The sequence below is a fragment of the Bacteroides cellulolyticus genome, assembly GCF_025567135.1.
In the GTDB taxonomy this organism is placed as follows: domain Bacteria; phylum Bacteroidota; class Bacteroidia; order Bacteroidales; family Bacteroidaceae; genus Phocaeicola; species Phocaeicola cellulolyticus.
The window spans coordinates 1-57,671 of sequence record NZ_JAOQJJ010000010.1; the positions used below are offsets into that span (position 1 = coordinate 1).

Annotated in this window: 32 protein-coding genes and 1 pseudogene (1 of these 33 running past the window's edge); 23 read left to right on the forward strand and 10 right to left on the reverse strand. The window is 39.0% G+C overall.

Annotated elements, in window-relative coordinates; translation table 11 throughout:
- Window positions 1-134 precede the first annotated feature (134 nt).
- The 4 genes and pseudogenes from OCV82_RS10010 to OCV82_RS10025 all read right to left on the reverse strand — a co-directional run bounded on the left by OCV82_RS10010 (window position 135) and on the right by OCV82_RS10025 (window position 3,672).
- Window positions 135-1,142 (reverse strand): annotated as a pseudogene (locus OCV82_RS10010) (GRP family sugar transporter).
- A gap of 14 nt (window positions 1,143-1,156) precedes the next feature.
- Entirely contained in the window at window positions 1,157-2,062 is a 906-nt protein-coding gene (gene rbsK, locus OCV82_RS10015) for a ribokinase (RefSeq protein ID WP_154044243.1), read from the reverse strand.
- Between the two features lie 402 nt (window positions 2,063-2,464).
- Window positions 2,465-3,346, reverse strand: coding sequence for a hypothetical protein (locus tag OCV82_RS10020; protein WP_154044244.1), 882 nt, complete (start codon window positions 3,344-3,346; stop codon window positions 2,465-2,467).
- Window positions 3,347-3,378: 32 nt separating this feature from the next.
- Window positions 3,379-3,672: a hypothetical protein gene (locus OCV82_RS10025; protein ID WP_154044245.1), complete on the reverse strand. Its 294-nt coding sequence runs from the start codon at window positions 3,670-3,672 to the stop codon at window positions 3,379-3,381.
- A 279-nt stretch (window positions 3,673-3,951) separates the two neighbouring features.
- Between OCV82_RS10025 and OCV82_RS10030 the strand changes: the two genes are divergently transcribed.
- The 4 genes from OCV82_RS10030 (at window position 3,952) to OCV82_RS10045 (ending at window position 9,942) form a co-directional block, all read left to right on the forward strand.
- The gene (locus OCV82_RS10030) at window positions 3,952-5,451 is read left to right on the forward strand and encodes an acetyl-CoA hydrolase/transferase family protein (protein WP_154044246.1); all 1,500 of its coding nucleotides are present in this window, start codon (window positions 3,952-3,954) and stop codon (window positions 5,449-5,451) included.
- Window positions 5,452-5,622: 171 nt separating this feature from the next.
- Window positions 5,623-8,457 carry a leucine--tRNA ligase gene (leuS, locus tag OCV82_RS10035; RefSeq protein WP_154044247.1) on the forward strand — a complete coding sequence of 945 codons (2,835 nt, stop codon included), beginning with the start codon at window positions 5,623-5,625 and terminating at the stop codon, window positions 8,455-8,457.
- Window positions 8,458-8,466: 9 nt separating this feature from the next.
- Entirely contained in the window at window positions 8,467-9,363 is an 897-nt protein-coding gene (locus OCV82_RS10040) for a YitT family protein (protein ID WP_154044248.1), read from the forward strand.
- Complete coding sequence (locus OCV82_RS10045; protein ID WP_154044249.1) at window positions 9,364-9,942, forward strand: non-canonical purine NTP diphosphatase; 579 nt, start codon at window positions 9,364-9,366, stop codon at window positions 9,940-9,942.
- Between the two features lie 50 nt (window positions 9,943-9,992).
- Here OCV82_RS10045 and rnr read toward each other — a convergent pair whose 3' ends face one another.
- The 3 genes from rnr to OCV82_RS10060 all read right to left on the reverse strand — a co-directional run bounded on the left by rnr (window position 9,993) and on the right by OCV82_RS10060 (window position 16,259).
- Window positions 9,993-12,140, reverse strand: a complete 2,148-nt coding sequence (gene rnr, locus OCV82_RS10050; protein ID WP_235339479.1) for a ribonuclease R — start codon at window positions 12,138-12,140, stop codon at window positions 9,993-9,995.
- 252 nt (window positions 12,141-12,392) lie between these two features.
- Window positions 12,393-14,624, reverse strand: coding sequence for a GH92 family glycosyl hydrolase (locus OCV82_RS10055; RefSeq protein ID WP_154044251.1), 2,232 nt, complete (start codon window positions 14,622-14,624; stop codon window positions 12,393-12,395).
- 120 nt (window positions 14,625-14,744) lie between these two features.
- The gene (locus OCV82_RS10060; RefSeq protein ID WP_154044252.1) at window positions 14,745-16,259 is read right to left on the reverse strand and encodes a MutS-related protein; all 1,515 of its coding nucleotides are present in this window, start codon (window positions 16,257-16,259) and stop codon (window positions 14,745-14,747) included.
- 216 nt (window positions 16,260-16,475) lie between these two features.
- Between OCV82_RS10060 and OCV82_RS10065 the strand changes: the two genes are divergently transcribed.
- The 3 genes from OCV82_RS10065 to dusB are packed head-to-tail and all read left to right on the forward strand — an operon-like array spanning window position 16,476 to window position 19,448.
- Window positions 16,476-17,486, forward strand: a complete 1,011-nt coding sequence (locus OCV82_RS10065) for an NAD-dependent epimerase/dehydratase family protein (protein ID WP_154044253.1) — start codon at window positions 16,476-16,478, stop codon at window positions 17,484-17,486.
- Window positions 17,483-18,448, forward strand: a complete 966-nt coding sequence (locus OCV82_RS10070; protein ID WP_154044293.1) for a phosphatase PAP2 family protein — start codon at window positions 17,483-17,485, stop codon at window positions 18,446-18,448. Before OCV82_RS10065 ends, OCV82_RS10070 begins: the two co-directional genes overlap by 4 nt.
- A gap of 16 nt (window positions 18,449-18,464) precedes the next feature.
- Window positions 18,465-19,448: a tRNA dihydrouridine synthase DusB gene (gene dusB / locus OCV82_RS10075; RefSeq protein WP_154044254.1), complete on the forward strand. Its 984-nt coding sequence runs from the start codon at window positions 18,465-18,467 to the stop codon at window positions 19,446-19,448.
- 125 nt (window positions 19,449-19,573) lie between these two features.
- On the opposite strand, the gene OCV82_RS10080 is transcribed toward dusB, so the two are convergent.
- Entirely contained in the window at window positions 19,574-21,001 is a 1,428-nt protein-coding gene (locus OCV82_RS10080; protein ID WP_154044255.1) for a DUF1593 domain-containing protein, read from the reverse strand.
- 146 nt (window positions 21,002-21,147) lie between these two features.
- On the opposite strand from OCV82_RS10080, the gene OCV82_RS10085 reads away from it, so the two are divergent.
- The 8 genes from OCV82_RS10085 to OCV82_RS10120 all read left to right on the forward strand — a co-directional run bounded on the left by OCV82_RS10085 (window position 21,148) and on the right by OCV82_RS10120 (window position 36,538).
- Window positions 21,148-22,410 (forward strand): peptidase U32 family protein, encoded by a 1,263-nt coding sequence (locus tag OCV82_RS10085; protein ID WP_154044256.1) that lies wholly within the window; start codon window positions 21,148-21,150, stop codon window positions 22,408-22,410.
- A gap of 343 nt (window positions 22,411-22,753) precedes the next feature.
- A complete protein-coding gene (locus OCV82_RS10090) occupies window positions 22,754-24,745 on the forward strand; it encodes a calcineurin-like phosphoesterase C-terminal domain-containing protein (protein ID WP_154044257.1) in 1,992 nt (663 codons plus the stop codon).
- 56 nt (window positions 24,746-24,801) lie between these two features.
- Complete coding sequence (locus tag OCV82_RS10095; protein WP_154044258.1) at window positions 24,802-25,890, forward strand: Sb-PDE family phosphodiesterase; 1,089 nt, start codon at window positions 24,802-24,804, stop codon at window positions 25,888-25,890.
- Window positions 25,891-25,923: 33 nt separating this feature from the next.
- Window positions 25,924-29,193, forward strand: coding sequence for a SusC/RagA family TonB-linked outer membrane protein (locus OCV82_RS10100; protein ID WP_154044259.1), 3,270 nt, complete (start codon window positions 25,924-25,926; stop codon window positions 29,191-29,193).
- Between the two features lie 30 nt (window positions 29,194-29,223).
- On the forward strand, window positions 29,224-31,032 hold the full coding sequence (locus OCV82_RS10105) for a RagB/SusD family nutrient uptake outer membrane protein (RefSeq protein WP_154044260.1): 1,809 nt from the start codon (window positions 29,224-29,226) through the stop codon (window positions 31,030-31,032).
- A 31-nt stretch (window positions 31,033-31,063) separates the two neighbouring features.
- A complete protein-coding gene (locus OCV82_RS10110; protein WP_154044261.1) occupies window positions 31,064-32,572 on the forward strand; it encodes a BACON domain-containing protein in 1,509 nt (502 codons plus the stop codon).
- Between the two features lie 126 nt (window positions 32,573-32,698).
- Window positions 32,699-34,090 carry a calcineurin-like phosphoesterase C-terminal domain-containing protein gene (locus OCV82_RS10115; protein ID WP_262543476.1) on the forward strand — a complete coding sequence of 464 codons (1,392 nt, stop codon included), beginning with the start codon at window positions 32,699-32,701 and terminating at the stop codon, window positions 34,088-34,090.
- Between the two features lie 387 nt (window positions 34,091-34,477).
- Entirely contained in the window at window positions 34,478-36,538 is a 2,061-nt protein-coding gene (locus OCV82_RS10120) for a TonB-dependent receptor plug domain-containing protein (RefSeq protein WP_154044263.1), read from the forward strand.
- Window positions 36,539-36,640: 102 nt separating this feature from the next.
- On the opposite strand, the gene OCV82_RS10125 is transcribed toward OCV82_RS10120, so the two are convergent.
- Entirely contained in the window at window positions 36,641-37,918 is a 1,278-nt protein-coding gene (locus OCV82_RS10125) for a DUF4995 domain-containing protein (RefSeq protein WP_154044264.1), read from the reverse strand.
- A 619-nt stretch (window positions 37,919-38,537) separates the two neighbouring features.
- Between OCV82_RS10125 and OCV82_RS10130 the strand changes: the two genes are divergently transcribed.
- The 5 genes from OCV82_RS10130 to OCV82_RS10150 all read left to right on the forward strand — a co-directional run bounded on the left by OCV82_RS10130 (window position 38,538) and on the right by OCV82_RS10150 (window position 50,278).
- Window positions 38,538-41,705 carry a SusC/RagA family TonB-linked outer membrane protein gene (locus OCV82_RS10130; protein ID WP_154044265.1) on the forward strand — a complete coding sequence of 1,056 codons (3,168 nt, stop codon included), beginning with the start codon at window positions 38,538-38,540 and terminating at the stop codon, window positions 41,703-41,705.
- A gap of 23 nt (window positions 41,706-41,728) precedes the next feature.
- Window positions 41,729-43,414, forward strand: a complete 1,686-nt coding sequence (locus OCV82_RS10135; protein WP_154044266.1) for a RagB/SusD family nutrient uptake outer membrane protein — start codon at window positions 41,729-41,731, stop codon at window positions 43,412-43,414.
- A gap of 18 nt (window positions 43,415-43,432) precedes the next feature.
- Window positions 43,433-44,011, forward strand: a complete 579-nt coding sequence (locus OCV82_RS10140) for a hypothetical protein (protein WP_154044267.1) — start codon at window positions 43,433-43,435, stop codon at window positions 44,009-44,011.
- Between the two features lie 81 nt (window positions 44,012-44,092).
- A complete protein-coding gene (gene hepC, locus OCV82_RS10145) occupies window positions 44,093-46,105 on the forward strand; it encodes a heparin-sulfate lyase HepC (protein ID WP_394802655.1) in 2,013 nt (670 codons plus the stop codon).
- Between the two features lie 189 nt (window positions 46,106-46,294).
- Complete coding sequence (locus OCV82_RS10150; RefSeq protein ID WP_154044269.1) at window positions 46,295-50,278, forward strand: hybrid sensor histidine kinase/response regulator transcription factor; 3,984 nt, start codon at window positions 46,295-46,297, stop codon at window positions 50,276-50,278.
- Window positions 50,279-50,364: 86 nt separating this feature from the next.
- Here the strand turns inward: OCV82_RS10150 and hepB are convergent, their stop codons facing one another.
- Window positions 50,365-52,680 (reverse strand): heparin/heparin-sulfate lyase HepB, encoded by a 2,316-nt coding sequence (gene hepB, locus OCV82_RS10155; RefSeq protein ID WP_154044270.1) that lies wholly within the window; start codon window positions 52,678-52,680, stop codon window positions 50,365-50,367.
- A gap of 244 nt (window positions 52,681-52,924) precedes the next feature.
- On the opposite strand from hepB, the gene OCV82_RS10160 reads away from it, so the two are divergent.
- The 3 genes from OCV82_RS10160 to OCV82_RS10170 all read left to right on the forward strand — a co-directional run.
- Window positions 52,925-54,886, forward strand: coding sequence for a sulfatase family protein (locus tag OCV82_RS10160; RefSeq protein WP_154044271.1), 1,962 nt, complete (start codon window positions 52,925-52,927; stop codon window positions 54,884-54,886).
- 75 nt (window positions 54,887-54,961) lie between these two features.
- Window positions 54,962-55,174 (forward strand): Sec-independent protein translocase subunit TatA/TatB, encoded by a 213-nt coding sequence (locus tag OCV82_RS10165; protein WP_154044272.1) that lies wholly within the window; start codon window positions 54,962-54,964, stop codon window positions 55,172-55,174.
- Window positions 55,175-55,283: 109 nt separating this feature from the next.
- Window positions 55,284-57,671: the 5' portion of a hybrid sensor histidine kinase/response regulator transcription factor gene (locus OCV82_RS10170; protein WP_154044273.1), read on the forward strand. 1,653 nt of this gene lie beyond the right edge of the window; the window shows 2,388 of its 4,041 coding nt (coding positions 1-2,388); the start codon lies at window positions 55,284-55,286; the stop codon falls past the right edge of the window.

Sequence of the window (57,671 nt, forward strand, 5' to 3'; positions counted from 1 at the left end):
GGAATGTCACTTCTGCCATAACTGATACATTTAGGGTTACACTATACAAAGGTAACTTCAGCTTGACTATTTACATTCTCTTTGGCGTGATTTTTTTATCTCATGGGAATTTCATAATGACTAAATTTTAAAAGTTATAAACCTGAATAAACTATCATTCCAAGTCCAAGGATGAAGAATATAAACATTAAAGTAAGATAAGATTTTGTTTTTGTGATTCCTCCGTGGAATTCTTTCCATACGAAAATTCCCCAAAGGGCTGCTATCATAGGCGCTCCCTATCCCAGTGCATATGATACTGCCGAACCAGCCTTGTTTGCTGCTATATAGCTGAACAATGTTCCCAGCGCCCATATACATCCTCCCAACATACCGATAAGGTGGATTGAGATATTACCGTTGAAATACATCTTATATGTTGTAGGTTCGCCAATGAAAGGTTTCTTCATTATTAAAGTATTGAATACAAAGTTGCTTAGAAGTACACCTGATGAGAATATTACAAATGCAGTATATGGTGTTGAAAGTCCATGCTGAGGTGATATGAAGTTTTCTACATCCATGCTTTCCGCTACGAAACGGTAGAAGAACGACATACATACTCCAGCGAGTGCAGCAAGTAATATACCTTTATTTGTATTCTTACCTGAGTTTTCTGAACTGCTTACACTATTTGCCGACATATCATTAAGGATTATAGCCAATACTACGCAGGCTACTCCTGTGAACAGCCATAGAGGGTCGCCTTTAGGTGTTCCCAAATAGTTGATAAATACACCCAGTACAAGAGCTATACCTACTCCCAATGGAAATGCCACAGACATTCCTGATATGGAAACAGAAGCAGAGAGAAGAATGTTGGAAGCATTGAATATGATACCTCCCAGTAATGCATATCCCCAGGACTGTCCGCTGATTTGCTGTATATCAGTTAGAAAATCACGTCCAACGCTTCCATGACTTCCCAAAGTGAAAGCCATCAATAGAGAGAACAAGAACATTCCAATTACGTAATCCCAATAAAAGAGTTCGAATCTCCAGGATTTTCCGACAAATTTCTGAGTGTTGCCCCAGGAGCCTCAGCATATCATGGTGATGATACATAACACTACTGCCAAGGCGTAATTATCTACGATAAACATAATATATGGATTTATCAGATTACTTCATTTCTATATGGGCATGATGACTGTGCTCCAAGTCTGGTGACTGTTATACCGGAACATTTATTGGCAAATTTTACGGCGTCAATTATATCTTTCCCTTCGGATAAAGCTACTACAAGAGCGCCACAGAAAGTATCACCTGCTGCTGTTGTATCTATAGCATTGACCTTTTGTGTTGGTACGGATATGTATTCTTCTTTTGTCTTTATGAAAGCACCGTAATCTCCCATAGTGATAATAACGGTTTCTATTCCTTTCTGGCTTATTATGTCGGTAGCATTTTTTGCGCTTTCTATGTCGCTCACTTTAATTCCTGACAGAATTTCGGCTTCTGTATTGTTAGGTATTATTATTGAAACATTCTCCAATAATTCTTTTGGAAGAAACTGAGCAGGAGCAGGGTTCAGAACAACTTTCACTCCATGTTCCTTGGCTACTTTTGCTGCGTATGTAACTGTTTCTATAGGAATTTCCAGCTGCATCAGCAGAATATCTGCATCATATACTGTACTTTCAACGCTTTTGAAATCATCAATACTGTATGTGCTGTTAGCACCTGATGCTACGATAATGCTGTTTTCTCCTTTCTTGTCGACTGAAATCATTGCCACTCCTGATGGCTTGTCGGAAGAAGACAGAATGTAATCAGTGTTGATATTTTCTTCTGAATATAGACTGACAGACTGGCGTCCGAAAAGGTCATTGCCTGTTTTTGTCAGAAATACAACGTTCCCGCCCAATCTTGCTGCAGCTACAGCCTGATTGGCTCCTTTTCCACCTGGATTCATAATAAATTCACCGCCAAGGATTGTTTCTCCTGGAACAGGTAGTCTGTCTGATTTTATTACCATATCGGTATTACAACTACCTAATACTACAATTTTTTTCGTTTTCATGATATAGTTTTTTTCGTTTACGGTGTAAAAGTATTGTTATATTTCAGGCATATCAAACCAATTATATCCGATTTATAAAAACTCAACGATATATTTCTTCTTATAATACTTTGATAATCAGTATGTATAAGAATAAATAATTACTGTATAAAATATGAGTTATGTATGTGATAAAATCCAACTTTTAAAGTCAAATATTTTCATGGTAAGATAGTCAGAAATATTTTGTGGAGTGTCAATCTGCTTGCATAATTCTTCCAGATATTTCTTTTTATCCGATTGTGAAAGTTTAAACATGTCTTTTGTAAAGAATTCGTATAGTATAGCTTCTATTTTTGATGTCTCTCTGTTGTTTTTCAATTTTCTTCTGGCTGCTCTTATGGAATATTCCAGGAAATCGTATTACTGGAGTTCGTATATAGATATGTAATATAATAGCAGGCAAGGTTTATATAGAAAGAATCTTTGATAATTGTAGTCTTTTACAATATCATAAAGAATCTTTTTTGCCTGTTTATGTTCGTTGATGTTTATGTTTAATAATGACAATTCAAGTATGAACTGTATCTTTCTGAATGGTGTAAGAAATTTCACTATGGAGTCTGTATCTTTGTAACAGCTTATGAGTTCTTTTATTTTTTTCTTGTCATCAGTATGTATATAATATTCAGCTTTGTTTGTGAATATTATGCATTCTATTTCCGCATTGAATTCTGCGGTATAATATTTCAATCCCTCCAGGATGTTAATGTAATACTCCATTTCCGAATATTGCCTGTTCTCATTGCATTTTTTCAGCACATTCTCGATGAACTGCATATAATCGGATGGTGGATTGTTAAGGAATGATTTATGAGAGGCGAACAGTTCGTTCGCTTCTTTGTAAATGTTGTTTGCCGCCTGATAATTGTTCTTGCATAACAGATATATACCCTGGAACAGTAAATGTTTTTTCTGTATTTCGAACAGATTTTTTCTCAGATTGTTGACAAATGTTATTTCCGTTATTGCCAGATCGTCAAAAATCTTGGTGTCCGATTTTCGGCTGGTGTAGAACACCATCAGTTCATATAATTCCGACTGGCGGTTTATCTGATTAAGTACATTCAGATATCCTTTTAGTCTCAAATGCTCTTTTATAAGGGTATCTTCTGATATGTCAAGGAAGTTTTCCTGACGCATGGAGTCCAGTTTTGTTCTTTGGGCTAAAGATGAGACACTGTAATCTTCCGTTGATTCGGATTCCTCAATCACTTCGTCCAGCATCTGGAAGTGCTCGTCCATCAGATGCTTTTCTTTGAGAATATTTGCCTGTATTATTTTATAATATAAGTTATGTTTGCATTTTTCTTTATGGCAAGACTTACCAGTGTGGAAAGGATGTGCTGGTATAAATAATTAGCTTCCGGAACAAATGAATTTATTGGGTAATACTTTGCATAATTCTTTTTAATATTTTCTATATCAGTTATGTTTTTCTTGTCTATGATATCGAATATTTTCATATATGCTTTTTCTGTCGGATTTTCTCCTGCCTGTAGATATAAAGCCTTCTTTTCCGATTTTGATAATGCGTTTATGAGTAATATTAATGAATCGATTTTTTTCATAACTAATATATGTTTTTCAATGTAATATGCGATATTGGCATTTATTTCTGATATCTGCAAATAAATCAGTAGAAACTTGGATAGAAACGTGGCTCTTAATAATTGTCAAAATATTTGAAATATTAGATTATGACTCTCATTTTGTAGAAAAAAATATGTTTTTCATCATAAATTTGAAACAAGAAGTATTGGATTTGATGTTTTTTTTCTAAATTTGGAGAGTCTCAGAAAACTTACTAAGTTTCGAATATATACAAATAACTTTAAAAACACAATATCATGAGCTATAAATTTATGACAGCGGCCGAAGCTGCAAGTTTGATTAAAGACGGAGATATTATTGGATTAAGTGGATTTACACCAGCCGGAACACCTAAGGCTGTTACTGCCGAGTTGGCTAAAATGGCTGAAGAAAAACATGCACGTGGAGAACATTTTAAAGTGAGCGTTCTTACAGGTGCTTCAACCGGTGATTCATGTGACGGCGTTCTGATACGTGCAAATGCTCTTGATTTCAGAGCACCATATACTACAAATTCTGATTTCCGCAAGGCTTGCAACAACGGACAGGTAAAATACTCTGATATACATCTGTCACAAATGGCTCAGCGAATCCGTTCCGGTTTCTTGGGTAAGGTGAATGTTGCCATAATGGAAGCTTGTGAACTGACTGCCGACGGACGTATTTATCTTACTGCCGGTGTGGGTATTTCCCCTACAGTGGCACGTCTGGCAGAAAAAGTTATAGTCGAACTTAATGCTGCTCATAACAAGACAAGTCTTATGGGTATGCATGATATTTATGAACTAGAACGTCCGCCACATCGTCGTCCTATCATGATAGAACATGCTAGTGACCGTATCGGAACACCATATATTCAGGTTGATCCGGCCAAGATTGCTGCTGTGGTGGAAGTGAATATTCCTGACGAAGCCCGTGGGTTCCACGATCCGGATCCTATTACCGACAAGATTGGTCAGAATGTGGCAGACTTTCTGGTAAATGATTTACGTAAGGGTACAATACCTTCTACTTTCTTGCCTTTACAGTCTGGGGTAGGCAATATAGCAAATGCCGTGTTGAGTGCATTGGGTAAGAATCCTGATGTACCTGCTTTTGAAATGTACACTGAAGTTATCCAGAACTCAGTGATAGATTTGGTAAAAACCGGTAGAATAAAGTTCGGTAGTACATGTTCTTTGAGTGTGACAAACGACTGTCTGCAGGATATTTACGATAACATTGAATTCTTCCGTGACAAACTTGTGTTGCGTCCTTCTGAAATTTCAAACTGTCCTGAAGTAGTACGCCGTCTTGGAGTTATCTCAATGAATACAGCAATCGAAGCGGATATTTACGGTAACGTAAACTCTACACATATCTGCGGAACCAAGATGATGAACGGTATCGGAGGTTCTGGTGACTTTACGCGCAGTGCTTATATCTCTATCTTCTCTTGTCCTTCAACAGCGAAGGGTGGTTGTATCAGTTCTATTGTTCCTATGGTGTCACATCAGGATCATAGCGAACACTCTGTAAATGTAATCATCACAGAACAGGGTATTGCCGATTTGCGTGGTAAGAGTCCTATGGAACGTGCCAAGACTGTTATTGAGAACTGTGCTCATCCAGACTATAAGCAGTTGTTGTGGGATTATCTTAAGATAGCCAGCAAGGGACAGACCAGTCACAGCTTGTCAGCAGCATTGGGTATGCATGAAGTATTCCTCGACAAGGGAGATATGCGTCTGACTGACTGGGCTGACTTTAAAAAGTAAAAACGAATTAAAATAATATGCGGGCAGCAGCAAGAGTTATAATACTTTATCTCTTGTTGCTGCTTTTTGCTTTCATTCTATTGTCTTTTGGGGTATCTTTATTTTTTTTATTGTATCTTTGCAAACAAATTGGATAAATAACGTAAAATCAAATATATAAAGTACATCGCTATGGAATATAATTTCAGGGAGATAGAAAAGAAATGGCAACAGAAGTGGGTGGAAAACAAGACCTACAAAGTTTCGGAAGATGAATCAAAAAAGAAGTTCTATGTGTTGAACATGTTCCCTTATCCGTCGGGAGCAGGACTTCACGTAGGTCACCCGCTGGGATATATTGCCAGCGATATATATGCTCGCTACAAGCGACTTCAAGGTTTCAACGTTCTTAATCCGATGGGTTATGATGCATACGGATTGCCAGCAGAACAGTATGCAATCCAGACAGGTCAGCATCCGGCTGTAACTACTGCGGCTAACATTGCACGTTATCGTGAACAGCTTGACAAAATCGGTTTTTGCTTTGACTGGGACCGCGAAGTTCGTACTTGCGAACCTGATTATTACCATTGGACACAATGGGCTTTCCAGAAGATGTTCAACAGCTATTATTGCAATTCATGTGGTAAGGCTCAGCCTATTGAAAATCTGGTTAAGGCTTTCGAAACAAAAGGTACTGAAGGACTTGACGCTGCATGCAGCGAAGAATTGAGTTTCACTGCCGAAGAATGGAACGCAAAATCAGAAAAGGAACAGCAGGAAATTCTGATGAACTACCGTATAGCATATCTTGGCGAGACTATGGTGAACTGGTGTCCTGCATTGGGTACTGTATTGGCCAACGATGAAGTTGTAGATGGCGTTTCTGAACGTGGAGGACATCCTGTAGTGCAGAAGAAGATGCGCCAGTGGTGCTTGAGAGTTTCTGCTTATGCACAGAGATTGCTCGACGGACTTGAAACAGTTGACTGGACAGACTCTCTGAAAGAAACACAGCGTAACTGGATTGGCCGTTCTGAAGGTGCTGAAGTTCGTTTCAAGGTTAAAGACAGTGACATGGAATTCACAATCTTTACAACACGTGCGGATACAATGTTCGGTGTTACTTTCATGGTTCTTGCTCCTGAAAGCGAATTGGTGGCACAACTTACTACTGAGGCTCAGAAAGCAGAAGTTGAGGCTTACCTTGACCGTACAAAGAAACGTACTGAACGTGAACGTATATCAGACCGCCGTGTGACAGGTGTGTTCAGCGGTTCGTATGCGGTAAATCCGTTCACAGGTGAGGCTGTACCTATCTGGATAAGCGATTATGTACTTGCAGGTTATGGTACAGGTGCTATTATGGCAGTTCCGGCTCACGACAGTCGTGACTATGCTTTTGCAAAACATTTCAACTTGCCTATCGTTCCGCTGGTTGAAGGATGTGATGTCAGCGAAGAAAGCTTTGATGCCAAGGAAGGTATTGTCTGCAACTCTCCAAAGGCAGGCGTAACTCCATATTGCGATTTGAACCTTAACGGTCTTACAATAAAGGAAGCTATAGCTACTACAAAGAAATATGTAAAGGAACATAACCTCGGACGTGTAAAAGTTAACTTCCGTCTGCGTGACGCTATCTTCTCACGTCAGCGTTATTGGGGCGAGCCATTCCCTGTTTACTACAAGGACGGTATGCCATATATGATAGACGAGAGCAAATTGCCTTTGCAGTTGCCTGAAGTTGCCAAGTTCCTTCCTACTGAGTCTGGCGAACCTCCATTGGGACATGCCACAAAATGGGCTTGGGATGTAAATGCCGGAGAGGTAGTTGAAAACTCTAAGATAGATAATGTAAACGTATTCCCTCTTGAACTTAATACTATGCCTGGTTTTGCCGGTTCAAGCGCATACTATCTGCGCTATATGGACCCACACAATGACAAGGCACTCGTATCTGAAAAGGCAGACAGGTATTGGCAGAATGTTGACCTCTATGTAGGTGGTACTGAACATGCTACAGGTCACTTGATATATTCACGTTTCTGGAACAAATTCTTGTTCGATCTCGGTGTAAGCGTTAAGGAAGAACCATTCCAGAAGCTTGTAAACCAGGGTATGATTCAGGGACGAAGCAACTTCGTATATCGTATCAAGGATACAAACACATTCGTATCTCTCGGATTGAAAGACCAGTATGATGTTACTCCTCTTCATGTTGACGTAAATATCGTATCAAACGATATCCTTGATGTTGAGGCATTCAAGAACTGGCGTCCTGAATACAACAATGCTGAGTTTATCCTTGAAGACGGTAAGTATGTATGCGGATGGGCAGTAGAGAAGATGAGTAAGTCTATGTACAACGTAGTAAACCCTGATATGATTGTTGAACGTTACGGAGCAGATACATTGCGTATGTATGAAATGTTCCTTGGCCCTATCGAACAGTCTAAACCATGGGATACTAACGGTATAGATGGTGTTCATCGTTTCTTGAAGAAATTGTGGAGTCTGTTCTATAGCCGTAATGACGAATTCCTTCCTCAGGACGGTGAAGCTACAAAAGAAGAACTAAAGGCAGTACACAAACTGATAAAGAAAGTGACTGGAGACATTGAGACATTCTCTTACAACACTTCAATCAGTGCATTCATGATTTGTGTAAACGAACTCACTTCATTGAAATGTCGCAACAAAGCTGTATTAAGCAATCTGGTTGTTATTATAGCTCCGTTTGCTCCTCACTTGGCGGAAGAACTTTGGGCTGCTTTAGGAAATACGACATCTGTTTGTGATGCTCAGTGGCCTGCATTCAACGAAGACTATCTGAAAGAAGATACAGTGAAATATACAATCTCTTTCAACGGTAAGGCGCGTTTCACTATGGAATTTGCTGCAGATGCAGACAATGAAACAATCCAGTCTGCAGTTCTAGCTGACGAACAGGCACAGAAATGGATTGATGGCAAGACTCCTAAGAAGGTGATTATCGTACCTAAGAAGATTGTAAATATTGTTCTGTAAACCATATTTATGGAAGCATTGTTAAAAAGAAAATTTGGCCGGGAGACGAAAGACTACCTGGCCATAACTTTAGGTTTGATATGTTATTCTATTGGTTGGGCAGCGTTTCTTTTGCCTTATCAGATTACTACAGGTGGAGTGACAGGTATAGCAGCTATAATCTATTATGCGACAGGTGTTGAAATTCAGGTTTCATATTTCATAATTAATGCCGTATTTTTAGGTTTTGCATTGAAAATACTCGGACCTAAGTTCAGTATCAAGACCATATATGCCATAATCATGCTGACGTTCCTGCTATGGTTCTTCCAAATGTTATTTAAGGACGATAGTGGAAAATTACCAATGTTGCTTGGACCAGGACAGGATTTCATGGCATGTGTTATAGGAGCCGGACTTTTAGGCTTTGGTATTGGTCTTGTGTTCTGTCATAATGGTAGTACCGGCGGGACTGATATCATTGCATGGATTATCAACAAGTATAAGGATGTTACTCTTGGACGTATGATGATGTATTGTGATATAATCATTATATCCTCCTGTTATTTTATTTTCCATGATTGGCGACGTGTATTGTTTGGCTTTTGCGTGTTGTTTGTCATGAGTATAGTGATAGATTATGTAATTAATAGTACTCGTCAATCTGTACAGTTCCTTATATTCTCGCGCAAGCATGATGAGATAGCTCAGGGTATTTCCACTCAGATTAATCGTGGAGTAACTCTTCTTGACGGAAAAGGATGGTATAGCAAGCAGGACATAAAGGTGGTTGTGGTTCTTGCAAAGAAAAGTCAGTCACTTGACATTTTCCGTCTGGTGAAGGATATTGATCCTAATGCATTTATTTCCCAAAGTAATGTAGTGGGAGTTTACGGCGAAGGTTTTGACCCATTGAAAGTTAAGTAAATTATGAAGAAACTTGTTTTTGCAACAAATAACGCACATAAGCTGGAGGAAATCCGTGCTATATTAGGCGATAAGGTAGAGATCTTGAGTCTTAATGATATAGACTGTCATGCCGACATTCCTGAAACGGCTGATACTTTGCAGGGTAATGCTGCATTGAAGGCACAGTATATATATGATAATTATGGTTTAGACTGTTTTGCCGATGATACAGGTCTTGAAGTCGAGGCTTTGAATGGTGCGCCTGGAATTTATTCTGCCAGATATGCCGGTGGAGAAGGGCATGACTCTGAAGCCAACATGAAGAAACTACTTTCTGAAATGCAGGATAAAGATAACCGCAAGGCACGTTTCCGTACTGTTATTTGCCTGATAGAAGGTGGTAAGGAAAACTTCTTCGAAGGAATAGTAAACGGCAGCATAATACGTGAAAGAAAAGGTGGAGCGGGTTTCGGTTATGATCCTGTATTTATGCCGGACGGATATTCAGAAACCTTTGCCGAGATGGGTAATGATGAAAAGAATAAGATAAGCCATCGAGCTAGGGCTGTTCAGAAACTTTGTGAGTATTTACTATAAAACAAGAAAGTCAGAGAATTTCTCTGACTTTCTTGTTTTATATAATAATCTTATTCCGCCAGCACGAAATCCAGCTGTTTCTTTTCCAGGTTGGCGCGTGCCACTTTTATCTTTATTGCATCACCAAGACTGAATTTCTGATGATAACGTCTGCCGATAAGGCAATAGTTCTTTTCGTCGAACTCGTAATAGTCATTGCCCAGGTCACGCATTGCTACCATACCTTCACATTTGTTCTCGTTTATTTCTACATATATTCCCCATTCAGTCACTCCGGAGATTACTCCTTCATAAACAGTTCCTATATGATCGCTCATGAATTCTACCTGCTTGTATTTGATTGATGCGCGTTCAGCACTTGCGGCGGTCTGTTCCATTGCAGAGCTGTGTTCGCACATGCTTTCATACTTGTCAGCCTGTGCACTTCGTCCTCCGTCCAGATAGCGTGTCAGCAGACGGTGAACCATAAGGTCAGGATAACGGCGTATAGGCGAAGTGAAATGAGTGTAGTAATCGAATGCAAGACCATAGTGACCGATGTTGTGGATTGAATATCTTGCCTTCTGCATAGAACGCAATGACACTGTTTCCACTAGGTTCTGTTCTCCCTTTCCGTTTACATCTTTCAACAGGCGGTTGATAGACTTTGATACTTCTGTTTTTGTTCCGCTCGTACGGATTTTATAACCGAAGCGTGCGATAAACTGGTTAAGGTTGTCCAACTTGTCTGGGTCCGGCAGGTCGTGGATACGATATGGGAATACCTTTGCCTTTTTGTTCTTTGGCACTTTTCCTATATGTTCCGCTACGGTACGGTTTGCCAGAAGCATGAATTCCTCTATCAGTTTGTTTGCTTCCTTGGACTGCTTGAAATAAACGCTCAGAGGTTTTCCTTTCTCGTCAATTTCGAATCTCACCTCGCAACGGTCGAAGTCGATAGCTCCTGCGGCAAGACGTTTTTCACGAAGAATCTGAGCCAGTTTGTTCAGTTCAAGAACTTCCTCCTTGAAATCTCCTTGACCGGTTTCTATTATATTCTGAGCCTCTTCGTATGTGAAACGTCTGTCGGACTTTATTACTGTATGTCTGATACGATAGTCCTTGACCTCTGCTTTTTCGTTCATATCGAATATTACAGAATAAGCCAGTTTCTCTTCGTTAGGACGCAGTGAACAGATGAAGTTGCAAAGGCGTTCTGGCAACATAGGTATCGTACGGTCCACAAGATATACGGATGTGGCACGTTTCAATGCTTCCTTGTCTATGATACCGCCTTCTTTGACATAATGTGAAACGTCGGCGATATGTACACCAACCTCCCAAAGTCCAGGTTTCAGTTGTCTGATTGAGAGTGCGTCGTCAAAGTCTTTCGCATCCTTAGGGTCGATGGTGAATGTGGTTATATTGCGGAAATCCTCACGTTCTGCATAATCCTCTTTTGTAATTTCTGCAGATAATTTTTCTGCTGCAGCCTCTACTGATTGTGGATAAGTATATGGCAATCCGTATTCAGCCAGTATGGCGTGCATTTCAGTGTTGTTTTCGCCGGCCTGTCCAAGCACGTCTATAACCTCACCGAAAGGATTCTTTGCTTCGTCAGGCCATTCTGTAATTTTCACTACAGCCTTATCGCCATTCTTTGCTCCTTTAAGCTTTTCTTTAGGTATAAAGATATCGTTGGCAAGTGTGCTTGTCTCTGTGATGAGGAAAGCATAGTTTTTCGATACTTTCAGTGTACCTACGAAAGTTGCTTTTGCTCTGTCAAGTATTTCTATCACTTGTCCTTCTATCTTCTGTTTCTTGCATTTTGCACAGAGAGAAATCTTCACTTTGTCATTGTTCATGGCATGAGCTGAGTTCCTTTCTGCAATAAAGATCGGTTCCCCTCCATCGTCAGGTATAAACGAGTTTTTGCCGTTGCTCTTTCTGATGAAGGTACCTGTCATTATCTGACCTCTGTCATTAAGTTTCCATCTTCCCTTTTCGGCTTCAATCAGGAAATTGTCTTCTGCCATATCCTTTACTATGTCGGTACATAGCATTTTGGTAGGATGTGTTGTTAGTTTCAGTCCCAGGAATAATTGCTTAAGACTTATAGCCTCAGTCGGTTTGTTGCGGAAATAGTTTATGATGAGTTCCGACATCTCTTTTTTCTTCATTCTTTTTCCGCCTTTTTTCTCTTTTTTATTTTTAGACATAGCTATTCCTTTCTTTGTTAGTTTCTACAAAGTAAGCAAAATAAATGGAATAAAGATATAATAGTCTTATTTATTTTCCTGCAAACCAGTAAAAGTGCCACATTTTCCAGCATTTCCAGCCTGAAAGAAATCTGCCTGTAATAATTCTGTTTCTACATATTCATACAATTATATGTAAAAGTCAGAATTAATACAGGCAGACCATTATTTATTACAGACTGTTGTGTTACTGCTTAAAACAACAGATGATTTTTAGTACCAAGCCTTTTGATTGTCACCCATTATGAATTTAAGGCTTCCACCTTTTATGATGTCGTTATATTCTATCCATGGCTTGTTATATTCTTTACCATTCAGAATTATACTCTGGATGTAGTTGTTGTCTTTACCTGAGTTCTCTTTTTCGATAGTGAATGTTCCATTTTTTACTTTCAGTTCAACATTCTCGAAAAGAGGGTAGCCAAATACAAATTTACCACCTGCAGGTTCTACCTGATAAAAACCAAGTGATGAAAGTATATACCATGCAGACATTTGTCCCACATCTTCATTTCCTGAAAGTCCGTCAGGATTTGTGCTGTACATTGTGTTTAGAACCTCTTTGATACGGTCTGCAGTCTTCCATGGTTGTCCTAAGAGTGTGTATAAGTATGTTATATGATGACTTGGCTCGTTTCCGTGGGCATACTGACCTATAAGGCCACTTATATCTGGTGAAGAAGCATCTCCCATATCACCGTTTGCTATAAACAAGGAATCAAGTTTTCCTATGAGTTTATCTTTGCCACCGAAACATTCTGTAAGTCCTTCTATATCGTGTGGTACCAGCCATGTATATTGCCATGCATTGCCTTCACAGTAATCATCGTCTCTATGTGATGAACTATATGGGCTGAACGGAGTACGCCATGTACCATCCAGCATTTTACCTCTCATAAAACCTGTTGAAGGGTCGAAATAGTTCTTGTATGATTTACTCCTTTTCAGGAAATACTCATAATCTTCCTGTTTACCTAGTTTAAGAGCCGCTTGTGCTACAGCCCAGTCGGCTAATGCGTATTCCATATCGTATGCGATAGACTCCAACATTTTGTCTGACGGGATAAAGCCATATTCAATTCTGTGTTGCATTCCTCTTTCTCCTAGCATGGATGATTCTTTTAGAGCTTCGTAAGCTAATTCATAGTCAAATCCTTCTATGCCTTTAAGAATGGCATCTGCAACTACAGGAACACCAGGGTTACCTACCATACAGTCTGTTTCACAACCCATGAGATGCCATACCGGAAGCTTTCCTTGTTGCTTATAAATGGTAATCATTGTGTTTATAATATCACTCATCTTTTCAGGATGAAGAATGGTCATAAGTGGCTGTGCAGCTCTGTATGTGTCCCAAAGTGAGAATGTTGTATAGTTCTTAAATCCTTCTCCCTTGTGCATTTTATTGTCGGCTCCGTAATAGTCACCGTTTACATCACAGAATTCGGATGGAGCAAACATAGAGTGATACAATGCGGTATAGAAAATCTTTTTGGCATTATCATCAGAACATTTGTTGATTTTTACTTTACCAAGTTCCTCGTTCCATGCGTCTTTTGCGTCGGCTATGACTTTGTTGAAGTCCCAACCGCTTAACTCTGTCTGCATATTCAGTTTGGCACCGTCTTCTGATACAGGAGATAGGGCAACTTTCATATATATAGGTTTCGAATCATTTTGGGCAAAATTTACTCTCGCAAACATTTTTTCTCCCTTACCTTCTTTGGCATCATTTAAGGTTTTACCATCTACAATGAATTCTACACCGTCAAATTTTCTTGAGAACTCTGCATGGAAGAATACTTTCTGGTTGTTAGCCCATCCTTTTGAATATCTGTATCCGTTGATAGTACTGTCGTTTACTATTCTTACAAGTGCTTCGGTTGGTTTATCCCAACATCCGCCATTTACCATATCGAATACAATTGAAGGCTTTTCGTCTGAAAGATATGTATATTTGTGAAAACCTACTCGTTTGGTTGCTGTAAGTTCTACATCTACATTGTATCTTGACAAATGAGTCCTGTAATATCCCGGCACTACTGTTTCTTTTGATCTGTCAGAGTATGACCATAGACCGGTTTCGTATGAAGAGTTGTCTCCACGTGCATAAGTGACTTCACCTGTGACAGGCATAACATTGATGTCGTGCAAGTCGCCTATACCTGTACCGCTAAGGTGTGTATGAGGAAACCCTATGACTGTAGAGTCTGATACATGATATCCCGAAACCCAATCCCAACTTTGAGGAATACTGGTGGGGCCCAATTGTACAAAACCATATGGAACGTTAGCACCATAGAACACATGTCCATGACCTCCTGTTCCTATTTTAGGATCTACATAGGCTGTATAGTCCTGTTCCAATACGGTAGTGGTTTCGTTACTGCACGATGCCAGAAAACAAGCCAGCACTGATGCAAAGGCAATAGATAACTTCTTCATAACAAGGTAGTATTAAATGTTTTTTTGACAGGTAATTATATCGCAAAAATATAAATTTATTTTAAAGTATTGCTTATTATTCTTAGTATTAACCTTTAAGGGAAATCGAGTGATGTATTTTTATCTGTTTTTTCTTATTCTTTCTGCCTCTTCTGTTATATAATCAGGATAGCCGTATAGCTTTAATATTTTTATGGCATTACCCTCATTGGCTGTGCCTTTCTTGATTTTGTAATCGAAAGCCAGTGTTTCATTCTTAATGTTCTCGCAGAAATGATAAAGCTCGTACTCATTTTCAAGGAGTGATGTAAGTTCGTTGTCGTGTGTCGATGCCAGTATTATGTTGTTATGTCCAGCCAGTTCCTTCAGTACAGCTGCATTGATGGAAATTCGTTCTGCAGTATTTGTTCCTTTAAACAGTTCGTCGAACACCAGAAGATGATTGCCCGATATAGCACTGTCGAATACCTTTTTCACATTCTCAGTTTCCGTGAGGAAATAACTTTTCCCTTTCTCTAAGTCATCTTCTGTATCTATTACTGAGAGGACATGCCTGCCGGTATCAATTCTGAATTCATTCGCAAAGCAGGTGTTAAGAGTTTTGCCGGTTATTGCATTTATTGCAATAGTACGTATGAAACTGGTCTTTCCCGACATATTGGAGCCTGTAATGAGTACTGATTTCGTGGATATTGATATGTCGTTTGGAATACAGTTGTCTATCAGCGGATGATAAACTGATTTAGCCGACAGCTTTTCATCATTTCCAGGTTTTGTGGGATGGCAATAATAAGGAAGCTCTTCGCGAAGAAATGACAAAGAACAGATTACATCCAAAAATCCGATGAAACGGAAAACGCTGTCGATATCTTTACGTTTGCTATCAATAAGACGGAATGAGTTTATAACATTTATTGTGGTATGAAGAAAGAATATATCCAGCAATTCTGTAAACATAAATAAAGGCATTGCTGCGTTACTGTCCAGATTAATACTTATACGGAATAAGCGCAGTTTCTTGACCAGCTCTTTTAGATTGTTGATATACTGGTGGATATTTCTGTCCGTATCGGCGAATATGCTGATTTCTGCAACCTCTTTTGCTGTTTGTAAAAGTCTGTACAGCTGTGGTATGGAGAAATAGTATAATGAAAGCTGACTTTTTTGTTTCAGATGCAGATAGCAGTTTGCGATATATGATGCGAGAAACAGTATAAGAAACTGTCCCGGAATGTTGCTTATAAAGGTGCATAGCAGGAAAACCGACGGCAGCCACCGGCAGATGTTGATTGCGTGGATGTAGCTTTGTGAGTAGTCTGTATGCTTTCCGTGTAGTAACTCTGTTATTGTGTAAGCATCAGGTTTATTCAGTTTCCCTAGTAGTCCTACAAGCTGCTTCCTTAATGAAATGTTATCATGGAGTTCTTTTATCAGATATTCGTTGTCCCTGACTTGAGAAACTTCATCTTTGCATACTAAGTGATATAAATATTGTCTGCCTATACACGAAGATGTAAAGTCTATCTTTTCGCACAGACTGTCGATGTTCAGTTCGTGACGTACATTTTCGGGCAGTCCTTTTTCTCCGAAAGTTATGCTGCGGTACGTATCGTATGCTTTGATGTCATTATCCATAGTCGGCAGAATGATTATATACGCAAATATACTTACAAAAACTAAAAGATGCAATTTATTATTGTTGATGTAAACAATAGTAAAGTTCGATTGTTTTGTTATAGATAGGAAACATTATCTTTAGATGAGATAGCCTGCACCTCGGAAACAAAAGCCTGAAAACTTTGTGCTTCACTCGGTTTGCACTATCTTTGTGCCTTTATAATACGGAAAGTTATGAATAACAAAATATTAGTAACAGGAGCCAGCGGATTTATTGGCAGTTTTCTGGTTGAGGGTGGCCTTGCCGAAGGAATGCAGGTTTGGGCCGGAGTGCGCAAAAGCAGTAGCAGAAAGTATTTGCAGGACGAACGGATCCGTTTTGCTGAACTGGATTTTACAGATTCTGACAAACTGGCGTCGCAGTTGCTCAAGCATAAGAAGGAACACGGCGGATGGGACTATATCATTCATTGTGCCGGTGTCACCAAATGTTTGGACAAGGCAGATTTTGAGATAGGTAACTATTGGGCTACACGTCATTTCATCGAGACACTTGTTAAGCTTGATATGACTCCTAAGAATTTTATTTTTATAAGTTCACTCAGTATTTTCGGACCTATACGCGAGAAAGACTATTCGTCTATATGCGAGACGGATAAGCCTGTTCCGAACACTGCCTACGGTGTTAGTAAGCTCAAGACAGAGGAGTATCTTCATGGTCTGAAGGATTTTCCATACGTAATATTCCGTCCTACAGGAGTATATGGCCCGCGCGAGAGGGATTACTTCCTGATGATAAAGTCGATATGCAGTCATGTTGATTTCGTTGCAGGATATAAGAGACAGGATATTACTTTCATATATGTAAAGGATTTGGTTCAGGCCGTTTATCTGGCAATAAAGAAGGACGTAAAATACCGCTCGTATTTTGTAAGCGACGGCGAGGTGTATAACAGCCGGACATTTTCCGACCTTATACGTAAGGAACTGGGAAATCCGTGGATGATAAGATTTGTATGTCCGTTATTCCTACTCAAAGCTATTTCGTATGTGGCTGAGTTCTTTTCACATTTCACTCACAAGCCGAGTACTCTGAATAGAGACAAATATAATATAATGAAACAGCGCAACTGGAGGTGTGACATTAGCCCGCTCATAGAAGAATTAGGATATAAACCCGAATATAAACTGGAGCGTGGTGTAAAGGAAATAATTAGCTGGTATAAAAAAGAAGGATGGATATAAACTTAAAATTGTTGGAGAGGGTAGAGACGGGTAAGGGACTTTTTGCCGTAGAGAGTATAAGCCTTATTTACAATGCACTGACCTCAATCCTCATATTGATTTTGTATCCTCGCATGGACCATCCCGGCATTATGCTTCTGGAACGTCTGGGGATAGTGGCCCTCACGTTTGCCCTTATGTATCTTTATAGGGCATACCCGTGCAGGCTTACGGCTTTTGTACGTATGGTGGTACAGATGTCACTGTTGGCATACTGGTATCCTGACACGTACGAATTCAACCGTGTGTTTGACAATCTGGACCATATATTCGCAGCTATGGAGCAGTCATTGTTCGAGTGTCAGCCGTCAGTTGAGTTCAGTAAACATTTCCCTTCGATATGGTTCAGCGAACCGCTTAATATGGGATATTTTTTCTATTATCCAATGATGCTGATATTGGTGGTATATTATTTTGTAAATCACTATATGAAGTTCGAGAAAGTATGTTTCGTGCTAGTAACTTCGTTTTTCATATATTATCTGTTCTATCTGCTTGTACCTGTGGCAGGTCCGCAGTTCTATTTCCCGGCAATAGGAATGGACAGAGTGAATGCCTGTGAGTTTCTGCCGCTTGGCGACTATTTCAATTATAATGTCCTGCTGTTTCCGGCTCCCGGTTATGAGCACGGTTTTTTCTATAATCTGGTAGAGGCATCACAGGAGGTAGGCGAGAGACCTACGGCGGCATTCCCAAGTTCGCATGTTGCCATATCCACTATAGTGATGATAATGTCGTCCAAGGTAAGCAGGAAGCTGACATATTTTCTGTTGCCGTTTTATATACTGTTATGTTTGGCAACCGTATATATTCAGGCTCATTATCTGATAGACTCTATCGTAGGATTCATATCTGCGTTTTTCGTTTATCGCATTGCTGTAACGATGTACGACAAATGGTTTATTACACCCACTTTCAAATGATTAATAAAACTTGTTTATGAAGATAAGAAATATAGATTTGGGAGAGCAGCCTGTACTTCTTGCTCCGATGGAAGATGTTACCGATCCGGCATTCCGACTTCTCTGTAAGGAGTTTGGGGCCGATATGGTATATACCGAGTTTGTGTCGAGCGACGCCCTGATACGTTCGGTGGGCAAAACCATGCTGAAGCTTAACATAAGCGAAAAGGAGCGTCCCGTAGCCATTCAGATTTATGGTAAGGACACTGAAACTATGGTTGAGGCTGCAAAAATAGTGGAGCAGGCCAATCCTGATATCTTGGATTTGAACTTCGGATGCCCCGTCAAGCGTGTAGCCGGAAAGGGCGCAGGTTCGGGTATGCTGCAGAATGTTCCTAAGATGCTTGAAATTACTAAAGCTGTGGTAGATGCTGTTAAGATACCTGTTACGGTGAAAACCCGTTTGGGATGGGACTCAGAGCATAAGATAATAGTGGAGCTTGCAGAGCAATTGCAGGACTGCGGTATAGAAGCCTTGACAATACACGGACGTACACGCACCCAGATGTACACCGGCGAGGCCGACTGGACCCTGATAGGTGAGGTGAAGAACAATCCGCGCATGCATATTCCGATAATAGGCAATGGTGATGTCACAACTCCGCAGCGCGCAAAGGAATGTTTCGACAAATATGGTGTGGATGCCATTATGATTGGCCGTGCCAGCTTCGGTCGTCCATGGGTGTTCAAGGAAGTGAAACACTATCTGCAGACAGGTGAGGAACTGACTGGGCTTGACTTCGGATGGAAGATGAATGTTCTCCGTCGTGAGGTACAGGACAGTGTAAACCTGCTTGACGAGCGTCGCGGTATTCTGCATGTACGTCGTCATCTTGCCGCGTCACCTTTGTTCAAGGGTATTCCTAATTTCAAGGAAACGCGTATTGCCATGCTCAGGGCAGAGACATTAGATGAGTTGAACTCTATTCTTGATCATATAGAAGAGACTTTTGCCTATTGATTGATATTATGGGTTTTTCATTGCCGACTGTAGTCAGCAGAGCTGCCGACTATAGTCGGCAATGCTGCTGACAACTGTCGGTAGCACTGCTGACAATAGTCGGCATCAGAAAAAATTGCAATTCCTTATTTCACGTTTATTATTATTCGTCTGTAACCCTTTAGGTTATGTTCGCCATTGTCGGTCACCTCGCAGATGATATGTATTGTTTTACTTTTTGCATCAGTAGGTACGCTGACTTCTGAAATCGATTTATCGGCATTTCTTATTTCAATCTTTCCATTGTAGTTGCCTGCTTCAGGCATATACCACCATTTGTATGTCAACTGGTCGCCGTCAGGATCATATGTTTTCGATGCATTTAGTTTTATCGTACTTCCGGCTTTTGTATTTACCGGTATAGCTTCAAGACCTTTCTTCCCGTTTACGATAACTATCGGATTTCTGTTGCCTTTTCCGTATTTTGCCCAGTCCATCCTGGCTGCAAAGTTTGCAAAAGATGCATTGTAGAAATATTTTTCATATTTCTGTGAGATGGCTTTAGCCTCTTTCGAAGTGTTGGTGTAGCAATAAGTCTCGTTGTCCAGGGTTTTGTCCCATACGAAATATCCTCCCCATCCTGTCTGATTAGGAACTGTAGGATTGTTCAATCCATTGGGTAGGACATGCAGGAAAGATGGTGTATCACCTTCCACTCCATATTTGTTCTTCGGGTATATCTTGCCCAGATTTCCATGTCCCTGAATGTGCTTTGCGTATTCATTCCAATTACTTGATCCCAGACCACATTGCGACAGCCATGCGCTTTCATCCCATATGAAATTGATTTTGTCGCCGAATTCTTTTCTAAGCCAGTAGTGCGAACTCAGTGTATATTTCCCTCTGTCGCCCCATGCTACATCCTGGTCTGTTATGGCATATATATAGATTTTCTTCAGGAATTTTTCCAGTTCAGCCTCGCTTCTTTCCTGTTTTATTCTCCATATGGCCTGTGCTATTGTGTTTCCGCCACCCCATAGTCCTATGAACAGCGGACGGTCGTCTTCCTCGTCTGCCAGTTTGATAATGAAATCACTTCCTGCTGAATTATTATCTTTACCCAATGATTTGTATCCGAAATCCAGGCTTCCCATCATAATGCGGCTTCTCAGATATTCCGGACTAGGCCAGTAGCCTATTGATTGTTTTTTCGATTCTTCTTCGATGCTGAGAAATTCCTTTTGCTGAGAGCGTTTCATCAGGTTGGGAACATCCTTTTCGTATGCGTTTATTACTGTTTTCAGGCTGTCCATCCATCCTTGTGGGTACTTTTTACCACTGCTGTTCCATCCGCTTGTGGTTATTATTGCTTCAATCTCGAAAAGATCGGCATGCGAAAGAAGTCTTATAGCCGATTCCATATCATCCGGCTCTACATTAACAGGAGCAATGTCGGTCAGTACGACAATTCTTGGTTTCAGACATTTGGCATCTTTTCTTGCCATTATGGAAGAAGGTTGGCAAGTTAGTGCTGCTGCCATCAAAAGTGATAAAAGAAGTTTCGGTTTTCTCATAATATTTGTGCTTTTCAAATTCTTTTTGCAAATATAATATTAAAATACAAGTAGATGAAAGAATATAGAGTTACGCAGTGTGCGGCATTAAAGTAATGGAATATTTTTCGTACCTTTGTAGCCGTAACTCAATGAAGTATAAATAAATGAATTATTCAATTAAAGATTTCGAGATAATGGCGCCTGTAGGCTCGCGCGAGTCATTGGCGGCAGCCATTAATGCCGGAGCGGATTCCATCTATTTCGGTATTGAAAGCCTTAACATGCGTGCCCGTTCGGCAAGCACGTTCACTATTGACGATTTGCGTGAGATTGCAGCCCTCTGCGATGAGCATGGAGTGAAAAGCTACCTCACCATAAACACTATAATTTATGACGAGGACATAGAACTGATGCGCAAGATAGTGGATGCGGCCAAGGAAGCCGGCATTAGCGCGGTCATTGCGGCCGACGTGGCTGTCATGGCATACTGTAACGAGGTAGGTCAGGAAGTTCATCTCTCTACTCAGCTCAATATCAGCAATGCCGAGGCACTGAAGTTCTACTCGCGTTTTGCCGATGTCGTGGTTTTGGCCCGCGAGCTTAACCTGAAGCAGGTGCGCAAGATATACGACGCCATTCAGGAGCAGGACATAAAAGGTCCGATGGGCGAGAAAGTAAGAATAGAGATGTTTTGCCACGGAGCCTTGTGTATGGCAGTATCCGGCAAATGCTATCTGAGCCTTAACGAGCTGAATGCTTCTGCAAATCGTGGCGCATGCATGCAGGTATGCCGCCGTTCATATATCGTAAAAGATAAGGAGAGTGATATAGAACTGGAAGTTGACAACCAGTATATCATGTCTCCCAAGGACCTGAAGACCATACATTTCATGGACGAGATGATAGAGGCCGGAGTACGCGTGTTCAAGATAGAAGGACGCGCGCGCGGACCGGAGTATGTTCGTACAGTAGTGGAATGTTATAAGGAAGCTATCCGCTCGTATCTGGACGGCACGTTTACAGAAGAGAAGAAGGCAGACTGGGACACGCGCCTTAAGACAGTGTTCAACCGCGGTTTCTGGAACGGCTACTATCTCGGACAGCGTCTTGGCGAGTGGAGCAAGAACTACGGTTCCGAGGCCACGGAAAGGAAGGTATATGCTGGACGCGGCATAAAATATTTCTCAAATATCGGTGTTGCCGAATTCCTCATCGAGGCTACAGAAATCAAGGTCGGCGACAAGCTGCTCATCACCGGTCCTACTACCGGGGCAATGTATGTAAACCTGGAAGAGGCACGTGTAAACCTCAAACCGGTGGATGTGGTGAAGAAAGGTGTCCATGTATCGTTCAAGGTACCCGACAGAATCCGTCCCAGCGACAAACTCTATCGTGTGGTTCCTGCCGAGGAACTGAAAAAGAAATAATCAAATCAGAAGTTATTGCTTCATTTGGAGTTAAAGGGGGTAAAGTAAATGTTCACCGGAACAGGTACTTTATCTCCTTTAATTTTACCATACTTCCTTTACAGTTATACCTTCTTTACTCCTATATCTGCTTCCCCGTCATTCTGCACGTGTGAAATGATGCAAATGAAAACACTTTTCCTCTTCTGATTGTTCTCCCGGATTTTAGTATTTGTAATGCAACTGATGTTGCAGAATTGTTTCATAGCAGTTAATATTGTAATACCATTTGCTGTCGTTGTACGTATTCATATCTCTGTTTTTAACCTATATCTATCTTTGTGCTGGATTTTAATTAATAGGTATGGGTAAATATTATTTTTGCTTAAAAACAGTTTCGTTGCGCAGTGTGCTGTCGCTTTTGGTCTTGATTTTATTGACTTCAGGATGTGGCGAACCTTTGAATGAAATCAAAGATAGTTTTGATATTGACTTTGATGCCCCCTCTCTTATAGAGGTAAGTGTAGGAGGGGAATATACGTTTGCGGGTGCCAATACAAGTTCGTTGATTGATACAGATGATATTATATTGGAGTCCGAAAACGGTATCTCTTATATTTGTCCTATACTGTCTATAGCGGCAGATAGTTTTACCATAAGTTTAAGTAATGAGATAAAGACCGGCTATTACGTCTTATATATCAAGCGTGATAACAGGAAGAAGTTGATAAGCAAGACATATATTAATATAGTAGAGGACTTGGATTTCACACCTGATGCCGGAACTACGGTTTATGGTGTGGTGTCGGCAGACGGTAGTCCGGTGCAGGGTGTTGTCGTTTCGGATGGGATAGAGGTAAGCGTGACTGATGAGCGCGGTATCTATCAGTTGGAATCGGAAAAGAAATGGGGATATGTGTTTATTTCCATACCTTCAGGATATGAGGTTCCTGCCAATGGAGTTTTGCCTCAGTTCTATAAAATAATGAGAGGGGATGCCACCACTTTGGAACGTGTGGATTTCTCGCTTACAGCTGTAGAAGGACAGGATGACTACAAGGTGCTCATGCTGGGGGATATGCACCTTGCCAACCGTACGGGGGACTTAGGACAGTTCATGAACTTTACTGAGGATTTGAACAGTTACCGCACCTTGCATCAGCATGAAAAGATGTATGCCATCACGTTGGGCGACATGACTTGGGATTTGTACTGGTATTCGAATAGTTATGCCCTTCCTGAGTATCTTAATACAATAAACAGTCAGGTAAAGGGGCTTCAGATTTTCCATACCATAGGTAACCATGACTATGACTATAAATCTACTGACGATCAGGATGCAGGAAGTCGTTTCACTGATTACATTGCTCCTATGTACTATTCATTCAATATCGGGAAAGTTCACTATGTAGTGTTGGACGACATTGACTGTAGCAACTACGATGGGACAACCTCTCGCGACTACGAGAAGCGTGTGTCTTTAGAGCAGTTGAACTGGCTTGCCAAGGATTTGGCCTATGTGGACAAATCGACTCCGTTGGTGGTGGTAATGCATGCACAGGTTTTCTATCCGTCGGAGACGGAAGGGTTCAAGATGGACCACGATGTTTTGAACACTACACAATTGCTGAATACACTGAAAGGATATAAGGTGCATTTTGTTACCGGACATACTCACCTGAGCTTTAACGTGACTCCGGAAGCAGCCGTGACAGGCAGACAGGAGGTTTACGAACATAATGCAGGTGCGATATGTGCTTCATGGTGGTGGTCAGGACATTTAACTCCCGGGGTACATATAAGTCCTGACGGAACACCGGGGGGATACTCTATATGGGATGTAAACGGAACAGACATAGAATGGATATATAAATCAACCGGATGGACTGAGGATTATCAGTTCCGTAGTTATGACCTGAACAATGTGAGTTTCTCTTTGGCCGATGTTCCACAGATGCCGGCAAGTGTGCCGGCTTCGGTAAAGGCTAAGTTTCAACGTTATGTTGACGCCTACCCTGTTAACACGAATAATGAGGTACTGATAAATATCTGGAACTGGAATTCAAACTGGACATTGGACGTGACTGATGAGAATGGCAACAAGCTTGAGGCGAAAGAGGTGTGGGCGTATGACCCGCTGCATGTGGCAGCTCTAAGTGTGAAACGTTTCAACTCATCTACACTGACATCTACCCCTAGCTTCATTACTGAAAAGTTCACACATTTCTTCAAAGTGAAAGCTGTTGATGCCGATACGGATCTCGTCATTACTGTGCGTGATGAGTTCGAACATGAATGGACGGAGTTGATGGAACGTCCCAAAGAGTTCTCTACCGAAGCGTACAGGCTCCGCTAAAACGGTTATCGTTTTTAAAAACAACTATAAACTATAAAAACTAAAAGACTCAGATTATGAAAAAACTTTTTCTGTCTCTCGCCTTATGCGGGATTGTACAAATGGGATTCGGACAAGCTGTTGATAAAAGCATTGATATACCGGACCTTGACAAGTATCAAACATTGAAATGTGATTTTCACATGCACACTGTGTTCTCAGATGGTCTGGTTTGGCCTACTGTGAGAGTTGACGAGGCATATTCCGAAGGGTTGGATGCCATTGCCATCACGGAGCATATCGAATACAGGCCGCATAAGAAAGACATACAGGCCGACCATAACCGCTCGTACGAGATTATGAAGGATTATGCCAAGAATAAGGATGTGATTGTTATCAAAGGAAGCGAGATTACCCGTCCTATGGCTCCGGGACATCACAATGCCATATTCCTGACAGACAGTAATCCGTTGGACACCAAAGACTATAAGGATGCTTTCCAGGCTGCCAAATCGCAGGAAGCCTTTATCTTCTGGAATCATCCGGGATGGGACTCACAGCAGCCGGAAGAAACAAAATGGTGGAAGGAACATACCGAGTTGTACAATAACGGATGTATGCAGGGCATAGAGGTGGCAAACGGTGAGCATTATTATCCGGAAGCGTTGCAGTGGTGTCTTGACAAGAAACTTACTATGATTGGAACATCCGACATTCATCAACCGATACAGACTAATATTGACTTCAATAAGGGTGAACACCGTACAATGACATTGGTTTTTGCCAAGGAACGTACTCCGGAAGGCATCAGGGAGGCGTTGGATAACCGCAGGACAGCAGTATTCTTTAAGGATATGATTATCGGTGAAGAACAGTGGCTGAGAGAATTGTTCGGAAAGTCGGTAACCATCGAAAAGATAAACAAGAATGAAAAACGTGTACAGTTTGTTGTCCGTAACAATTCAGACCTGCCTTTCTATCTTAAGAAGGGAGAGCACGACGCCAATCTGATATATTTCAGGACATATACCATTGAGCCGAAATCAAAACATACCATCACGGTAAAGCTGGGCGATGCCGGCATTACATCAGGTAAAGTGAACTTTGAGGTTACCAATATGGTGGTAAAACCCGGAAAAGGGCTTGACTGTCAATTCAGTTTTTAATACTCAATTACTATTTAAACAAAATATCTATTTATGAAAGTTTTCAATTCGTATGTTTTTTTGCTGTTGTTGTTGCTGACAGGCAGTGCTTCCGCTTTGTCGGCACAGAACAGAGCTATTTCAGGTAGGGTACTGGATGCTTTGCAGGAACCGCTTATCGGGGTAACAGTCGGCATTGAAGGCAGTTCCAGGGGAAGTGTGACTGATATAAACGGAGTTTTCGAACTTCAGATACCCATCTCCGGAGCGACTCTGAATTTCTCTTATGTGGGCTATATCACCGAGAAGGTTAAGGTGAAGCCCGGACAAAATGATATAGTGGTATATATGCAGGAAGATGCCATCATGTTGGACGAGGCAGTAGTAATCGGTTATGGTACTCAGAAAAAGGTAAACCTTACGGGAGCCGTGACAATGGTGGATAACAAATCCTTGGAGAACAGAGTCTCTCACTCTCTTACCAATATGCTTCAAGGTTCTGTCCCTGGTTTGAACATTACGACTTCATCCGGAGTACCGGGAAGCTCTCCTTCAATTAATGTGCGCGGTACCACATCTATCAATAGTGCGGAGCCATTGGTGCTGATTGATGGTGCGGTGGGCGAACTGGAACGTATTAACCCCAATGACGTAGAGTCTATTTCTGTTATCAAGGATGCTTCGGCGGCAGCTGTGTATGGCGCGCGTGCGGCATTTGGTGTGATTTTGGTCACGACCAAATCTGGTGCAGCAAATGAAGGAAAAGCTACAGTGCGTTACAGCGGCCGTTTGGGTTGGGAATCGCCTACTACATCGACTGACTACGAAGACACAGGTTACTGGTCTGTTTATACTGTAAACCTTTTCCGTAAAGCGGAGAACGGTAAGAACTATATTAATTATACTGACGAGGATATGCGTCAGTTGCTGGCACGCGTTAACGACAAAACAGAGAATCCTGACCGTCCGTGGGTGGTGGAAGAAATGAGAAACGGACGCCGCCAGTGGGTGTATTATGGAAACTACGACTGGTGGGAAATGATGTTCGATGACACACATCCCACACAGCAGCACAATATTTCTATCAGTGGAGGGAATAAGGACGTGAAGTATATGGTGAGCGGAGCGTATGACTATCAGAAAGGTATTCTGAGAATGAATCCCGATATTTACCGCAAGTATAACCTGCGTTCTAAACTTGATTTCCGTATCAACAAGTGGGCAACAATGACCAACAACACTTCTTTTTACGGCTCCCAATATACTTCGCAGGGAGACGGAAGTGTGGAGAACACTCTGGCTTACAGCTCAAATCATGCTCTTGCCTGCTTCCCTATGAAGAATCCTGATGGTTCATGGCTTTACGGCACTCCTTATATAGACTATAAGGTGGGTAACGGACGACATATCATCGTTGGCGAAGGGTCGCACCGTAATGTGAACCGTACGAATGATTTCTCGAATACAACCCGTCTGGTCATTACGCCGATAAAACCGTTGAGCCTTACTGCCGACTTTACTTACCGCCTGTATCAGACACGCAATACCAGCCGCTCAAACAATATCCCTTACAGGGAATATCCTGATGCTGAAATGGAGTATTATACTACGGGTGCCGGAGCCAATCGCCTGGATGAGTCGGTGAATACACGCAACTACTATTCGGCAAATGTCTTTGCCAACTTTGACTATACTTTCAACGACAAGCATCATCTTACAGCAGTGGCCGGATTCAACTACGAGACCATGCGACTGAAAAACATTTCGGCTTTCGGTGAAAATCTGACTTCCACTTCGCTTGACGATTTTAACCTTGTTGGAGTTAATGAAGAAGGCGAGGTGGTGACAGGAGTAGATGGAGCTCAGAATGAATATGCGCTGGCCGGTTTCTTCGGACGACTGAATTATGATTATAAGGGCCGTTACCTGTTTGAAGTGAGTGGACGCTATGACGGTACTTCGCGCTTTGCTTCCGGAAGCCGTTGGGGATTTTTCCCATCAGGTTCATTGGGCTGGCGTATCTCGGAGGAACCATTCTTCAAACCGCTGACTCCTTATATTGACAATATGAAGATGAGAGCCTCATTTGGTAGTCTGGGTAACCAGAATGTATCGTCGTATTACACTTACATGCGATTGGTAACAGTGAGTAGTTTTGCCGAATATTCGTTTGGCGAAGGCAGCTCGATGGCGAAGTACTCTACATTGGGAGCGCCGGTATCGTTTGACCTTACTTGGGAAACAAGCCAGCAGTGGGACTTGGGTTTCGACTTTACAATGTTGAAAAACAGACTGAACATAACTGTGGACGGATATGTGCGTAACACATTGAACATGCTGACCGATGGTATCGAGCTGCCGGCTGTATATGGAGCGAGTGTGCCGGACATGAACACAGCCAACCTGCAGACACGAGGATATGAAATAGCAGTAAGCTGGAGAGACCAGTTCGAACTTGCTGGACGTCCGGTGGAATATACCCTTGGGGCTAACATGAGCGACTATAAGAGTTACATCACCAAATACGACAACAAGGACAAGACTTTTGCCAAAGATTATTACGAAGGCATGCGTTTGGGTGAAATTTGGGGATTCGTGACAGACGGACTGTTCGAGACTACCGAAGAGGCGCAGGCATACGCCAAGGAAGTTGACCTTAGCTATATCAACAACCGCATAACCGGCGGATGGCAGGGAGGTGACCTTAAGTTTGTCGATTTGAACGATAACAAGAAATTGGACATCGGCAGCAATTCTGTGGATGATCCGGGAGACCGCAAGATATTGGGCAACTCTCTTCCAAGTCTTTCGTACGGTTTCAACGCAAGCCTACGCTGGTATGGATTTGACGTATCTGTATTCTTCCAAGGAACTGGAAATCACTATTGGTATCCTGATTCACATGCCGCACAGTTCTGGGGAGCTTATACTTATCCGTATCTGACTTATCTTCAGAAGAACTTCATGGATGAGGTATGGACAGAAGACAATAAGGATGCATATTTTACACGCCCGATGGCATATTCAGCCACTTCCGGTCCTCTAAGTAAGGTTAATGACCGTTACTTGCAGAATATTCGCTACCTGCGCTTCAAGAATCTTACTGTAGGTTATACCATTCCGGTGAACCTTACAAAGAAAATAGGTGTTGAGCAGGCACGTATCTACTTCTCAGGTGAGAACCTATGCTACTGGTCGCCGCTGAAGAAGCATACTAAATACATTGATCCGGAATCAGCTTTCGACCGCAGCAATGACACTTACAACCGTATGTACTATCCTTGGCAGAAAACATTCATGTTCGGGGTTGACATCACATTCTAATCATTATTCAACTAACAGACAAACATATATATGAAACGATTTATTATAGCGGCTTTGAGCCTTTCGGTGGGATTATCCTCATGTGACAGTATGCTTGACCTAAGCCCGAAAAGTGAAATCTCTCAGGATGATTATTTCAAGACAGAGAGCGATTTACAGCTTTTCAGCAACAGTTTCTACAATAATCTGTTGGACAAGTCGCCTTACGATGACCAGAGTGACATTTATGTGCAGCAGAAATTGTCGGACGAAATTATCGGAGGAAACAAACGTACTGTTCCCGCCTCCGGTGGAGGATGGAGCTGGACGGACTTGCGCAAGATGAATACCCTCCTGGCTAATATAGACAAATGTGAGGACAAGGCAGCCGTAACCAAATATACAGCACTTACCAAATTCTTCAGGGCATACTTCTATTTTGAAAAAGTAAAACGTTTCGGCGATGTGCCTTGGTATGATGTTGAGTTGGGTTCTTCTGACGATGCCCTCTACAAACCGCGTGACTCGCGCGAATTGGTCATGACCAAGATGTTAGAAGACATTGAATTTGCCATTAATAACCTTCCCACCAGAGAAGAAGAGCCGAGCAGCCCTTACCGTGTGAACCGCTGGGCAGCGTTGGCGCTGAAAGCTCAGTTCTGCCTTTACGAGGGAACTTACCGCAAGTATCACAACTTGACTTTGGAAGGTAACGATTATACTTATTATCTTGACCAGGCAGCTAAGGCGGCTTATGAGATTATGCATGATGGTCCTTATAAGTTGTATTCCACCGGACATCCGGAAAGTGACTACATGATGCTCTTTGCCGAGGAAAATGCCAATCCGGACGAATATATCCTTGCCATTAACTTCGACTTCGGTTTGCATATATACCACAATGCAACCGGACATGCGTTGGTTGCCACTCAGGGACAGCCGGGGTTGACACGCAAGATGGTGAATACGTATCTGATGAAAGATGGAACCAGATTTACCGACAAACAGGGTTGGCAGGAAATGAAGTTTGCTGAAGAGGTCAAGGACAGAGACCCTCGTCTGGCACAGAGCATCCGTACTCCCGGATATACTCGTATCGGTACTACTACAGTACTTCCACCGGACTTATCGACCAGCATTACCGGCTATCAGCCTATTAAATTCGTACAAGATCCGACAGCATGTGGCGGAAATGTGGACCGTCCGAGCTATTCTACCTGCGACCTTCCGGTATATCGTTATGCTGAAGTCTTGTTGAACTATGCCGAGGCTAAGGCTGAATTGGGAACATTGAATCAGGAAGACCTGAATATATCCATTAATCTGCTGCGCGACCGTGTAGGCATGAACGATGCCCACTTGGATATGGATGCGGCGAATGCCAATCCTGACCGTTATCTCTCGTCTGAGGAACATGGATATCCTAATGTGACAGGCAGCAACAAAGGCGTGATATTGGAAATACGCCGCGAACGTACCATCGAACTTATGCAGGAAGGTTTCCGTTTCGACGATTTGGTACGCTGGAAAGCCGGAGCGTGCGTTGACCAGGACATCTATGGTATGTATTTCCCAGGCCCCGGAGAATATGATTTGAGCGGTGATGGAAAAGCGGACGTAATACTTTATGCGAATGGTGGCGTCAAACCTGAAGCCGGAGAAGGGGTGTTGGTTTATGAAATAGGTAAGGACATTACGCTTACTGGCGATAACAGCGGATATGTGTATCGCCATAAGGACATAGTACGCAACGGTTTCAACGAGGAGCGTGATTATCTGTATCCGATTCCTATCAACGAGCGTTCTTTAAACAAGAACCTGACACAGAATCCGGGATGGGATGATGGTCTTGATTTCTAAATAATATGTGTAAAATATAATATAGGCTATTATGAAATTTACAAATAAAATATTTATGCCGGCGTTGTGCCTCATGGTTGCTTTACTTTGCGGTTGTAGTAAGGAAGAAGATAATGTGGCGCGTGCGGTTCTCGCAAGTACGAGCTCCTTGACTTTTTCTGCTCAGAATCCGACTGAGAAAATAATAACAGTTTACTCTGATGCGGAATGGTACATGGAGGAAATTCCAGAGTGGGTCACAGTTACACCGGCTACAGGTTCAGGAACCACGGAAGTTACGATATCCGTGTCTGAGAATATGAGAGATGGTTCGATAGACAATCCGAGAGAGGCTACAGTGGTGTTTAGAGGAAGTACTCTGTCCAGCAGGGCAGAAGTGAAGGTCTCACAGGATGGAGACAAATACCGCGACTGTAAGGAATATTCAGTATCTGATGTAGTGTCATTGGAAGATGGAACAGTAGTTATAGTCCCGGGCGCGTATGTCTCTGCGGTGACAACCGGCGGATGTATTGTCACAAGCGCCTCTTTCGACAGTAACATTTATATTGAGACATCCGAGAATGTTGAGGTTGGCGATGAAGTATATATAATGGGAACGAAAGAGTCCGATACATATAAGCTGTCCAATATCATTTGCGATAAAGTTACTGTGTTGTCCAAAGGCCATGAAATAAATCATCCGCAACCTGTTGAAATTACAGACAAGATTGATTCCTACACTTCCGACAAAAGGGAATATGTTACTTTAAGAGGAGTGTTCCTGAATAATGTCATAACAATAGAAGGTGCTGCAAACTCAGTTTCTTTGGTTGATGTTTCTGGGGATTATAGCAATTTGAATGGTCATTATGTGATATTGAAAGGCTATTATTCCGGAACGGCGGCTCCTGTTGTAAGAATTGTCCTTGAGTCAATACAGGATGACGGAGTATATGAGGTTATATACTTCTCTGAAAATTTTGAGTGGTTGAAGCCATGGGCAGAGAATAGCGGTGCCGGACAGACTGTGGAGAATGATGGAACGGGTGAAGCTCCGCAAATATATACGGCGAAGAACGCTGAAGGACAATTGGCTTCAGAAGCATTGTTGGCTCGTGGATATGGATTGGAAGAGATACCGGGACGTGCTATTTATCTGCAGGATTGTTATCTCAAGTTTGGTAAGACAGACTATCAGGCCGGTCTAACTTTGCCTTCAATAGAAAATGTTCCGGAGGGTACGAAACTTACACTTTCATTCGACTGGGCCCCTATGGTCGGAGGAACAAGGAAATTCGACCCTGTTAAGATTATTGTTTCCATTGTAAATGGAGACAAAGTGACGGAATTGGAGCCGATAGGACATTCGTTTGTTGACACAGTTGATAAGCTCGAATGGCTTCATGCCGACATTGTTCTTGAAGGAGTTGAAATAACAAAGGACACCCGTATAAGCATAAAGTCTGACGGCTGGGGTGACAACAAAGAAACGACCGGAAGTTCTGTTTACAAACGCTGGTTTATTGATAATATCAAACTTTTTCAGTTGAATAAGTAAGTTTATGGTTTTTTGAGTTTATTCCTGTTTGGCTATCAAATCAATAACAAACTTATAAACTCAAAAACTAAAGAACTAAATAATATAATAGTATAGTTTATGAAATGTAATATTTATTTTTTAAGTATGTTTCTTTTGGCAAACAGTATAAATGTTTGTTCAAAAGAAATAACAGGCAAGGTGTTTTGCGGTAAAAAAGGATTAAGTGATGTAGTTGTTACGGATGGAGTGAACTTCACTACAACAGATTCTCTTGGTAACTATAGAATTGACACAGACACTTCTTTATCTGATTTTGTATATGTTGTGACACCTTCGGGCTATGTGGCTTCTTATTCTACAGGAACACCATGTTTTTACAAATCTGTTTCGGCAAAGAAACATGATTTTGAACTTTTCGAGTACAGTGTTCCACAAGGCAGATATACAATGTTTGCCGTAGGCGATACACAGCCGGGTAATGATACCGCATATCTCAGGATGGAAAATGAGGCTTTACCTGACCTGAGAAACTATGGAAAGGAATACATGGACAGAAGCATTCCGGTAGCGGCTATTCTGCTTGGCGATTTGGTTTGGGATAATCAGGAAACTTATGGCAGATTCAAAGATGATTTGAAGACTTTAGGCTATCCTGTATATCCTGTCATAGGTAATCATGACCATGAAGAGTTTTTCAGTGACAACAAGAAGAGCGAGCTTGTATATAAAGAATCATTCGGTCCCAACTACTATGCTTTCAATATGGGACGTGATTATTATATAGTTCTTGATAATATTGATTACAGAGGAAACCGTAAATATGATGAAAGGATTACGTCCGAACAGCTCCAATGGGTGAGAAAGTATATTGAATACATACCAAAGGGTTCTCATGTGTTTGTGGCAATGCATGCTCCGGCTTATATCTATTATATTGACAAAAAACTGGAAGGTGCGGAAGAACTGATGGATATTCTTAAGGATTACAATGTGTCAATTCTTACAGGTCATACACATATTCATTCAAACATATTGTTGCGTTCTAATGTAAGGGAACACATGGTTGCATCTATAGGTGGCGCGTGGTGGCTTGGCAATTGTAAATATGCTTATGATGGAACTCCTATGGGCTATCAGGTGTTTGAGTCTTCTCCTCTTGGATTGCAGTGGCATTACAAGACATTGGCTATGCCGAGAAACTATCAGATTAAGGTTTATCCGATAGGTACTTTCCCTAACCACGTAGATGAATTATGCGTTAAGGTATGGAATTGGGATGAAGGTTGGAAAGTGGAATGGAAAGAAGACGGAAAGAATAAAGGAGAAATGAAGTCGTTTTCTTCAGTTGACCCTGATTACACAATGTACTTGAGCAGGAGCCATGCTGACGGTACTTTGAAGTCCAAAGGGACAACTCCGCAGGCAAATGATTATTGTTTCTTCTCCGTAAAACCATCGAAAGGAGCGAAAAACATTGAAGTGACAGTGACAGACAGATTTGGAAATAAATATGTTGAATCTGTTGAAGTGAAATAATTATTGATTAAAGGAGTCAGGAAGCTATTGCTTATCTGAAAATTAAAGGAGGTAAAGTAATGTTCATTGAAACATACTTTATCTCCTTTAATATTGCCTATACCTACTCTATTATTTATTCAGATGTTATTGCTTCTATTGATATTAACATATATGTTGATATCTATTTATGGGCTGTTGATATACAGGTGTATATAGGTTATAATATTATTTGATATACAGCTTATTAACATATTGTTGATAAATGTTGATAAAGTATTATCATGCTGTTGAAAACCGTTGTTGGTCATATTATCGTATCGACTGTGTGAATTTAGCCATCTATTGTTTTCTATCTAAACTTTTGTATCTTTGCCCCGCATTTTTAATCAATTTAATTATTAACCAATGAAAGAAAACATTCAGAAAAGCAGCCGGACTATGCGTTTCAGACGCTATTCCAACCGCTCGTATGCAGTGTTCTCCACATTGAAATCTCCGGTAAGTATCGGGGTGATGACAGTAGCCATGCTGGCATCAGCACCTGTTACGGGTGTATCAGCCCAGACTGCCGAGAACAACAATGCAGGCGAGAAAATGTATGAACTGGAGGAAGTGGAGGTAACCGGCAGCCGTGTGCCGCTCACAGTGAGCCAGGCAGCACGAATCGTGACTGTACTCGACCGCGAGGCTATTGTCGCCGCCCCTGTACAGAGTATTAACGACCTGTTAAAGTATGCCGCCGGCGTTGATGTCCGACAGCGCGGTGACATGGGAGTACAAACGGACATAAGTATTCGTGGGGGAACGTTCGACCAAATTACTATCCTTCTGAACGGAATAAACCTCTGCGACCCACAAACTGGCCATAATGCGACCGATTTTCCTGTTGAATTAAGTGAAATAGAACGTATCGAGGTCTTGGAAGGACCTGCAGGACGTGTGTATGGCACATCATCGCTGGTGGGAGCTATCAATATCGTTACGCGAACTGCAAAGGACAGCGGGGCAGAGGTGTTTGCCGACGGCGGTTCTTACGGCTATTTCAAAGGCGGAGCTATGGTAAGCCATGTGAAGAATGGTTTGAGTAACCAGGTCTCTGGCAGTTACAGCCGTAGTGACGGTTTTAGTCGTAGCAAGGCAGGAAATCTTAATGCCGATTTCAAGTATGCAAGGCTCTTCTATCAGGGACGATATGAGAACGACCAGGTGGATGTACGTTGGCATGCAGGTTTCACAAACAAGGATTATGGCGCGAACACTTTCTACAGCACTCTTTCCGACGAGCAGTTCGAGCACGTAAGAAAGTATTACACTGCTGTTCAGGCGGAAACAAAGGGCGATGTCTATCATTTCAAGCCGTCTGTCTATTGGAACCGTTCGGACGACAGATTTGAATTTTATCGTGGAATGCCGGAAAAATCTCCTTTCAATTATCATCAGACCGATGTCTATGGTGTAAATCTAAACAACTACATCCAGACATTCCTCGGAAAAACGGCATTCGGAGCGGAGTTCAGGAATGAAGGTGTAAGGAGTACATCGCTTGGAGAACCGCTTAATTCTCCGATAAAAGTTCCCGGTGCTGATGCCGATTTTACTCTCGGACTTAACAGGACCAATCTGAGTTTTCATTTGGAACATAATATCGTGTTGAGGCGTTTCACTCTTTCAGCGGGAGTGATAGCCGTAAAGAACACCGGAAATGAAATGAAGTTCCGTTTCTATCCGGGTGTTGATGCCAGCTATCAGTTCGCGCGCGACTGGAAGGTTTATGCCTCTTACAATACCTCATTGCGTATGCCTACTTTTACAGAGCTGTATTATTCCGTTGGAGGTCATAAAGCCGACAAGTATCTGAAACCTGAGGAAATGCAGGCAGTGGAAGTGGGAGTGAAGTATCTTCGTCCGGGAATACGTGGTACTCTGAGTCTGTACCGCTATCACGGAACGGACATGATAGACTGGATAAAGGATATATCGCAGGGCGATGACGCTCCATGGCAGTCGGTTAATCATGCCGTAATCAATACAATGGGTGCTGAGGCTTCTGTTCTTGTTGATATACGCGAATTGATGCAGCGTGATGCTTTTGTGCGTTCGGTCAATGTGTCTTACAGCTATATTAACCAGGATAAGGAAACTACACCAAATCTACAGTCGAAATATGCATTGGAGTATCTCAGACATAAGTTCGTGGCACAGGCGAACTTCAGAATATGGAAACTGCTTGAGATGAACGTGTCATACCGCTGGCAGGACCGTATGGGTAATTACCAGAAAGGTAATTCGATGGTGCCATACGAGCCGTATTCGCTTGTAGATGCACGACTCTCATGGAATGCGCCTCAGTATAAGATATATGTAGAAGGAAACAACCTTCTGAACAAGACATACTATGACCATGGCAATATTCCTCAACCCGGAATATGGGTAAGGGCAGGAGCAAGCTATAGGTTTAAGTTATAAATAATAAGCAGTCCGAGTTTATTCGGACTGCATTTATATTACCTATTGATTTTTAATTGTACCTCAATAATTAGGTTTTAATGTCTTCCTATATTTTTTTATTTATAAATCTGAATATTGTATATTCTTTACCTTCATATATTTTTGTAGCCCTTCCAAAAAATAATAGTCTGCATAATTTAGTGGAGCATCAATTTCAAAACCATTAGGTATAGAACCGGTAGAATGCATTAAAATGAAGTTTTGATTTTCTTCAACTTTTGCCAGATATTTATCACTGGATAGTGATTTTAGTATTTTCTCTGCATATTCGAAATATTTGTTATTGTTGCTTAATATACTTAGGTCTATAAATGCAGAAGCTGTTACAGCAGCAGCTGATGCATCACGTGGTGTGTCTTTGTCGTTTATTGCATCGTAATCCCATAAAGGAATAATATCATTTGTTTTAACTCTTTTCATTATCATATCTGCTACGTTTACGGCTTGATTCAGGAACGTAGAATCTTTTGTCTCTCTATAACATACAGTATAACCATAAACAGCCCATGCTTGTCCTCTTGCCCATGCTGATTCGTCATGTTTCCCCTGATGGGTTCTTTTATATTCAATGCTGCCATCGTTATTATAGCTTACAATGTGATAACATGTATAGTCATTTCTGAAGTGGTTTTTTAGAGTTGTCATGGCATGTTTGTATGCTACATTTTTATAATTTACATTAGATGTAATATTATAGGCATTGAACAACAATTCCAGATTCATCATGTTATCTATGATTACAGGGTAGTTCCATTCTCCGAAATCCCATGAGCGGATACATCCTATAGTATCGTTAAAACGAGTGCATAAATTATTCGCTGATTCTATTATTATATTTTTTATTGTATCCTCATGTGTAATTCTATATCCATTACCATAGCTGCAATTTATAATAAAACCTATATCATGTGTATTTTTTATATAACGTACTGTATCAAGACCATTCGTGTAGTGTATTGCAAGATCTTTTAAACTTTTTTTGTCTGTTAGTTCATAGGCATACCATAATGAGCCTGGGAAAAAACCGCTGGTCCAATCCGTTGGGGGGCATAACAGTATCTTTCCGTACTGTTCAGGGGTGGAAGTAGATTCCAAAGAATCTATAAACACGGAGACATCACGTTCCAACTGTTTACTTATAAACATGGTATCGCAATGTTGATGGATACTACGAGGATACATTCCACAGTCTTTTAGTCTGTTTCCCATTATCTGTAGTTGGGTTGATGAAACATCAAGTGCATTTTTTATCCATGCGTACTCATTTGGTTTGTTTGTCTGACAAGCTAAAATACTCGTTAAACAAATTGTTGAAAAAAATAATTTGTATTTATTCATATTTATTTGTGTTATTGTTACAATACAAAATTACACTTTTGATATTAGTATGTATATATGATATTCTTTTTAAAAATATTGATTATTTCTTTTGTATGTATCTTTTGTCCTTTATTATGTTGATTACGTTTTATGCTAATATAAATATAATATCGTGACTTAAAATTATTGTAAATACTTAGATCCTATTCAAATTTTATAGTTTATGAATGGGGTATTTTGTATTCATTGAAAAGGCATTTATTAGTCAACTTGTATCTTATATTTTTAATATTAATCATGGTAAAAATGTCTTGTTGTACGAATTCTACATTGTATTGGAAAAAATCAACATATTAATACTCATAATTGAAAAGTAAACAAACGTAGTTATAACAATGCTTCTGTTATTCTATATATTTTTGTAAACAGGAAATTAAAAAAATGGAGGTATGTGAATTAAGTAGGATATTATGGTAGTTTTATTGCCTGATAATATAAAGGATTGTTTACCCTGGTTTCAAGGGAAGATTAGTGCACTTGCAATCCTATTTATTAATATGTTAACTAAAAATCCGAATGGTAAATTGAATATGCACTAATTTGATTTATCATCGGGTAAATTACTGTTTTTATAACTATGAATGAACAACAAAAAAAATGCATGAAACGGATGATGTTTCCGCTCTTGATTAGTGCTTGTTGTGTGTCGGGATATGCCGACAATCCTGCACTTGTTTTGTCTGCAGAAACTTATTCTACAAATGAAATTTTGCAAAGTAAGAAAATTACTGGTATTGTTAAAGACAATTTTGGTCCTATCACTGGTGCAAATGTTACAGTAAAAGGGACTACTGTAGGTACTATTACAGATATGGATGGAAAATTTAGTCTTGAAGTCCCTGATAATGGTTTTTTAGTAGTATCTTTCATTGGATATGGAACGCAGGAGGTCGCGTTAGAAGGCAAAAATGAATTTATTATTACATTGTCGGAAGATAATGAGGTATTGGACGAGGTTGTTGTAGTAGGTTATGGCGTACAAAAGAAAGTTAATCTTTCTGGTTCTGTTTCTTCCATTGACGGAGAAAATATAGCATCTAAGCCCGCTACGGATGCTCTTTCTGCTTTACAAGGTGAGATGCCGGGTGTTACTATTACACGTGCAAGTGGTCAACCCGGTTCTGAAGGTGCATCTATTCAAGTCCGAGGCTTTTCTTCTGTAAATGATGCAAAGGCACTGGTATTGATTGATGGAGTGGAGGGAAATATGGCTTTGTTGAATGCTGATGATATAGAATCTATATCAGTATTGAAGGATGCCGCTTCTTGTGCTATTTATGGCGCCAGAGCTGCTGCAGGTGTAGTTCTTATTACTACAAAAAATGGAGCTGCAGGTAAACCAAAGGTTACTTATAATGGATATGCGTCATTTAATATTCCTGGTAACATGCCGGAACGTTTGCCAGCGTGGGAAGAACAGGATTTTATTAATCAATCACGTATTCCTGTTAGTGGTCCAGAATGGAATGCGGAAAAAAGTTCGTGGATAGGTAATCCAAACTTTAATTACCGTCCTTTGGCTAATGGACGTTGGGATTTGTTTGATAGTGTGGATTGGTTGGGTGAAGGTACTAAAAATTTCACAATGCAACATAACCATTCTGTATCTGTAAGTGGCGGTACTGACAATATTAATTATATGTTGTCTGCAGGATATTATTATAAGAATGGTTTATTGGCATACGGTCCAGATGATTATAAACGTTATAATCTTTTGGCTAAGATGGATGCCAAACTAAATAAGTACGTAGATTTAGGTATTAATGTACAATATAATGGAGATGATCAAAGGGAAAATTCATACGGTCCTGAAAATATTTTTACTTTATTGTATGAAAACCGTGGACGTCAGCCTATCTACCAACCGGAAGCAGAAAACTATCCAAGTCCTTGGAATGGTGATTTGCAAGATAATGCTATAGATATAATGAAAAATGCCGGTGTTCAAACAACAAAATATGAATCGTTTATGGGTAAAGCTCAATTAACCATAAAAGATTTCATAAAGGATCTGCGTATTAACCTTAGTGCTTCACGACGTGCCGGTTATTATTCACAAGAACGAAATTCACGTACGCTTTATTACTATAGTTATGTTGGTGATATACGTAGAACTACAAATCCGGCAAATTCTTTATATAAAGCAAAGAACCAAGAGTATCATGATGTGCTTGAAGCAACCGTTAATTATACTTTTGATTTGAATGATCGTAAGCATAATTTTAGTATTCTGGCTGGAACTTCTTATGAAAATTATAGGGTTGATCAAATATCAGGTACGGCTTTGAATATGTTGTCTAATGATTTCTTCTCATTCAATTATTATGATACATCAGTATCAACCAATAGTATATTGCAAGATAATATTGAGACATGGGCAATGATGTCTTATTTTGGACGACTTAATTATAATTACAAAGAAAAATATTTATTTGAAGCTAATGTACGTTATGATGGAAGCTCACGTTTGGCTCCTTCAAGACGATGGAAGGCATTCCCTTCTGTTTCTGCTGCATGGCGTGTAAATGAAGAACAATGGTTCAATGCTGACTGGGTTAGTAACTTAAAGTTAAGAGCTTCCTGGGGACAACTTGGTAATGGTGCTGTATTGGGATTATATGACTATATACCTTTGATTGTCTATTCAAATGATGATGATCCGGCTACGTATATGGGAGAAAAATGGTTTTATCAACAAAGTATGGCTTCTGTAGATAAGACTTGGGAAACAATAGAAACAACTAATATTGGTCTTGATTTTGGACTTTTTAATAATCGACTTACAGGTAGTTTTGAATATTATTGGAAATTCAATAATGATATGTTAGCTGCTTTACAGTTACCTAGCCAAATTGGTATATCTGTACCGAATTTGAATGTAGGAAAATTGAAAACATGGGGATGGGACTTAAATATTAGTTGGAGAGACCAAATTAAAGATTTTAATTACCAAGTTGGTTTTAATATTTCTGATAGTAAGAATAGATTATTGAAATATGATGGTGCAAGTGTAGTTAGTGAAGGAGTTGTTAAATTATTGGAAGGTTATCCTATTAATACAATCTGGGGATATAAGACAGATGGTTTTTGGTCAAGTCGTGAGGAATATCTACAATATAAGGCTGATCATCCAGGATATGAGTCTTTTAATGATGGTATTATCAATGGTGGAGATGTTAAATATGTTGCACAGGGAGAGGCTGATCATACTATTGGAGTAGGTGGAGGTAAACCTGATGATTCAGGTGATTTGGTTCAGTTGGGTAACACAACTCCACGTTATATATATGGTATTAATTTGTCTGCTCAATGGAAAGGTTTTGATTTCTCACTCATGTTCCAAGGGGTAGGTAAACGTGATCTTCTTTTGAATTCTCGTATGTTCCCATTGGCAAATGATGGAGAGATGCCTTGGACTATACATAGGGATTATTGGACAACTGAAAATCAGGATGCTTATTGGCCTCGTTTGTATCAGTATAAAGGAGATGATTTTAATTCTAAACCAGCAGACCGTTGGATTCAAGATGCTTCTTACTTAAGATTGAAAAATGTAACTTTAGGATATACAATACCTGTATCAAAGAAATATATACAAAAATTAAGAGTATATGTCACCGGTCAAGATTTGTTTGAAATATCGGATATGCTCGAAGTTCTGGATCCAGAAGTAGAGAATGAGGCCCCGAGAGGTTCATATCCTTTCTTCCGTAGCTGGACTTTAGGACTAAATGTTACATTCTAACTAATTCCTCTAAAAAAAATAAAATGAAAAAGATATTTTTATTACTTACCACTGCTATTTTTTGTTTCAGTAATTGTTCTTTGGATAGAGAGACTGAGACAACATTGAGTGACATAAATTTTTGGCGTTCTGAAACAGACCTTCGTGGTGCTTGTAATCGCCTTTATATTGATTTACCAGGCTTTCTAACAGGAAGAGGACATGACTTACGTTCGGATGAAATGATAGGAACAACTCCGGATGAAATTTCTTCAGGTAGTCGTAATATTCCTGAAAAGTCAACGGACTGGAGTGATCCTTATAATAAAATAGGAGTATGTAACAATATTATTATAAAAGGAGAACAGACACCTATAGATGAAGATATTCGAAATCGTTGGTTGGCAGAAGCTCGTTTTTTCCGTGCTTATTATTATTTTGATTTGGTGAAGAAATATGGAGATGTCCCTTTGATTTTGAAAATATTTGAAAGTACAACAGATCCTGATATCTTTAAAGGAAGAGACTCTCGTGAGACTGTAATACAGCAATGTTATACAGACTTGAACTTTGCAGCTAAATGGTTACCGGATATTGACGACTTGTCTAGCGATAGTGACTGGGGGCGTGTCTCACGTTCTGCTGCATTAGGAATGCTTGTCCGTGTTGGCCTTTATGAAGGTACATATATCAAATATCATAATCTGACTGAAGGTAATAGTAAAGATCATTTGAAGATTGCTATTGATGCTGCAGAAATAATGTTTAACGAGAATAAGCATGATCTTTATCCAAACTTCCAGAATTTGTTTTATTTCGATGGTGAAGGTCGTCAGAATAAGGAGAATGTGTTTGTGAAAGTGTATGGTCCGAATGGGGCAAGTAATGCAATTACTTATCATAATCAAAGTGCTACTAAAGCACAACAAGTATCTATTACAAGACAATTCATTGATTATTTTCTATATAGTGATGGATTGCCTAAAGATAAGCATCCTGGTGGAGATCAACCAGATGTTAATTACAATGATATTTTTACAGACCGTGACCCACGCTTAGGTATGACAGTTTTCAGACTTAATGAAGTAGCTTTTAAAGGAGCGCAATTCAGACCTTTTGATAGTGTTAACAATGGTGCAAGTTTTGGATATCCTATAAAAAAAGGATATATGAAAGAAGAGTACGACACAAATTCAAGGGAGACTGTAGATAAGATGATAATCAGGTATGCTGAGATTTTATTGTCGTATGCAGAGGCTCTTTTTGAATATAATGGCGCAATTACTGATGATCAGCTTGAAGCAACTGTTAATTATGTCAGAAGTCGTTCAGGTTTTAATACCAAACTAACCAATTCATTTGTGCAAACGTACGGATTGGATATGCTTGAGGAAATCAGAAGAGAACGCATGGTTGAATTTATTGATGAAGGATTACATTATGATGATATCATAAGATGGAAAACGGCAGAAGATGTATTACCAAAAGCTATGTTAGGCCTATTCTTTAATCCAAGTGAGAGTGCTAGTACAGCAGAAGAATTAAGTGGACATCTAACAGATGAAAACGGAACACTTAATGGAGAGAAAGTATATAATCAAGTAAATATTTATGTAAAAGAAAGTGCTTCAAGTCGTAGGTTTGATCCGAATAAAGATTATCTCTACCCGATTCCTACATACGAAATTTCTACGACAAATGGCAATATAAAACAAAACCCTAATTGGTAAATATAAAAACAGAAAATTATGAAAAGATTAATGCGTATTAACTTTATAATCTATTCTCTTATTCTTTGCTTTTTGAGTGTAAGTTGTAGCAAAGATCACCCGGAATGGGAAAACGGGCAACCTGGAATGGAGCATGTTTATTACTATTGTTTTGAAAAATGGGGTAGTATTCCAGGAGGAAATGATGTGACTTATAATATAGAACAAGGTAAAACTCTTGCTGTACCTACTCAGTTCTATAGTAATTTTACTCGTTCATATAGTCCTGAGGTATTTTATTATACTACACCTATGCCTGGCACTGGTGATGAATTGGTTTGTGGACAAGATTATGTGGTTGTTGATGAAAGCGGTAAAACATTGTCACCAGATGAATCTGGCGCATATAAAATGGTATGGCCCAATGCGAAGAAAGGTGTACAGAATATATACGTTAAGGCATTGAATGGTAAAACTGGTTCAATAAGAGTTTATACTTTTGATCCTACAAAGAGTATGGATGTAACTGATGTTACCACAACTACAATCATAAAGACTGATGAATACGAAGTACGTGCTATGTCCGAAAATTACTATGTTACCGTGGTAATTGATTAAAGTAGGAATTTTTAATATAAATAATTGAAGGGGATGTACGCTTTTTGATAATTATGCGCATCCCCTTTTTGTTTAAAGAACATGAAAATGAAACAAATTATAATAATTTCTATTTTGACACTTTCCTTTATTTTTAGTGAAAGCGTTTATGCTGACCCACAATTAAACAAGGAAGTGTTTCACTTGATAGACTTGGACCATCCAGGTCTTGTACATGTTAAAAATGCGTGTATGTCTGGGGATACTGTAAAAGCAGCCAAGGCATTACTAGATTATTACCGTAACCGCACAAATGTGAAACAACCGGAAATAAACCTTGATGATGTAACTGTATCTGATAAGGAACGTCAAATTGCAGACGAAGCACTTGCACATATTTTATATGCCCATGAAGGTTATCAGCCTTCGTTCTATTACGGAAAGGATATCGATTGGACATACTGGCCCATAAAAGATAACGAATTGCGCTGGCAACTTCATCGCCAAAAATGGTTTATACCTATGGGAAAGGTTTATTATACCACTCACGATGAAAAATATGCCAAAGAATGGGTTTTTCAGTATATGGATTGGATTAAAAAGAATCCTTTGGTTTCTGTAACTAAAGATGAGTTTGAACTTGCCAGTACTGGAGAAATTAGAGCTGGAGTGGAAAATGCTCGTTTTGCATGGCGTCCTCTCGAGGTAGGAACACGTTTGGAAGACCAGATACAACAGTTTATGCTTTTTAAAAATTCTATATATTTTACACCAGAGTTTTTGACCGAGTTTTTAGTAAATTATCGTAAACATGCAAACCATATATTGCATAATTATTCAGATGCGGGGAATCATCTTCTTTTTGAAGCACAACAGATTCTTTATGCAGCCATATTTTTCCCTGAATACAAAGATGCTGATACTTGGAGAAAAAGTGGTGTAGATATACTAGTACGTGAGGCAAAAAAACAGGTTTATGATGATGGTGGGCAATTTGAACTCGATCCGCTTTACCACATGGCATCAATAGAAATATTTTGTAAGGCCCTGATGATGGCGGATATGAATGGTTTAAGGAATGAATTTCCTAAGGAGTTCTTGGATACAATAGAAAAAATGATTGTATTTTATTACAATATTTGTTATCCTGACTATACTAACCCATGTTTCAGTGATGCCAAGAGAAGGGGAAAAGAACCCAAAATCAAAAATTATAGGATATGGACTAAACTCTTCCCCAATAATGAACAAATCCGTTATTTTGCAACAGAGGGGAAAGAGGGTAAACTTCCTGAGAATTTGTCGAAAGGTTTTGAAACCAGTGGATTTTTTACTTTCCGTAACGGATGGGGTAGTGATGCTACTGTTATGGTGTTAAAAGCTGGTCCAAAAGGTGAATGGCATAATCAGCCGGATAACGGTACATTTGAATTATGGTTTAATGGTACTAATCTTTTCCCAGATTCCGGATTTTATGTTTATGCAGGCGATGACAACATAATGAAATTGCGTAACTGGTTCCGACAGACAATGGTACACAAAACTTTGACATTGGATAATAAGAATCTGGAAACACAATCTTCGGTGACACGTTTGTGGAAACCTGAAGATAAAACTCCTGTTTTGGTTACTGAAAACCAAAGTTATAAAGACTTGAAGCATCGTCGTTCTGTTTTCTTCGTTAACAGGAAATACTTTGTTATAGTAGATGAGGCAGTGGGAGATGCAAAGGGACAAGTAGGATTACATTATCAATTGAATGCCGGAAAGATTGATATAAATAAAAATAATTTAATACTTTCTTCGAATTATGGTGTGGATAGTGATGTAAAAATGCAATGTTTTGCTCCAGAAGGGACTGTTCTCGAGGAAGAAGAAGGATGGCAGGCTACCCTTTATCTGGTACGGGAGAAACGTACGGCTGTTTCGTTTAACATAAAGAAACAAGATAATTCTCCTATAAGATATATCACGGTTATTTATCCTACGAAAGACATTAAGGCAGCTCCGAAAATAAATGCACGATTTGTGACATCGCAGTTTAATGATAAAAAACTTGAAGTTGAGGTTTCATTGAATGGAGAAAAAGTAAATCTTGGATATAAACTGAAATAAAAAATTATTGTTTGGCGGATACTGGATGTTTTATCATTCAGTATCTGTTTTTTTAGTCGTTTAATAAAGTAATATAATTCCAATAATTTGTTATGACAAAATAGAAAGATAATATTATATATTTTCAGTTTCATAGTTCCAAATTTTGTATATTTGCAATATTAAATAAATGCGAGTCCAGGCTAATTTATGATAAAACAATACATATTCATATTTCTGTTATTGTTCATTTCTATAGGAAGTAAATGTGAACCATTAAATCTAAAAAGATTATCAGTTAGTGAGAATCTGTCACAGAATACCGTATGGAGTATAATACAAGATGTAAATAATAAAATTTGGATAGGAACGAGCGATGGTCTGAATAAATATGACGGTTATTCTGTTAATACATATTATCATGATATACAGGATGAAACTTCTATAATGGATAGTCATGTCTGTAGTTTGTATTCTGATAGTGAGGGTACTGTTTGGGTAGGAACATTGTTAGGCTTGTCTAAATATGATTATTTGACTAATACGTTTTGTAATTTTAATTTATCTGGAAAAACACTGCAAGTACTTGCAATGGCAGAGATGCCTGAGAAGCGAGATACTTTGTTGCTTGGTACTAATCTGGGACTTGTGTTTTTTTCAAAAAAAACAGGAAACTTTTTGTCTTCTATTCTTTTGGAGAATATTGTTGTAAATTCAGTTTGTGTTTCTGGTGATGGAGCTCTTGTCGGAACTTCTCATGGACTTTATTATTATTCCGGTATTGACAATAAGTGTAAAAAGATAGTTCCTGATTTTTCAAATACTCCGATAGGTCCCATTATTTTTGATAATGAAAGGGGAGGATATTGGGTTGGATGTCAGAATGAAAGAATATTACGTATAAACGATAGATTTGAGATAATTAAGCAATATAAGATAAATAAGTCTTTTTTGTCTGTTAATTCAATTCGTGTGTTGCAACTATATAAGGATGGAAGCATATTGATTGGGACTACAGAAGGGTTGTTTATTTTAAATCCGGATTTTGGGGAAATTTATAATTCTCTTGCTGATATGTCTGTCCGTTCTTTAATGGTTGATAATCAGGACGGGTTATGGATTGGTACACATTATAATGGTGTCAGATATTACCATCCATTGTCATATGATTTTAATGTACTTGGCTTTTCTCCAATAAATTCTTTAAACGATAGAATTGTAAGTTGTATTGTAGAGAGTCCGGATAAGAAAGGTTTATGGATTGGAACTAATGGAGGTGGCGTAAATTATTTTGATAAGAAAAATGGTACATTCGAATATTATCAGGCGGGAAATGGTCAAAATCATCTGAAATCAAACAATATAAAGTCTATTTTGCCTGATAAAGACAGAGGTATATATGTAGGAACCCATTCAGGAGGATTAAGTTATATAGACACCCGTTCCGGCATAATTACAAATTATGATATACCAGATACAGAAGCAGAGGAGAATAGTTGTTATGCACTACTTGAGAACGGAGACGATATATATGTAGGTTCTATGATCGGTTTGCTTGAGTTCGATAAACGGACAAGGACATTCAGAAAGTCATCACTTGCATATCGTAACAGAAATTTGAGTGGATACTTGATTCCGAGTTTGTTTAAAGATTCTAACAACAGGGTTTGGATAGGTTCTGAGAATGGTCTATTTATATATGAGAATAATAGAGTAATGCAACTTGATGATAGCGTAAGTACTGACTATTCTTCTCATATAATAGTGAATTGTTTTTACGAGGATAATGACAATAACGTATGGGTGGGATCATCTAATGGTTTATATAAGTATAACAGTAATCTGGTTTTACAAGGATATTATACAACAAAAGACGGATTGCCTAATAATTTTATATATGGAATATTGGGGGATAACCTGAAACATTTATGGTTGAGTACAAATAAAGGACTTGCTCATTTTGATGTCTCGAGTAAACGTTCCTACAATTATACTGAAATGGATGGGTTGAGTCATAATGAGTTCAATATGTATGGCTATTGCAAAGGAAGTGATGGTACGTTTTATTTTGGAACTCTTGATGGCATAACATATTTTCGTCCTTCGGATTTTATTGAAAATCCATATTCTCCTGATCCTGAAATTATAGATTTGTCATTAAAAAACCGTTCCGTGATTTACGGTGAAGATTCTTCTGTCAATATCCAGAAGAATGAAACAGGAAAACTTCTGGAAATAAGTTTCCCTTATGATCAGAAAGAATTAAAGATATCCTATACAGTTTCAAATTATCTTAGTAATAGACGTAATATTTTTGCCTATCGGTTAAAGGGATATGAACGAGAATGGAATTATTCTGATAAAAGAGAAGTTACATATTTCAATCTTCAACCAGGGACATACGTCTTTCAGTTAAAATCGTGTAATAATAATGGTAAATGGAACGAATCACCTGTGAACCTTAAAATAGATGTTATTCCGATGTGGTACCAAACATGGTATGTTAAATTACTGTTTATCATGCTATGTCTTTCGTTGATTGCTTGGATTATGTATTTCTTCATAATGAAACAAAAAATGAAGATGCAATTAAAGATTGAATTGATGGAACACAAGAAAATGCAGGAGATAGCTACCGAAAAAATACGTTTTTATATGAATATGTCGCATGAACTTCGTACTCCTTTGACATTGATATTGGGCCCATTGGAGAATATGATTGGACAGGCTATGTTATTGGATAAAAAAATGCTTTGTGATCTAAAATATGTATATAATAATGCTTTACGGCTTCTGAATATTATAAATCAGTTGCTTGATTTTCGAAAGGTAGAGTCTGGAGCAATGCCTCTGCACATAGAGATGGGTAATGTTGTTGATTTATGTAAGCAGACATTTATGCTGTTTAATAAACAGGCGGAGAAAAATAGAATGGATTATTTGTTTGATTCGTCAATATCTTCTTTGGAAATACCTGTAGATAAGAAATATATAGAGACGATATTATTGAATCTTTTATCAAATTCATTTAAATTCACGCCTGATGGAGGGCAAATAAGTCTTACTCTGTGGGAGAAAGAGGATGTATGGGGATTTGATGTATATGACAATGGTAAAGGTATATCCTCTTCTAAGATAGATAAAATATTTGAAAGATTTTATCAGGCCAATGAATATGACAAGGGAACAGGAATAGGACTTTCTTTGGTTAAATGTTTGGTAGAGAAACATAACGGGACAATATCGGTGAAAAGTAAGGAGAATGAGTTTACAGTTTTCAGTGTCTCATTACCTAAAACTTTAGAAGTATGTTCCGGTGATGAAAAAAGTAATTCTGAAGGGAATAATACTTTATTGTATCCTACAGAAATATATCAGGAGTATTTGTTGGAAGATACAATTGATGATGGTATTAATAAACATTCCTGTAACAAGACCAGTGATATAAATATATTGTTGGTTGAGGATAATAAGGAAATGATGGATTACCTTGAAAGATTATTATGTGAACAATATAATATTTATAAAGCTTCTGATGGTAAGCAGGCTTTGGATGTAGTTAAAGAAAATAAAATTGATATTATATTGTCGGATGTAATGATGCCTAATGTTGATGGTATTCAGCTATGTAAGCAGATAAAAAGAAATATTCAAACATCTCATATACCTGTTGTTTTGTTATCTGCCAAGAGTTCTGTCGAGAGCCAAGAGGAAGGGATAAATGTCGGTGCTGATGATTATATAGGAAAACCGTTTAGTGTTTCTTTATTGAAAGGTAAGATTAATAATATTCTGATAACGAGAGAACATTTCAGACAATACTATGCCAATAATATAAATCTTGATGTGGCTAAAATGACATCGAATACGATGGATAACGAATTCTTGTCTAAAGCTATTTCAATAATAGAGACAAACATATCTGATGAATCGTTCTCTGCTGAGAAACTGGCAGAAGAACTTTGTATCAGTCGTTCGGCATTATATCTTAAGATGAATGCCATAGCAGGTGAAGCACCTGCAAATTTCATAAGAAGAATAAGATTTAATAAAGCTTGTCAGTTGATATTGGAGAATAAATATACGATTGCTGAAATAAGTGTCAAACTTGGATTTAGTTCTCCATCCTATTTTAGTAATAGTTTTAAACGATATGTAGGTGTATTGCCTAGTGAATACGGTCGAAAGAAGTAATTTATAAAACGAGCCGCATCCGTTTTCCCAACGAATGCGGCTCTCGCTTTATTGCCCGTATTATTCAGGCGTAATACTTATGTAATTTACCTTGAAAACTCGTAATGTCCTTTTCCTCCTTCAAACGACAGTATTCCGTCGTCAGAACGTACCCATTTATATGGGATAAATACTTCACCGTCTTTCTTTACCTGCCATGTTCCGGGTTTCATGTCAGTCATGACAATTTTGAAAGTTCCTTCTCCGTTGATGTCAATGCTGAATTTTCCGGAAAGCGTGTTGCTGTCTTTACTGAAAGTCACAATTCTGTCGGAGATTACTACTCCTACAGTATTGTCGCTTTTCAGAAGTGTAGCCTTATGCATGTTTTTGCATTTGTTGTCAGCTACCTGTATCACGTTAAGGAAGTAATCTTCATTAGCAGGAGATTTTGGAGATAATTCAACTCTCCATGCACCTTTTTCGTTTGTCGGGTCCGGAGTACGTGGCTCGTTAGGGTAGTTCTCGCCGTTAACCCAGAATTCCTTACCCGGGCCTCCGATGGTATTAATATCTAAGTTACCTTTTTCCGGTAGCAACACAGTGTCGTAAAGCATTCCTGAATCTCCGTCTTTTGTACGTTTAACGGTAAATGTTCCGTCTTTTACAGTCGGCTCTTCAATGCTGTGCAGCAGCCACTGTTTCTTATATTCAGGATTTGATGAAACAATCTTGTCGAAGACTATCAATGCGGCAGGAATATTCTCTGATTTCAGATTCAGGAATACGAACGAGCGCTTTACTTCTTTTACCTTGTCGGAATATGCCTTGGTTATGTCACCTTTCAGATAAGAATAGTCCGGTGCCATGTAGTCCGCGTCGGTTCCGTGTGCAAGGACTTTTCCTGTTGTGTATTCGTCGCTCAGTAAATCTTTGAACGAACGGCAGGTGTTCCATCCGTCACCAGGCATTCTCTGTCCTCCGTCGTTACCGGCAAAAGGAGTCTTATCTTCACCGCCATAGCTATGGCATTCAAATTTCTCTTCAGGATTGAATATCAGCAGTGAGTTGTGGGCTACTGTACGTTTGAAGAAATTCTTGTTGTGTGGGCTGTTGTATCCGCCTGAACTTCCCTGATATGTTCCTGCATCCAGCGCCAATGGACCTTTATAATATATCTGGAATGAGCCTCCGTCAAGATGCTGATGGTTTCCTACATAGTGCTCGTTTATTTTCATTTCTGCTATTACGCTGTTCTCATCCCATCCTGTTCTGGCAATCATCCATCCGAACGGTGTTCCGGAGTATTTTGTAAGAGGTAGTGTTTCAGGACCTTTAGGCTCAATGTTAAGGTCTTTCCACAGGATGTCGAATATCAGACAGTGATTGTCAATTTTCTTTGTACGTTCATATTCGTATGCCAGATAGCCGTCTTTGTAGTAGCTGTAAGCCAATAGAGCAGGAAGAGCGTAATTGGCAACGCCTTTTCTGTTAGGATTGGTATCACCGGCAGGAAGAACCTGTCCGTCAGGCCGTCTTCTGTAGATAAAATCGTATAAAACGAACTGTTGTGCCGAGTCATAAATTGCTCCTGCGCCCATGCGTGACATTATCCAAAGAGATATAAGGTCGTTGCTGAAACGTACATTTGCATAACTGCTGCCCTGATGGTAGTTATGTCCCGAATAGATGAAGTTGCGGGCTGGAATATAGTCCTTGTACATCATTGTTACTACATAATTGTACATGTCAGGATATTCGTCATATACTGCAATACCAGCCGAGAGCATATCTCTCAGTACCATCCATTCCGAAGAATGTCCTGCTATAGGTTCCGTATTCTTTGGAGGATAGCCGCATTCCATGGTCTTGGCTATTCTGACAAATTCGTTTATGTATGCTTTCTTTTCAGAATCTTTCATCTGGTCGTAGCACCAGTCGTAAACCATTGCACCACACATCAGCATTGATCCGCTGGCTCTTGACAGGTCACCTTTTGTTCCATAATTAGTGTTGCGTAATGTGTCGAGCATGGCTGTTATGGCTTTTCTGGCAACTGATTTCTCTCCGTTTACCAGATAGTCCAATGCATCAAGCTGTACTCGGCTTGTTATTCCTCGCATTTCAGCATAATATCTGAATCCGTTTTTTGCCGGAGCTTTAGCTTCTTCTTCAGGAGTCCTGTTTTTACTCAGTTTCTCCATCTTTTTTATGGTCTTTACAATTTCCGGATGTTTTATTCTTTCTTTAAGTTCCGGAATGTCTGAAGAGCGTAAATACAATCTAGGATGGACAGAAGGTGGTACCGGAATTTCCACACCGTTTACGTTCCTCCATTCTACAGTGCTTCTGGTTTGCGCTGATAAGTTGAAACCTAGTATGATATGAATACCTATCAGCATGATAATACTTCTTTTTTTCATGGCTATAATAATTATGAAATAATAATATTTTCCTATTCGCAAAATTAACTTATAAGCAGTTATTAATTCATACTGAAATAATCAAATGAGTTTTATTTGTCTCTATCGTATTTTAAAATTGTTGAATATGCTTTTAATATTGTCCATTATACACTGGTATATATTATTTAAACATGTGTGTGTTATGAAAATAAACTTAATAACTATTTTCGCAAAGAAATATATTAACCTAAATAAATTCATTATGAAAAATGATTTCAGATTGTTTTGTTCAACAATAATATTGGGGCTTTCGTCTGTAAGTATGCTTTCTGCAAAAGATGATATTCGTCCTAATATTCTATGGTTAACATTTGAAGACACAAGTGCTTATGAATTCGGATGTTATGGCAATAAGGATGTTAGTACTCCCAATGTGGATAGCTTAGCTCAAAGAGGTGTTCAGTTTATGAATGCATGGTCAGTTGGCCCTCAAAGTTCTCCGGCGCGTTCCTCTTTAATAACCGGATGTTATGCTCCAACGTATGGAATGGATTTTCATCCGGTTCCTTTTGATACTCCTGATGATATATTCTTTCCTCAAAGATTAAGAGAAGCAGGTTATTATTGTACTAATAATAATAAAACGCATTATAATACTACGACAGATAATAAGTCATGTTGGGATGAGTGTAATAAGAAAGCTTCTTATAATAGTCCTAAAAGAAAAGATGGTCAGCCTTTTTTTGCTGTATTCAATACTGTAACATCGCATATGGGTCGTATAAGAACTTTTCATACCGACGGTCGTCGTGATTATACACGTGAGGGTATATATCCTCAGCTATTAACGTTGCCATCTTATGTACCTGATTTGCCGGAAGTACGTTCTGATTATGCCGGTCATTTGGAAGCGGTTCAGGATGTTGACAAATGGGTTAAGATATATCTTGATGATTTGAAAGAAAAAGGTCTTGATGAGAATACTATAATCTTCTTTTTCAGTGATCACGGTGGTTGCGTCCCTCGTGGTAAAGGATATTTGTTTGAGAGTGGTTTAAGGGTACCTTTGGTAGTATATTTCCCCGAAAAATTCAAGCATTTGGCAAATGGTTTGTCAGGTAAAGTTGATCGTTTGGTTAATTTTACGGATTTAGGCCCTACGGTACTTAGTCTTGCAGGTGTAAAACCAGAGAAAAGAATGCAGGGAGAAGCTGTGTTTGGTAAATATGCAGCAAAAGAGGAAAGGAAACTTAATTTTGCTTTTGCTTCGAACCAGTTACATCATTTTATGCCTGTTAGAGCCGTTTCAGACGGGCGATACAAATATATACGTAGTTATATGCCATATAGGCAGTTTGCATTGAGAAATTATTATCAGTGGGGTATGCCGTCAAATAAAGCCTGGGATAAACTTGTATTAGGTGGTCACAATACTAATGATGACTGGGCCCAAACATTTTGTGCTCATCCTGCAGAAATGCTTTTCGATTTGTTTAATGATCCTGGCGAAATACATGATTTATCTTCTTTACCACAGTATCAGGATATTTTGAAGAAAATGCGTGAATCTTTATCTTCTCATATAAGAGAAACGGAAGATTTAGGTTTCTTTCTGCCAACGTCACGAAGAGGTAAAATATTGTATAATTCGGTTAGAGAAGAAAAATTTCCTTTAAATGAACTTTATAATCTAGTAGAACTTGCAAGTATGCCTAAATCTTCTGATGAACAGTTTTTTAGAAAGGCATTAATAAGTGATTATCCGGAAATGAAGTTTTGGGCAACTGTCGGTTATGCACAATTGGCAAAACTAGGATTAATTTCTGAATGCCCTGAAGAATTGAGACACCTTATAAATGATACTGATCCTTATATATCAAGCGAGGCTGCATATGCCATATCCTATTTAGGATATCCTGAAAAAGGAATAAAGAATTTGGTATATCCTGTTAAGGAAGAAAATAGAAAAATTGGGTATTCGTCATTGGAATGTTTATCTCTTGATCCTAATATGCGTAAGTATATACGTGAATATCTTAATGAATTACGTAATAATGCTGAGACTCTTCCACGAATTCAGAATGAAGATGCCGGACTTATGGCAAGGGGTATTCTGGTGAATTTGGGAGAACTTGATATAGATTTACTTCATGGAGAAGAAGCATATAAAGCTGGCTTGAAACTTAATTATGGACGTAGGCCTATGGTTCCATTGCCATATTAAAACTAATCTTATACAATCTGGCATAGTATTCGTTAGACATTTTAAAATAATAATAAACCTCTAATAATAAAGTTTATGTATAATCTACTCCTATTGGGAATTGGAATGCAGGAATTGTTGTTTATTGCATTATTAATTTTACTATTGTTTGGTGGAAAAAAAATTCCTGAACTTATGAAAGGTTTGGGAAAAGGTGTAAAAAGTTTTAAAGATGGTGTAAATGGAATTGAGGAAACAGTGAATAATCCTGAAATATTGAATGGAAAAGATAATAAAATGGAGAAATGATTAGCTATAATAGGTAAGAAGATTTATTTGCCAATTATTCTTCTTATATGTATATTTGTTACATTCCTTTTTTATGGAAATTGCGACACGTTGATTAATATATAATAGCATGAAGATAAAAAGTTTTTTTAAGGTCTTATTTGTCATTTTACCATTATTGTCAAGTAAAATTGTTTTTGCTTATAATTCGGAAACAATTACTTTTTCCCATATATCTATTAATGATGGTCTTTCTCAGAATACAGTTTTTTCAATAACACAGGATAAATCTGATAATATGTGGTTCGCTACATATGACGGTGTGAACCGTTATGACGGATATGAGTTTACGGTATATCGTCATGACGAGAATGATACTGTATCTATAGCTGGTAATATTACTCGTTGCGTGGTGACTGATAGTAAGGGGAGGATTTTGGTTGGAACAAATAAAGGAGTTTCACTTTATAATAAGGAAACAGACACTTTTAAAAATTTTTTAATTACAGATAGAAAGAATGCTCTGGTTAAGGATATTGTAGAGTTATCTGATGATTTATATATAATAAATTCAGAGGGTGAACTATATGTTTTAGATCTATCAATGAATTCTTTTAGAGATGACATATTGATTCCTGATTTAGTATCTAAAAAAGTATCTTCTATTTATAGAGTAAATGATACTATATATATAGGTTGTGTGAATGGACACTTGCATTCATATTCTTTTGTTAGTAATAAATTTATTCCTTCATCTTCATTTGAGGTTGGGGCAAAAGTGCAAACCATGTTATTATATAATTTACATGAACTATGGATTGGTACAGAAGGTAATGGATTGATAAAATTGGATTTGCGTACTGGAGATTTGAAGAATTATAGACATACATCAGATAAAAATAGCATAAGTTCTGACTATATACGTTCTTTAGCAAGAGATTCTAACGGCAGATTGTGGATAGGAACATTTAATGATTTGAATATATACTCAAATGCCAGCGATACTTTTGTTAAATATACTAATGATGAAACAAAATTCGGAAGTTTGAGCCAACGTTCTGTCAGGTGTATTTATAAGGATAATCAAGGTGGTATGTGGTTAGGAACATATTTTGGTGGTCTTAATTATTATCATCCACTTAAATATCGTTTTAATAATATAATGCATGAGCCATACAGGAATTCATTAAGTGATAATGTGGTGAGTTGTATTGTTGAAGATGAAAATTTTATGTTGTGGATAGGAACAAACGATGGAGGCTTGAATTGCTATAATCCTGCTGATGAAAGTTTTAAATATTATAAATTAAATTATGAGGATAAAGATATTTCTAGGGAATCAAATAACGTCAAATCTTTATATATAGACAAAAAGTCTGATAATGTTTATGTTGGTACACATGCAGGAGGATTGAAAGTCGTAAACCGGCGTACAGGATTTATCAGACATCTATATATACGTGATGCCGATATAATGGCAAATAGTATATATTCAATCTTGCCTCGTGATGAAGAAAGATTGTGGCTGGGAACTCTAAATGGACTTTATCTGTACAATATGCATAGTGGTGAGTTTACGCACGTTGATGAGGCAGGTATTTCAAAAAAGGGAATATATGCTATGTTTATTGATTCTTCAGATTGCCTTATAATAGCGTTTGATGATTGTCTGGTTAAGTATAAAATAGAGGGCAATCATCTGGAGAGGGTATCTTTTGGTATAAATGGTATGTCTGATATTAAAACTGTACAACAGATTTATGAATCAGTTGATGGGCGTATATGGCTTGCTACAAGATCTGGATTATATTACACAGATAAAAAGAATAGAGAAATCGTTCATTTAACAGAAACAGATGGTCTTCCTAATAATGTTGTGTATAGTATTGAGGAAGATTCCTATAATAATATATGGGTAAGTACGAATAAAGGTTTGAGCTGTTTTAATCCATATAGTAAAACATTTAGAAATTTTTCAATAAAGGACGGAATACAAAGTAATCAATTTAATAGCTATTCGCATTGTCGTACAGCCGATGGTCGATTGTATTTTGGAGGAATAAATGGTATAACAACATTTCGTCCAGAATTGTTGATTGATAATCCTTATACTCCACAGCCAGTAATTACAAAACTTAAACTTTTTGGAAAAGAAGTTCGTCCAGGAGATGAAACAGGAATACTTAGGAAGCACATATCTGATACTGATAGTATAATATTAAATAGTTCGCAAAAATCATTTACTCTTCAGTTTGTGGTTTCTAACTATTTATCTGGACAACATAATATTTTTTCTTATAAGCTGGAAGGTTATGATGATACTTGGAATTATACAGAAGATAACTTAAATGTATCATATCATAATTTGCCTCATGGGGAGTATCATTTTAAAGTACGTGCTGCTAATAATGATGGAAAATGGAATAAAAAGTCTAAGGTGTTATATATAAAAGTTCTTCCTGAGTGGTATGAAACATGGTGGGCTATACTTATTATAACCTTGTTGGTAATAAGTGCT

Coding starts and splice junctions, on each gene's coding strand:
- rbsK (WP_154044243.1), bottom strand. CDS start 2,062: ATGAAAACGAAAAAAATTGTAGTATTAGGTAGTTGTAATACCGATATG.
- OCV82_RS10020 (WP_154044244.1), bottom strand. CDS start 3,346: ATGGACGAGCACTTCCAGATGCTGGACGAAGTGATTGAGGAATCCGAA.
- OCV82_RS10025 (WP_154044245.1), bottom strand. CDS start 3,672: ATGAAAAAAATCGATTCATTAATATTACTCATAAACGCATTATCAAAA.
- OCV82_RS10030 (WP_154044246.1), top strand. CDS start 3,952: ATGAGCTATAAATTTATGACAGCGGCCGAAGCTGCAAGTTTGATTAAA.
- leuS (WP_154044247.1), top strand. CDS start 5,623: ATGGAATATAATTTCAGGGAGATAGAAAAGAAATGGCAACAGAAGTGG.
- OCV82_RS10040 (WP_154044248.1), top strand. CDS start 8,467: ATGGAAGCATTGTTAAAAAGAAAATTTGGCCGGGAGACGAAAGACTAC.
- rnr (WP_235339479.1), bottom strand. CDS start 12,140: ATGTCTAAAAATAAAAAAGAGAAAAAAGGCGGAAAAAGAATGAAGAAA.
- OCV82_RS10055 (WP_154044251.1), bottom strand. CDS start 14,624: ATGAAGAAGTTATCTATTGCCTTTGCATCAGTGCTGGCTTGTTTTCTG.
- OCV82_RS10060 (WP_154044252.1), bottom strand. CDS start 16,259: ATGGATAATGACATCAAAGCATACGATACGTACCGCAGCATAACTTTC.
- OCV82_RS10065 (WP_154044253.1), top strand. CDS start 16,476: ATGAATAACAAAATATTAGTAACAGGAGCCAGCGGATTTATTGGCAGT.
- dusB (WP_154044254.1), top strand. CDS start 18,465: ATGAAGATAAGAAATATAGATTTGGGAGAGCAGCCTGTACTTCTTGCT.
- OCV82_RS10080 (WP_154044255.1), bottom strand. CDS start 21,001: ATGAGAAAACCGAAACTTCTTTTATCACTTTTGATGGCAGCAGCACTA.
- OCV82_RS10085 (WP_154044256.1), top strand. CDS start 21,148: ATGAATTATTCAATTAAAGATTTCGAGATAATGGCGCCTGTAGGCTCG.
- OCV82_RS10090 (WP_154044257.1), top strand. CDS start 22,754: ATGGGTAAATATTATTTTTGCTTAAAAACAGTTTCGTTGCGCAGTGTG.
- OCV82_RS10095 (WP_154044258.1), top strand. CDS start 24,802: ATGAAAAAACTTTTTCTGTCTCTCGCCTTATGCGGGATTGTACAAATG.
- OCV82_RS10100 (WP_154044259.1), top strand. CDS start 25,924: ATGAAAGTTTTCAATTCGTATGTTTTTTTGCTGTTGTTGTTGCTGACA.
- OCV82_RS10105 (WP_154044260.1), top strand. CDS start 29,224: ATGAAACGATTTATTATAGCGGCTTTGAGCCTTTCGGTGGGATTATCC.
- OCV82_RS10110 (WP_154044261.1), top strand. CDS start 31,064: ATGAAATTTACAAATAAAATATTTATGCCGGCGTTGTGCCTCATGGTT.
- OCV82_RS10115 (WP_262543476.1), top strand. CDS start 32,699: ATGTTTCTTTTGGCAAACAGTATAAATGTTTGTTCAAAAGAAATAACA.
- OCV82_RS10120 (WP_154044263.1), top strand. CDS start 34,478: ATGAAAGAAAACATTCAGAAAAGCAGCCGGACTATGCGTTTCAGACGC.
- OCV82_RS10125 (WP_154044264.1), bottom strand. CDS start 37,918: ATGAATAAATACAAATTATTTTTTTCAACAATTTGTTTAACGAGTATT.
- OCV82_RS10130 (WP_154044265.1), top strand. CDS start 38,538: ATGAATGAACAACAAAAAAAATGCATGAAACGGATGATGTTTCCGCTC.
- OCV82_RS10135 (WP_154044266.1), top strand. CDS start 41,729: ATGAAAAAGATATTTTTATTACTTACCACTGCTATTTTTTGTTTCAGT.
- OCV82_RS10140 (WP_154044267.1), top strand. CDS start 43,433: ATGAAAAGATTAATGCGTATTAACTTTATAATCTATTCTCTTATTCTT.
- hepC (WP_394802655.1), top strand. CDS start 44,093: ATGAAAATGAAACAAATTATAATAATTTCTATTTTGACACTTTCCTTT.
- OCV82_RS10150 (WP_154044269.1), top strand. CDS start 46,295: ATGATAAAACAATACATATTCATATTTCTGTTATTGTTCATTTCTATA.
- hepB (WP_154044270.1), bottom strand. CDS start 52,680: ATGAAAAAAAGAAGTATTATCATGCTGATAGGTATTCATATCATACTA.
- OCV82_RS10160 (WP_154044271.1), top strand. CDS start 52,925: ATGAAAAATGATTTCAGATTGTTTTGTTCAACAATAATATTGGGGCTT.
- OCV82_RS10165 (WP_154044272.1), top strand. CDS start 54,962: ATGTATAATCTACTCCTATTGGGAATTGGAATGCAGGAATTGTTGTTT.